Source organism: Bacillus altitudinis, assembly GCF_001191605.1.
In the GTDB taxonomy this organism is placed as follows: Bacteria; Bacillota; Bacilli; order Bacillales; family Bacillaceae; genus Bacillus; species Bacillus altitudinis.
The window spans coordinates 286,932-344,602 of record NZ_CP009108.1; the positions used below are offsets into that span (position 1 = coordinate 286,932).

At 42.9% G+C, this 57,671-nt stretch carries 56 protein-coding genes (2 of these 56 cut by a window edge); 7 read left to right on the plus strand and 49 right to left on the minus strand.

Annotated features, from left to right (window positions below; translation table 11 throughout):
- The 3 genes in view from ID12_RS01485 to ID12_RS01495 are tightly spaced (at most 13 nt apart) and all read right to left on the minus strand, a layout consistent with a single transcriptional unit that may run on beyond the window.
- Positions 1–873 carry the 5' portion of an osmoprotectant ABC transporter substrate-binding protein gene (locus tag ID12_RS01485; RefSeq protein ID WP_008347678.1) on the minus strand. Its footprint begins 45 nt before the window's first position, so only the first 873 of its 918 coding nucleotides appear in the window; it begins with the start codon at positions 871–873; the stop codon falls past the left edge of the window.
- A gap of 13 nt (positions 874–886) precedes the next feature.
- On the minus strand, positions 887–1,540 hold the full coding sequence (locus tag ID12_RS01490; RefSeq protein ID WP_007500193.1) for an ABC transporter permease: 654 nt from the start codon (positions 1,538–1,540) through the stop codon (positions 887–889).
- Between the two features lie 13 nt (positions 1,541–1,553).
- On the minus strand, positions 1,554–2,702 hold the full coding sequence (locus ID12_RS01495; RefSeq protein WP_017359222.1) for a betaine/proline/choline family ABC transporter ATP-binding protein: 1,149 nt from the start codon (positions 2,700–2,702) through the stop codon (positions 1,554–1,556).
- A gap of 269 nt (positions 2,703–2,971) precedes the next feature.
- Between ID12_RS01495 and ID12_RS01500 the strand changes: the two genes are divergently transcribed.
- On the plus strand, positions 2,972–3,508 hold the full coding sequence (locus ID12_RS01500) for a GbsR/MarR family transcriptional regulator (protein ID WP_017359221.1): 537 nt from the start codon (positions 2,972–2,974) through the stop codon (positions 3,506–3,508).
- A 54-nt stretch (positions 3,509–3,562) separates the two neighbouring features.
- Here ID12_RS01500 and ID12_RS01505 read toward each other — a convergent pair whose 3' ends face one another.
- Entirely contained in the window at positions 3,563–4,198 is a 636-nt protein-coding gene (locus tag ID12_RS01505) for a MarC family protein (protein WP_050826614.1), read from the minus strand.
- Positions 4,199–4,316: 118 nt separating this feature from the next.
- On the opposite strand from ID12_RS01505, the gene ID12_RS01510 reads away from it, so the two are divergent.
- Positions 4,317–4,781 (plus strand): hypothetical protein, encoded by a 465-nt coding sequence (locus tag ID12_RS01510; protein ID WP_035389416.1) that lies wholly within the window; start codon positions 4,317–4,319, stop codon positions 4,779–4,781.
- Between the two features lie 15 nt (positions 4,782–4,796).
- On the plus strand, positions 4,797–5,261 hold the full coding sequence (locus tag ID12_RS01515) for a GNAT family N-acetyltransferase (RefSeq protein ID WP_035389418.1): 465 nt from the start codon (positions 4,797–4,799) through the stop codon (positions 5,259–5,261).
- A gap of 20 nt (positions 5,262–5,281) precedes the next feature.
- Here the strand turns inward: ID12_RS01515 and ID12_RS01520 are convergent, their stop codons facing one another.
- From ID12_RS01520 to ID12_RS01580, 13 genes are all read right to left on the minus strand, one after another.
- Positions 5,282–5,563 carry a hypothetical protein gene (locus ID12_RS01520; protein ID WP_008347692.1) on the minus strand — a complete coding sequence of 94 codons (282 nt, stop codon included), beginning with the start codon at positions 5,561–5,563 and terminating at the stop codon, positions 5,282–5,284.
- The gene (locus ID12_RS01525) at positions 5,564–5,929 is read right to left on the minus strand and encodes a hypothetical protein (protein WP_035389420.1); all 366 of its coding nucleotides are present in this window, start codon (positions 5,927–5,929) and stop codon (positions 5,564–5,566) included. It abuts the gene before it with no gap.
- A complete protein-coding gene (locus ID12_RS01530) occupies positions 5,926–7,323 on the minus strand; it encodes a hypothetical protein (RefSeq protein WP_035389422.1) in 1,398 nt (465 codons plus the stop codon). The genes ID12_RS01525 and ID12_RS01530 overlap by 4 nt, the downstream gene beginning before the upstream one ends.
- Entirely contained in the window at positions 7,295–8,062 is a 768-nt protein-coding gene (locus tag ID12_RS01535) for an ATP-binding cassette domain-containing protein (protein WP_008347699.1), read from the minus strand. Before ID12_RS01535 ends, ID12_RS01530 begins: the two co-directional genes overlap by 29 nt.
- A gap of 59 nt (positions 8,063–8,121) precedes the next feature.
- Entirely contained in the window at positions 8,122–8,391 is a 270-nt protein-coding gene (locus tag ID12_RS01540) for a hypothetical protein (protein ID WP_008347702.1), read from the minus strand.
- 280 nt (positions 8,392–8,671) lie between these two features.
- Positions 8,672–9,964 carry a phosphopyruvate hydratase gene (gene eno / locus ID12_RS01545; protein ID WP_003212752.1) on the minus strand — a complete coding sequence of 431 codons (1,293 nt, stop codon included), beginning with the start codon at positions 9,962–9,964 and terminating at the stop codon, positions 8,672–8,674.
- A 29-nt stretch (positions 9,965–9,993) separates the two neighbouring features.
- Positions 9,994–11,529, minus strand: coding sequence for a 2,3-bisphosphoglycerate-independent phosphoglycerate mutase (gene gpmI / locus ID12_RS01550; protein WP_017359214.1), 1,536 nt, complete (start codon positions 11,527–11,529; stop codon positions 9,994–9,996).
- A complete protein-coding gene (tpiA, locus tag ID12_RS01555; RefSeq protein WP_048001978.1) occupies positions 11,522–12,283 on the minus strand; it encodes a triose-phosphate isomerase in 762 nt (253 codons plus the stop codon). The genes gpmI and tpiA overlap by 8 nt, the downstream gene beginning before the upstream one ends.
- A gap of 30 nt (positions 12,284–12,313) precedes the next feature.
- Positions 12,314–13,498 carry a phosphoglycerate kinase gene (locus ID12_RS01560; RefSeq protein ID WP_017359212.1) on the minus strand — a complete coding sequence of 395 codons (1,185 nt, stop codon included), beginning with the start codon at positions 13,496–13,498 and terminating at the stop codon, positions 12,314–12,316.
- 213 nt (positions 13,499–13,711) lie between these two features.
- The gene (gap, locus tag ID12_RS01565; protein ID WP_007500174.1) at positions 13,712–14,719 is read right to left on the minus strand and encodes a type I glyceraldehyde-3-phosphate dehydrogenase; all 1,008 of its coding nucleotides are present in this window, start codon (positions 14,717–14,719) and stop codon (positions 13,712–13,714) included.
- A 31-nt stretch (positions 14,720–14,750) separates the two neighbouring features.
- Positions 14,751–15,788, minus strand: coding sequence for a sugar-binding transcriptional regulator (locus ID12_RS01570; RefSeq protein ID WP_050826615.1), 1,038 nt, complete (start codon positions 15,786–15,788; stop codon positions 14,751–14,753).
- A gap of 288 nt (positions 15,789–16,076) precedes the next feature.
- Positions 16,077–17,462, minus strand: coding sequence for an amino acid permease (locus tag ID12_RS01575; RefSeq protein WP_048002953.1), 1,386 nt, complete (start codon positions 17,460–17,462; stop codon positions 16,077–16,079).
- A gap of 137 nt (positions 17,463–17,599) precedes the next feature.
- Entirely contained in the window at positions 17,600–18,793 is a 1,194-nt protein-coding gene (locus ID12_RS01580) for an ornithine--oxo-acid transaminase (protein WP_050826616.1), read from the minus strand.
- 209 nt (positions 18,794–19,002) lie between these two features.
- On the opposite strand from ID12_RS01580, the gene ID12_RS01585 reads away from it, so the two are divergent.
- Complete coding sequence (locus ID12_RS01585; protein WP_080987754.1) at positions 19,003–20,445, plus strand: sigma-54 interaction domain-containing protein; 1,443 nt, start codon at positions 19,003–19,005, stop codon at positions 20,443–20,445.
- A gap of 227 nt (positions 20,446–20,672) precedes the next feature.
- Here ID12_RS01585 and ID12_RS01590 read toward each other — a convergent pair whose 3' ends face one another.
- Both ID12_RS01590 and rpoN read right to left on the minus strand, forming a co-directional pair.
- Positions 20,673–21,410: a FadR/GntR family transcriptional regulator gene (locus ID12_RS01590; RefSeq protein ID WP_025207996.1), complete on the minus strand. Its 738-nt coding sequence runs from the start codon at positions 21,408–21,410 to the stop codon at positions 20,673–20,675.
- 173 nt (positions 21,411–21,583) lie between these two features.
- Positions 21,584–22,882, minus strand: coding sequence for an RNA polymerase factor sigma-54 (gene rpoN, locus ID12_RS01595; RefSeq protein ID WP_017359207.1), 1,299 nt, complete (start codon positions 22,880–22,882; stop codon positions 21,584–21,586).
- Between the two features lie 70 nt (positions 22,883–22,952).
- On the opposite strand from rpoN, the gene yvfG reads away from it, so the two are divergent.
- Positions 22,953–23,168 (plus strand): protein YvfG, encoded by a 216-nt coding sequence (yvfG, locus tag ID12_RS01600; RefSeq protein ID WP_017359206.1) that lies wholly within the window; start codon positions 22,953–22,955, stop codon positions 23,166–23,168.
- A gap of 24 nt (positions 23,169–23,192) precedes the next feature.
- On the opposite strand, the gene ID12_RS01605 is transcribed toward yvfG, so the two are convergent.
- The 19 genes from ID12_RS01605 to ID12_RS01695 all read right to left on the minus strand — a co-directional run bounded on the left by ID12_RS01605 (position 23,193) and on the right by ID12_RS01695 (position 43,508).
- Entirely contained in the window at positions 23,193–24,518 is a 1,326-nt protein-coding gene (locus ID12_RS01605) for an MATE family efflux transporter (protein WP_048002934.1), read from the minus strand.
- 63 nt (positions 24,519–24,581) lie between these two features.
- Positions 24,582–25,397 carry an ABC transporter ATP-binding protein gene (locus ID12_RS01610; protein WP_050826617.1) on the minus strand — a complete coding sequence of 272 codons (816 nt, stop codon included), beginning with the start codon at positions 25,395–25,397 and terminating at the stop codon, positions 24,582–24,584.
- A gap of 13 nt (positions 25,398–25,410) precedes the next feature.
- Positions 25,411–26,226 carry a nickel import ATP-binding protein NikD gene (gene nikD / locus ID12_RS01615; protein ID WP_197025605.1) on the minus strand — a complete coding sequence of 272 codons (816 nt, stop codon included), beginning with the start codon at positions 26,224–26,226 and terminating at the stop codon, positions 25,411–25,413.
- Between the two features lie 4 nt (positions 26,227–26,230).
- On the minus strand, positions 26,231–27,064 hold the full coding sequence (gene nikC, locus ID12_RS01620; RefSeq protein WP_017359202.1) for a nickel ABC transporter permease subunit NikC: 834 nt from the start codon (positions 27,062–27,064) through the stop codon (positions 26,231–26,233).
- Positions 27,061–28,005, minus strand: a complete 945-nt coding sequence (nikB, locus tag ID12_RS01625) for a nickel ABC transporter permease subunit NikB (protein WP_017368084.1) — start codon at positions 28,003–28,005, stop codon at positions 27,061–27,063. Before nikB ends, nikC begins: the two co-directional genes overlap by 4 nt.
- 18 nt (positions 28,006–28,023) lie before the next feature.
- Positions 28,024–29,643: a nickel ABC transporter substrate-binding protein gene (nikA, locus tag ID12_RS01630; RefSeq protein WP_008347738.1), complete on the minus strand. Its 1,620-nt coding sequence runs from the start codon at positions 29,641–29,643 to the stop codon at positions 28,024–28,026.
- A 164-nt stretch (positions 29,644–29,807) separates the two neighbouring features.
- Positions 29,808–30,971 carry a DegT/DnrJ/EryC1/StrS family aminotransferase gene (locus ID12_RS01635; protein ID WP_050826618.1) on the minus strand — a complete coding sequence of 388 codons (1,164 nt, stop codon included), beginning with the start codon at positions 30,969–30,971 and terminating at the stop codon, positions 29,808–29,810.
- A complete protein-coding gene (locus ID12_RS01640; RefSeq protein WP_046344511.1) occupies positions 30,968–31,657 on the minus strand; it encodes an acetyltransferase in 690 nt (229 codons plus the stop codon). Before ID12_RS01640 ends, ID12_RS01635 begins: the two co-directional genes overlap by 4 nt.
- Positions 31,620–32,213: a sugar transferase gene (locus ID12_RS01645; protein WP_050826619.1), complete on the minus strand. Its 594-nt coding sequence runs from the start codon at positions 32,211–32,213 to the stop codon at positions 31,620–31,622. The genes ID12_RS01640 and ID12_RS01645 overlap by 38 nt, the downstream gene beginning before the upstream one ends.
- Before the next feature lie 20 nt (positions 32,214–32,233).
- Complete coding sequence (locus ID12_RS01650; RefSeq protein WP_050826620.1) at positions 32,234–33,763, minus strand: MATE family efflux transporter; 1,530 nt, start codon at positions 33,761–33,763, stop codon at positions 32,234–32,236.
- 28 nt (positions 33,764–33,791) lie between these two features.
- Positions 33,792–34,820, minus strand: a complete 1,029-nt coding sequence (locus tag ID12_RS01655; RefSeq protein WP_050826621.1) for a polysaccharide pyruvyl transferase family protein — start codon at positions 34,818–34,820, stop codon at positions 33,792–33,794.
- Positions 34,820–35,848 (minus strand): glycosyltransferase family 2 protein, encoded by a 1,029-nt coding sequence (locus ID12_RS01660; RefSeq protein ID WP_025208004.1) that lies wholly within the window; start codon positions 35,846–35,848, stop codon positions 34,820–34,822. The genes ID12_RS01655 and ID12_RS01660 overlap by 1 nt, the downstream gene beginning before the upstream one ends.
- Positions 35,849–35,875: 27 nt before the next feature.
- Positions 35,876–36,979 (minus strand): EpsG family protein, encoded by a 1,104-nt coding sequence (locus ID12_RS01665; protein ID WP_050826622.1) that lies wholly within the window; start codon positions 36,977–36,979, stop codon positions 35,876–35,878.
- 14 nt (positions 36,980–36,993) lie between these two features.
- Positions 36,994–38,124 (minus strand): glycosyltransferase family 1 protein, encoded by a 1,131-nt coding sequence (locus ID12_RS01670; RefSeq protein ID WP_050826623.1) that lies wholly within the window; start codon positions 38,122–38,124, stop codon positions 36,994–36,996.
- Positions 38,117–38,956, minus strand: coding sequence for a glycosyltransferase EpsE (locus tag ID12_RS01675; protein ID WP_017368088.1), 840 nt, complete (start codon positions 38,954–38,956; stop codon positions 38,117–38,119). The genes ID12_RS01670 and ID12_RS01675 overlap by 8 nt, the downstream gene beginning before the upstream one ends.
- 2 nt (positions 38,957–38,958) lie before the next feature.
- Positions 38,959–40,098, minus strand: coding sequence for a glycosyltransferase family 4 protein (locus ID12_RS01680; RefSeq protein WP_050826624.1), 1,140 nt, complete (start codon positions 40,096–40,098; stop codon positions 38,959–38,961).
- Positions 40,064–41,938, minus strand: coding sequence for a polysaccharide biosynthesis protein (locus tag ID12_RS01685; RefSeq protein WP_050826625.1), 1,875 nt, complete (start codon positions 41,936–41,938; stop codon positions 40,064–40,066). Before ID12_RS01685 ends, ID12_RS01680 begins: the two co-directional genes overlap by 35 nt.
- Positions 41,939–42,103: 165 nt before the next feature.
- On the minus strand, positions 42,104–42,787 hold the full coding sequence (locus tag ID12_RS01690) for a CpsD/CapB family tyrosine-protein kinase (RefSeq protein WP_008347761.1): 684 nt from the start codon (positions 42,785–42,787) through the stop codon (positions 42,104–42,106).
- Positions 42,777–43,508, minus strand: a complete 732-nt coding sequence (locus tag ID12_RS01695; RefSeq protein ID WP_007500132.1) for a YveK family protein — start codon at positions 43,506–43,508, stop codon at positions 42,777–42,779. Before ID12_RS01695 ends, ID12_RS01690 begins: the two co-directional genes overlap by 11 nt.
- A gap of 257 nt (positions 43,509–43,765) precedes the next feature.
- Between ID12_RS01695 and slrR the strand changes: the two genes are divergently transcribed.
- Positions 43,766–44,236: an HTH-type transcriptional regulator SlrR gene (gene slrR, locus ID12_RS01700; RefSeq protein ID WP_050826626.1), complete on the plus strand. Its 471-nt coding sequence runs from the start codon at positions 43,766–43,768 to the stop codon at positions 44,234–44,236.
- A gap of 280 nt (positions 44,237–44,516) precedes the next feature.
- Here the strand turns inward: slrR and ID12_RS01705 are convergent, their stop codons facing one another.
- The 4 genes from ID12_RS01705 to ID12_RS01720 all read right to left on the minus strand — a co-directional run bounded on the left by ID12_RS01705 (position 44,517) and on the right by ID12_RS01720 (position 47,838).
- A complete protein-coding gene (locus ID12_RS01705) occupies positions 44,517–44,741 on the minus strand; it encodes a phage holin (protein ID WP_008347764.1) in 225 nt (74 codons plus the stop codon).
- A gap of 133 nt (positions 44,742–44,874) precedes the next feature.
- A complete protein-coding gene (locus tag ID12_RS01710; protein ID WP_007500130.1) occupies positions 44,875–45,771 on the minus strand; it encodes an iron-hydroxamate ABC transporter substrate-binding protein in 897 nt (298 codons plus the stop codon).
- Positions 45,772–45,787: 16 nt separating this feature from the next.
- On the minus strand, positions 45,788–46,789 hold the full coding sequence (locus ID12_RS01715) for a FecCD family ABC transporter permease (protein ID WP_050826627.1): 1,002 nt from the start codon (positions 46,787–46,789) through the stop codon (positions 45,788–45,790).
- Entirely contained in the window at positions 46,786–47,838 is a 1,053-nt protein-coding gene (locus ID12_RS01720) for a FecCD family ABC transporter permease (RefSeq protein ID WP_050826628.1), read from the minus strand. Before ID12_RS01720 ends, ID12_RS01715 begins: the two co-directional genes overlap by 4 nt.
- Positions 47,839–48,148: 310 nt before the next feature.
- Between ID12_RS01720 and ID12_RS01725 the strand changes: the two genes are divergently transcribed.
- Complete coding sequence (locus tag ID12_RS01725; RefSeq protein ID WP_017359186.1) at positions 48,149–49,558, plus strand: polysaccharide deacetylase family protein; 1,410 nt, start codon at positions 48,149–48,151, stop codon at positions 49,556–49,558.
- A gap of 15 nt (positions 49,559–49,573) precedes the next feature.
- On the opposite strand, the gene abc-f is transcribed toward ID12_RS01725, so the two are convergent.
- The 7 genes from abc-f to ID12_RS01760 all read right to left on the minus strand — a co-directional run.
- Positions 49,574–51,133 carry a ribosomal protection-like ABC-F family protein gene (gene abc-f / locus ID12_RS01730; RefSeq protein ID WP_201800072.1) on the minus strand — a complete coding sequence of 520 codons (1,560 nt, stop codon included), beginning with the start codon at positions 51,131–51,133 and terminating at the stop codon, positions 49,574–49,576.
- Positions 51,134–51,467: 334 nt separating this feature from the next.
- On the minus strand, positions 51,468–52,238 hold the full coding sequence (locus ID12_RS01735) for an ABC transporter ATP-binding protein (RefSeq protein WP_050826630.1): 771 nt from the start codon (positions 52,236–52,238) through the stop codon (positions 51,468–51,470).
- Positions 52,232–53,050 carry an ABC transporter ATP-binding protein gene (locus ID12_RS01740; RefSeq protein WP_008347779.1) on the minus strand — a complete coding sequence of 273 codons (819 nt, stop codon included), beginning with the start codon at positions 53,048–53,050 and terminating at the stop codon, positions 52,232–52,234. The genes ID12_RS01735 and ID12_RS01740 overlap by 7 nt, the downstream gene beginning before the upstream one ends.
- Positions 53,013–53,900, minus strand: a complete 888-nt coding sequence (gene opp1C / locus ID12_RS01745; protein ID WP_050826631.1) for a nickel/cobalt ABC transporter permease — start codon at positions 53,898–53,900, stop codon at positions 53,013–53,015. The genes ID12_RS01740 and opp1C overlap by 38 nt, the downstream gene beginning before the upstream one ends.
- 5 nt (positions 53,901–53,905) lie before the next feature.
- Complete coding sequence (gene opp1B / locus ID12_RS01750) at positions 53,906–54,835, minus strand: nickel/cobalt ABC transporter permease (protein WP_050826632.1); 930 nt, start codon at positions 54,833–54,835, stop codon at positions 53,906–53,908.
- Positions 54,836–54,850: 15 nt separating this feature from the next.
- Entirely contained in the window at positions 54,851–56,494 is a 1,644-nt protein-coding gene (gene nikA / locus ID12_RS01755; protein ID WP_050826633.1) for a nickel ABC transporter substrate-binding protein, read from the minus strand.
- Positions 56,495–56,618: 124 nt separating this feature from the next.
- A protein-coding gene (locus ID12_RS01760; protein WP_050826634.1) for a macrolide family glycosyltransferase crosses the window boundary here: on the minus strand, positions 56,619–57,671 show its 3' portion. Its footprint extends 117 nt past the window's final position; the window shows 1,053 of its 1,170 coding nt (coding positions 118–1,170); its start codon lies beyond the right edge, outside the window; it ends in the stop codon at positions 56,619–56,621.

Below are 57,671 nucleotides of genomic sequence, written 5' to 3' on the forward strand. Positions count from 1 at the left end.
CGCTGGTTCTTTTAGTTCTCCATCGACTTGATAATTGAGCTCTTGCATTTGTTCGGTATCGATTTTTCCAATCAACCTGTTGATCACCTTGTCCAGTCCTGGATTTTCTTTTAATACCTTCTCAGGGACAACTGGTGATGCATCGTATGGTGGGAAGAATCGTTTATCATCTTTTAAGATTTTGAGATTATACGCTTTGATCCGGCCATCTGTTGAATAGGCAAGCACAATATCCATTTTTTCATTTTTCAATGCGTCATAGACTAGACCGATCTGCATCGGAAAAGTGCTTCCAAATTCAATTCCGTATGTTTTCACAAACCCTTCGTAACCGTCACCTTTCTTTTTCAGCCAAATATTATCCACACCGAAGCGATAATTTTTGGCATTCTTTTTTAAATCAGAGACTGTTTCTAGGTTGTTTTCCTTCGCCATCTTCTGCGTCACAGCAAAGGCATACGTATTATCAAACCCATAGGAATCAAACCATTTGTAATCATAGCGTTTTTTGAATTCTTTCTGGACGATTTCCATTGCACGCTTTGGATCTTTTTCTGCATCCATTCCTAGCGTACTTGTTAAATCCGTGCCTGTATATCGTGTTGCCGAAATGTCGACATCACCGTTTTCCATTGCTTTTTGCTGTACGGTATTTGAGCCTAAATTCTTCACAATGGTTGTCTTTTTATCTGTGTAATGCTCAATGATGTCTCCCACCATATAGGCCATAATTTCTGATTCTGTAAAGTTTTGTGCACCGATTCGCAGCGTGCTCCCTGAAGAGCCGGCTAGTCCAGGAAGTGAACAGCCACTTATGAATAGCAAGCATCCGGCAAGCAGTGCACTGATCCATTTTGTTTTTCGATTCTTCACATGAGCCAACTCCTTATGAAACTTCCTTCAATCCTTTTAAGCCTTCTGGTGTTACTTTTTTCTCAAGCTTCATCAATATAAGGTCAATGATGACCGCTAAAATAGTGACAGGGATTGCACCCGCAATAATGTATTCCGGCTGGTAAAGCTGAAGCCCAATTAAAATGTAGTCACCAAGACCGCCTCCACCGATAAAAGCAGCAAGTGTTGTCCACCCAATTAAATAAATCGTTGAGGTTCTGACCCCTGCCATAATGACCGGAACAGCAAGCGGCAGTTCCACAAGACGAATTTGTTCCCATGTCGTCATGCCAATCCCTTTACCAGATTCAAGCAAGTTTTTGTTCACACCTTGAACACCGGCATACGTATTTCTTAAAATAGGCAAAACGGAATAGAAAAATAGCGCAACGATCGCAGGTATTTTTCCAACTCCCAAAATAGGAATAAAAAATGCAAGAATCGCTAAACTAGGGAGTGTTTGAAAGATATTCACGACGCCGATGACAAAACCGGCGCCTCTTTTCATTCGTGTAAGAATGACGCCTAAAGGAACGGCCACGATAATACCTAACACAACGGCAATTAAAGAAATGTATAAATGCTCCCACATTTTTGTGAGGAGTTCCCCACCATTTTTCTCAAGAAAATCGATGATTTGATCCATGTGTACACCTCCCTTAGTTCATTTCAGTGACAGCCTCCGGGGTATCTTCTCCCCAAATAGAGTCATATACGACATCTACAAGACTTGCACGTGTGACGATGCCTTTTAAGTGCCCTTTTGCATCGACAACCGGTACATATTTAATGCCGCGTATTAAGATCTTTCGGACAGTATCTCTAAGAAGTGCACCTTCTTGTACTGTATAAAATTCTGTATTTAAAATATCGCCAACGAAGGCTGCTTTTCTACGGTTTGCATCGATGGTTTCAATGTCGATATAGCCTTTCAGCACATGATTTTCATCAACGACAAGCAGGGAATCAACCCGCTTTTCTCTCATAATAAAGATGGCATCTGTCAATGTTTTTTCGACGGTAATTGTGACTGGAGATGTGTTCATCATTTGTTCCACACGTTCCATATTCGGATTTGACTGAAGCAGACGTTCTTTCCCGATGAATTCTTCTACGAATTCGTTCACAGGGTTACGTAAAATATCATCTGGTGTGCCCACTTGGACAATCTCTCCATCTTTTAAAATGACAATGCGGTCTGCAAGTTTAATCGCTTCATCCATGTCATGTGTGACGAATACGATTGTTTTATTTAACGTTTTTTGCAGTTTCTTAAATTCTTCCTGCAATGAATCTCTTGTAATTGGGTCAAGTGCTCCAAATGGTTCATCCATCAGGATTAAAGGGGGTTCTGCTGCGAGTGCGCGAAGAACGCCGATACGCTGCTGCTGTCCTCCACTGAGTTCATGCGGGTAACGCTCTAAGTATTCCGGCCCCATGTCGACGAGTTTGAGCAATTCACGCGCTCGTTCTTTTCGTTTTTCTTCCGGCCACTTCAGCAGCTTCGGCACAAGGGAAATGTTTTGTGCGATGGTCATATGAGGGAAAAGTCCAATTTGCTGAATCACATAACCAATTTCTCTTCTTAATTGGACTGGATCTTTTTTCATAATGTTTTCTCCCTCGATCAATATGTTTCCTGAGGAAGGTTCAATCAGTCGGTTAATCATCTTCATGGTTGTCGTTTTTCCACAGCCACTCGGTCCAATAAAACAAATAAATTCTCCTTTTGCTATTTCTAAATCAATATTTTTGACAGCTTTTTTTCCGCCTTTATACGTCTTAGATACATTCTCTAGTTTCAGCAAATGAGACACCTCCAATTAGTCGGATATATATTTTCAGAAAATTTACACCTTATTTATTATAGTGCAAACTTTATAAAATAAAAAGTTTACAATGTGTTTGTATTGCATAAGATTTATTTAAAATTTTCAGTTAACGGCCTGATATGTAGCGATCCCTCCTTTTTCCTCCAACTTACGAGCAAATACTCAATATTTATTGTTTTCATCAACAAACAGGTATATGATATATTGTGTTACAAATTGTCAGTCGTGAAGGGATGAAGCGGGGAATGGACAAGCAAGCGTTAGGCGCCATTCAAAAAGCACAGGATCATTATATTGAAAAAGCTGCCGAGAACATGAATGCCTTTGGTCTTTCTGCCACAGTGGGTAGAGTGCTTGGTATCATTCATATGAACCGTAAACCAATGACGCTCGGTGAGCTCTCAGAGGCGACCGGCATGAGCAAAACAAGAATGAGTCAAGTCGTTCGAGAAATGCTTGATCTGAATATTGCTGAAAAGGTTTATGAAAAAGGAATACGCAAAGATTTATATGACGTTGAGCAAGATCAATATCAAACCTTTATTTCATTGTTTGCAGCCAATTGGTCACGTGTTGTCAGCAAAAATCGCAAGGCACATAAGAAGACATGCAAGGAATTGCTGGAGCTGCTTGAACAAGATGACCTGCCAGAAGAAACAGTAGATAAAATCAATCTTCTTCTTTCAGAAATCAAGGAAAGTCTCGATTATTATGACTGGATTAGCCGTTTAATTGAGTTCTTTGAAAGTGAAGAAGTATTTCAACATGTGCCAAAACCTTAAAAAAGCTGTTTTATTTTACAATTTTGTAGAAAAAAACAGCTTTTTTATATACACTTATGACATCAGCATTGGGAACATCCCTTTGATCCCTGCGCCAATCATCTCTACTGCCACAACAGCTAGAATCAATCCCATTAATCGTGTCACGACATTCATCTCTGTTTTCCCCATTTTTCGCATAATGAAACTTGAATAATGAAATGCATAATAGGTCATGGCAAGTACGACTACAATGCCAATAAGAATCGCAAGCAGATTAAGTGTTACTTGGTGGCTTCCTGGCGTTAAGCTCATGACGGTCGCAATTGTACCAGGTCCGGCAATGATCGGAATGGCGAGCGGGGTCACCGAAACATCGGCCTTCTCCTTGCTTTCTGCCTTTTCATCCGAATGAGGGTTTTGAACATGTGATTCTTTTGCATTCAGCAGATTGTAAGCGATACCAAAAATAAAAATACCTCCGGCGATACGGAGTGCATGGATATCAATGCCAAACAATTTGAAAATGAGCCTGCCTGCCAAAAGAAAGGCAATCAAAATCATAAAAGACACAACAATCGCTTTTTTGGCCGTCTGGGAACGTTCTTTCTCAGAATAGCCTTCTGTTAAAGTGATAAAAAGAGGCACGTTTCCAATGGGATTTGAGACAGCAAATAGTGACACAATGACATGAATCATAAAGGAAATCAACAGACACCCTCCTTTTTTCATAGTGTCTGCTAATCTGATGCGAATATTCCCTTGTTCTGTTAAAACCTGGTTTGTTTTAACCGATGATAATAGAGGTTTAACGAAAGGGGAATAGAACATGAAAAAAAACATCACGATCATTGTCTTGTCTGTGATCATCCTAGGTGCAACTGGCTGGATTGTGTGGCAGCAGCAGTCGCTCACCGCGGCAGAGAAAAAACACCAGCAAGAAATGAGAAAGAATGATGAGCAGCTGACACAATTAAAGTCAGAAGGAACGGATATGAAAGATGAAATGGATGGTCAAAAAAAGGAATTGTCCACCGTCACAAACAAGCTGAAGAAAGAAAAGAAGGCGCATCAAAAAGAAACCAAACAGCGTAAAGCGCTTGAGTTAAAAATAGATCAGCTTCAAAAAGAACTGGCATCAGCGAAAGCAACGGCTCAAGCGAATAAGCAGGCAGCACAAACGACTAGGAAAACAACTGTTAAGAAAGACCCAAATGTCACCCATCATCCTCCTTCTCAATGGGTGCAGGATCAATATGATTGGGGTGTTAAACAAGGGTATATCAAAGAATAGAGAGGATGAAATGATTTGATACAGATTCGGCCATTGTCTCATGATCAATCTGTTCCTATGGATCTTTTACTATTAGCTGACCCTTCAACTGAAAAAGTCATTGCCTATGTACAATCTGGTTCTTGTTATGTTGCTTTTCATAAACAGGACATGATTGGTGTGTATGTTCTGACGCCTCTGTCTCAGCAGACAGTGGAAATCATGAATGTCGCCGTGAAAGAGTCATGGCAAGGTAGAGGAATTGGGAAGCAGCTGATCCGCCATGCTATTTCAGAAGCCAAGGCAGCTGGCTTTCATACAATTGAAATTGGCACAGGCAACTCTAGTATTCAGCAGCTCGCCCTTTATCAAAAATGCGGTTTTCGCATGGCGTCTATCGATCACGATTTCTTTCTGAAGCACTATGATGAACCGATTTATGAGAACGGTATTCAGTGTATGGATATGGTGCGGTTGTCACTCGTTCTTCAAGCAGACTGACTTCATTCAGCCTGCTTTTTTTATGTTCTGCTCTTTTTCACTGCATGAATCACATATTGAATCAAGAAGTAGAGAGCGGCGCCCGCTAAAAAACAGACCACGCACCCAAAGAGCGTTGCCTCTGAGCTGAATTGATACTGTTCAATTTTCATGATATAAAATGGCATACCAAATAGAGTTGGACTTGATTCAACATGATGAACCTCTAGCAGCATTAAAAATACTGGCGTCATAAACACAGCAAACACATAAAGCATCGCAAGCGTTAAGCCGCTAGAAAACGAATGAAATACTTTAACCATTTAGTTCTCTCCTTTCATCTCTTTTAAACTGGCGATGATATTTTTCCCGTCTGGGCAAGCTGGATGCAGCATCACTGTATTTAATAAAGAAAAAAGCAGCAATGGATGCGTCACTGGATGCCTCCACATGAAGAAAAGCACACCCGAGCAGATCACTGGAAACACAGGACCTGCAAGTGCGACCATCATATTAAAACCCGGCCGTGAAAATTTCTCATGGACAATCGACACGTGCTTCCAATCGATCATCACCACATAATCAAAGATGGGTTTTTTTTCGATTTTGTTGCACACCATCACCATCAGGATATGTCCGAGTTCATGAATGAGCACAACGGCTATTAAGCAAAATAAAAGCGTCATCATCGCACAATCGGCCTCTTTAGCATGGCAGCATATATGAAGATGAAGAATGCGGCTGAACAAGCCATATAGGCAGTTGAGAGCAGCTGGATATTTGCTGAAAGCCACTGGACTAAAAGCATATCCAACATACTGAACACAGCAATCATCATCACGATCACAAACAGTTTATTAAAATCACTAATCTTCACGACAAACCCGACACATGCCGCCATGACAGTAATCAATAAAATGGACAAGCTTGCCAAACCGTGCCCTTCACTTTCAACCCCAATCATGAAATAAGCAAGCCCGATATAGACAAAATAAATCAATATATTCATTGTGTAATAAAATAAAATTCTTGATAATAAATAGGCACCCTTTGATGTATTTAACATAAAAATGGCTCGCTGATGGAGATGATATTCCCTGCCAATCATCAGAGGAAGCATAATAAGGATCTCCTTTAAGGCAAACTGCACAATAAAAGCAAACAGCCAGCCAATCTCTTCCGGAGTAAAGATGAATGGGAGACCTATCGTGAAACAGACAAGAAACAGGAACAAAATACCTTGTTCTTTAAACACAGCTGATCGGCTAAAATAAACAAGCTCCTGCCGCAGATGTGTGAAAAATGAAGAATCCGATCTGATTTTTTGGTAAGAAAACGACTTCACCTCTACCTTTAGCTGCAAAAACATCCGATTGACATAACAAGCCGCCAAGCCTTTCAGCCAAAACCACCCTGCACATAGAAAGATCATCAGAAATACAAGATAGATAGACGGCCATACGTGAATCATCTCAACCGCTTTTTGAAAAAGGAGAAACACGAAAGCACCGAGCGTCACAAATCCAATCGTTTGCAGCAGTAAATGCTCTTTTGTTTTTGATATAAAATGGCTCACACCAATGCGTATCAGCATCCAAGAAGCAAGCGTATACAGCGCCAATCCACAGCAAGTGATCCCTACCACAATGATCCAATACAAAGATAGTGTAACGCCGCTAATGATCAGTCCTAATAGGATGGGTAAAAAAAGCAGACCAAGCATGATGAAACAAAACAGCACTGGAAAGAAATACACACAAAGGACAAATGAGACACTTTGCATCGCACTATTCAAAAAGAAGAACTGATACTCTTGACGCTTCATTTTATGACGGGAAAAGACAATACCTGCTCCCAAAAGCAGCAGGGTCATTTTCACAAATTGAAGGTATAAAGCAACTGGTTCGCTCTCCCCTACTTGCATAAAAAAACGCAGGCTCATGACAACGTATATGGCGTAGATCAGCAATAAAAAAACGGCTGCGGCGAGAAGCTGCAAAGGATATTTTTTGCCGAGCTGCTTGATTTTCGTTGTGAGCATGCCCCATTCTATTTTATGAAGAACGTGTCGTGTCCAAGTCATTGAGCAACCTCTCCACCTGCATATAGTAATCTTGATTCACTTCTTTATAAATATCCTCAAGTGCTTGATGAGGGAATGTTTTGTTTGTTTCTTGACGTGACATATCCAGCTTGATATCACCGTTTCTTAAGATCATAAGGTGGTCATACAATGTCTCACCAAAGCCCAAATGATGGGTAGAAATGAGAATGCCTGCACCTTGATTTCTCAGCTTCATGAGCACCTTTTTTAAGATGATCATCATATCTGGATCAAGTCCATTTGTAGGCTCGTCGAATACATAATAATCACAAGACCTAAGGAGCTGTGAAATGATTTGGGTTTTCTTTTGATTGCCATGAGACAGCTGGGCAATTGGCTGATCCATATAAGGTCTCAGCTCAAACAGATCGACGAAGGCCTCTTCTCGAGGTCCATTTCGTTTGTCTGGAAGCTGGAGTAAATGAAAATATTCTCTCGGCGTTAAATAATCAAACAAAGCATGATCATCAGGAATATAGGAAACATGTTCTTTCAAAAAGGAGATATGTGCTGAGGATTGAAAATTCAGCTGTTTACCATCTAAAGAGACAACACCCGTAAATGGTGTCAGGCCAAACATAGACTGAATCATCGTGGTTTTTCCTGCCCCATTATGCCCCAAAAGCAGAAGCATACGTCCTTTCTCTACATTTAACTGAATATCGCGGAGAGAAAAGGTGCGGCTATACGTTTTTTCTGTTAAGTGTAATGTCAGCATCATGTCCCTCCATTTATTTCAGATAGAACAGATGACCTCGCATCTGTTCTCACCATTTGTTAGAAGCCGCATTTGATTTTAATATACAGGCCTAAAAACTTGAACTCTCCTAAAAATTTCGAGCCTTTTCCAAATGTTTTGCATGCCCAAATCAAAGCTGCAGCTGTCACAATGCCTAAGATAGCGGCAAGGACATAAATCCAAAATGCATTTTTCTGTACGTTCTTAGAAGTTAGAATTCGTTGCTTCCTTTCATCATATGCCGCCAGTAGGTGAAGGACATACATGTACACGCCTACTGGAAAACGAAGGCTAAAAGGATTCAGCATCTCATCACCCCCTAATATATGTAAAATGATACCACCCCCATGCAAATAGCATAAGTTCAATTCAGATCATATTTTTAGAAGAGTTTTCATGATTTATTGCTTATAAATCGTCAAGCTCATCGTTTCACCTCTGACTGAAGGATGATTTTTTACAAAAATAGGATATGACAAAGGAAGCAGAGCCTATTCGCTTGAGCCAGCTTTGCGTCTTTATTTCAACATAAAAAAAGCGCTGCGATACGCTCTTTTCAAAAGAGCGCACGCAGCGCGTTGCTTTACATTACTTATTCAAGTTGTAGAATGTAGCAATGCCGTGGTATTGAGCTGTTTCAGCCAATTGATCTTCGATGCGAAGTAATTGGTTGTATTTCGCCACACGGTCCGTACGAGATGGAGCACCTGTTTTGATTTGTCCAGCGTTAGTTGCAACTGCAATGTCTGCAATTGTGCTGTCTTCTGTTTCACCAGAACGGTGAGAGATAACAGCTGTATAGCCTGCACGTTTCGCCATTTCGATTGCATCAAATGTTTCAGTTAATGTACCGATTTGGTTTACTTTGATGAGGATTGAGTTACCAACGCCGTTTTTGATTCCTTCAGAAAGCTTCTTCGTATTTGTTACGAACAAGTCGTCTCCTACTAGCTGAACCTTGCTGCCAAGACGCTCAGTTAATAGTTTGTGACCTTCCCAGTCGTTTTCATCAAGGCCGTCTTCGATTGAGATGATTGGGTATTTCGATACCATATCTTCATACCAGTCAACCATTTCAGCAGATGTTTTCACAACACCTTCGCCTGATAAATGATATTTACCGTCTTCTTTGTTATAGAACTCAGAAGATGCAGCATCCATCGCAAGTTTCACTTCTTCACCTGGTTTGAAACCAGCTTTTTCAATCGCTTCTACGATTGTTTGAAGTGCTTCTTCGTTAGAACCAAGGTTTGGAGCGAATCCACCTTCGTCACCTACAGCTGTGTTTAAGCCTTTTGCGCTTAATACAGATTTCAGGCTATGGAAGATTTGAGCGCCCATGCGAAGTGCTTCACGGAAGTTTGGAGCACCTACAGGCATAATCATGAATTCTTGAATGTCTACGTTGTTATCCGCATGCTCTCCACCGTTGACGATGTTCATCATCGGCACTGGAAGCGTTTTGGAGTTGAATCCACCAAGGTATTGATAAAGTGGAATTTGTAAGAAATCAGCAGCCGCACGTGCTACAGCGATAGATACGCCAAGGATTGCGTTTGCACCTAATTTCCCTTTGTTTTCTGTTCCGTCAAGTTCGATTAACATTTTGTCAATTGCTACTTGTTCAGTGACATCAAAGCCTAAAAGCTCTGGTGCAATGATTTCGTTTACGTTGTTTACAGCTGTCAAAACACCTTTTCCAAGGTAACGGTCTTTGTCTCCGTCACGTAGTTCTACTGCTTCATATTCACCAGTAGAAGCACCACTTGGTACTAGTGCACGGCCAAAGCCGCCAGATTCTGTGTAAACTTCTACTTCAACTGTTGGGTTACCGCGAGAGTCTAATACTTCGCGTGCATATACGTCAACAATGTATGGCATCGTTATTTCTCTCCTTTTGAATCAATTTGTTATTTCTGAATCAATGATGTTCCTGTCATCTCTTTTGGTTTTTCAAGTCCAAGTAAGTCTAAAAGCGTTGGAGATAGATCAGCTAAAATGCCGCCTTCTCTAAGCGTCGCACCTTTTTTCGTTACGATGACTGGCACAGGATTCGTTGTATGTGCAGTATGCGGCTTTCCTTCTTCGGTAATGAGCACGTCTGCGTTACCGTGGTCTGCCGTGATGATGGCGTGTCCGCCTTTTGCAAGGATTGCGTCGACTACAGCTCCTAAGCACTCATCTACTGCTTCAATGGCTTTGATTGTTGGCTCAAGCATACCTGAATGCCCCACCATATCTGGGTTAGCAAAGTTCAGAATGATCGCATCATGCTTATCAGCATTGATGTCTGCAACAAGTGCATCCTTTACCTCATAAGCGCTCATTTCTGGCTTGAGGTCATAGGTTGCGACATCTGGTGAATTGATTAAGATGCGGTCTTCTCCAGGAAATTCTTCTTCACGTCCACCGCTCATAAAGAACGTCACGTGAGGATATTTCTCTGTTTCAGCAATCCGCAGCTGCTTCAATCCATTTTGAGAAAGTACTTCTCCTACTGTGTTATCCAAATTCACTGGTTTGAAAGCCACATAGCCATCTACCGTTTCACTGAAGTGTGTGAAGCAGACGAAGTGTAAATCCTTCGGATGTGCTTCCCCGCGGTCAAACGAGCGGAAATCTTCATTTGTGAATGTGTTTGAAATTTGAATCGCACGGTCTGGACGGAAGTTATAGAAAATCACAGAGTCGCCGTCGTTTACTTTTGCAACCGGCTCACCATTTTCTCTCGTAATGACAGATGGAATAACGAACTCATCGTAGATTCCATTTTCATAGGAGTCATCAACGACATCATAGATGTTTTGATAACTTGGGCCTTCACCATACGCCATCGCGCGATATGCTTTCTCCACACGATCCCAGCGCTTGTCACGGTCCATTGAGTAATAGCGTCCAGAAAGTGTTGCGACTTCTCCGACACCGATTTCTTTGATTTGTTCTTCAAGCTGTTTTAAGTACACTTTCGCTGTCTTCTGACCAACATCGCGTCCGTCTAAGAAGCCGTGAATGTATACTTTTGTTAAGCCTTCTTTTTTCGCTAGTTTCAGCAAGGCAAAAAGATGCTGGATGTGGCTATGCACACCGCCGTCTGACAAGAGACCGAATAAATGAAGCGCCTTGTCATTTTCTTTTGCATAAGTCATTGCATCTAGGAACGTTTCGTTTTTCTCAAATTCCCCATCACGAATGGCAACATTCACTCTTGTTAAGCTTTGGTACACGATGCGTCCTGCACCGATGTTCAAATGCCCAACTTCAGAGTTCCCCATTTGACCTTCTGGGAGGCCCACTGCCTCACCTGAAGCCGTTAAGGTTTGATGCGGGAATTCGTTCCAGTAGCGGTCGAAGTTCGGTTTCTTTGCTTGGGCAACAGCGTTACCGACTGTTTCGCCTCTTAAACCGAATCCATCTAAGATGATTAATGCAGCTGGTTTCTTACTCATATTGACCTTCCTCCAATAATTGAACGAAAGACTGAGGTTCTAAGCTTGCGCCGCCTACCAAAGCACCGTCAATATCGGATTCTGCCATATATTCTTTAATATTCGCAGGTTTCACGCTTCCGCCATATTGAATGCGAAGGCTGTCTGCCGCTTCTTGACCAAATTCGCTTGCAACCGTTTGGCGAATGTGCGCACAAACATCGTTTGCATCTTTCGCTGTAGAAGATTTACCTGTACCGATCGCCCAGATTGGCTCATAGGCAATGACAGATTCAGCGACTTGTTGCTTCGTTAAACCAGCTAGTGCTTTCTTCACTTGATCAGCGACAAGTTCGTTTGTTTTGCCTGCTTCACGCTCTTCAAGCGTTTCACCTACACAGATGATTGGAACGATGCCATACTTGAATGCAGCATGTGCTTTTTTGTTCACTGTTTCATCTGTTTCAGCGAAGAATTCGCGGCGCTCTGAATGACCGATCACTGAGTAGCCGATGCCAAGATCTTTAAGCGCAGCAGGGCTGATTTCACCAGTGAATGCACCATTTTCTTCAAAGTGCATGTTTTGCGCACCAATTTTAAGGTCTGTTCCGTTAGAAAGGCTGTTCAGCTTTTCAAGGAAAAGGGCTGGTGCACAGACAATAGATTCCACTTTGTCAGGAGATGGAATAGATGACTTGACTTCTTCAACGAAGCTTACAGCTTCACCAAGTGTTTTGTTCATCTTCCAGTTCCCAGCTATAATTGGTTTTCTCATGATTGACACTTCCTTATAGCAGTTTTGGTCTTATTTATCGTTTAATGCAGTCACACCTGGAAGTTCTTTGCCTTCCATAAATTCAAGTGAAGCGCCGCCACCTGTAGAAATATGGCTCATCTGATCGGCAAGACCAAATTTCTCAACAGCTGCTGCTGAATCTCCACCACCAATGACAGAATATGTATCTTTTGCTTCTGCCAGTGCTTCTGCGATTGCTTTTGTTCCTTTAGCGAATGCATCGATTTCAAATACACCCATTGGTCCGTTCCAGACAACAAGTTTGCTGTTTTTAATGACATCAGCATACTTCTCTCTTGTCTCTGTTCCAATATCAAGTGCTTCTAGATCACTTGGAATTTCAGAGATTGGCACAATGCTTGTATTCGCATCATTTGAAAAGTCGTCGGCTACCAGAACATCTGTTGGAATCAGGAAGTTCACGCCTTTTTCTTTTGCACGGTCCATAAAGGATTTCGCTAAATCTACTTTGTCTTCTTCTAATAGAGATTTTCCTACTTCGTGGCCAAGTGCTTTGACAAATGTATAAGCAAGTCCGCCGCCGATGATCAGGTTGTCCACTTTATCAAGAAGACTTTCAATTACACCGATTTTATCCTTTACTTTTGCGCCACCGATAATCGCTGTAAATGGGCGATCAGGGTTTGAAATGGCTTTTCCTAGAACCTCAAGCTCTTTTTGCATGAGGAAGCCTGAAACAGCCGGAAGATACGCTGCAATACCAGCTGTGGATGCATGTGCACGGTGTGCAGCACCGAACGCATCATTGACATACACATCGGCTAAATCAGCAAACGCTTTTGATAATTCAGGATCGTTCTTTTCTTCACCAGGATAGAAACGAACGTTTTCAAGCACTAGCACATCTCCTTCTTTTAAGTCAGAGATTTGCTTTTTCACGTTGTCGCCGTAAGCTTCATCTGCTTTTTTCACTTCTTGTCCAAGAAGCTCTTGCAGACGTTTTGCTACAGGTGTCAGACGCAGTTCTTCAGTAACTTGACCTTTCGGACGACCCAAATGACTAGCTAGTAGTACCTTTGCGCCTTGTCCTGTTAAATACTCAATCGTTGGTAATGCTGCGCGAATACGAGTATCATCCGTCACTTTTCCGTCCTTCATTGGAACGTTAAAATCTACGCGGCAGAACACAACTTTACCTTTTACGTCAATGTCTTTTACTGATTTCTTATTCATGCTCGTCAGGAGATCCTCCTTTATTCTGGTTTCCTTACGCATTGGACAAGTCTCTCTTTATCCTTTTCCCATTTTGCCCTCATCAAAACGAGAAATCGTGCAGAACGGATAAATACAGAGAAAAAGGGAAAGGGATGCTTCCCCTTCCCTTGTCCGTCTTCATTATATCGTGTCTCTAGGAAAGAACCAAGTGAGTTCCTTCAGTGTGAGAAATTAAAGACCTTGTTTTGCAATGTAAGCTGCAAGGTCAACAACGCGGTGAGAATATCCACTCTCGTTATCGTACCAAGAAATGACTTTCACCATGCTGCCTTCCATTACCATTGTAGAAAGAGCATCGATTGTTGAAGAGTTTGCATTACCATTGTAGTCACCAGATACTAATGGCTCTTCGCTGTAGCCAAGGATTCCTTTAAGTTCTCCTTCAGCCGCTTCTTTAAGTGCTGCATTTACGTCTTCAGCTGTCACATCTTGATTTAATTCAGCAACAAGATCAACTAAAGAAACGTTAGGTGTTGGAACACGCATAGCGCCACCGTTTAATTTACCTTTAAGTTCAGGCAATACAAGTGAAACAGCTTTCGCAGCACCTGTAGAAGTTGGGATGATGTTTTCCGCAGCTGCACGAGCACGACGGTAGTCTTTGTGCGGAAGATCAAGAATTTGTTGGTCATTTGTGTATGAGTGAACAGTTGTCATCATACCGCGTTTGATACCAAATTTATCGTTAAGTACTTTTGCAAATGGAGCTAAGCAGTTTGTTGTACAAGATGCATTAGAGATGACATCGTGGCTAGCTGCATCGTATTTGTCTTCGTTTACACCCATAACGATTGTGATATCTTCTTCGTTAGCAGGAGCAGAGATGATGACTTTTTTAGCGCCAGCTTCTAAGTGTTTAGCAGCGTCTGCACGTTTTGTGAAGAATCCAGTAGATTCAACAACGATTTCTACGCCTTGTTTACCCCAGCTTAATTTCGCAGGGTCACGCTCAGCTGATACTTCGATTGTTTTACCGTTCACTACTAAGTTCGTACCGTCTACAGAAACCTCTGCATCTAGTTTTCCGTGAACAGAGTCATATTGTAAAAGGTGTGCAAGCATGTTAGCGTCTGTTAGATCGTTAACCGCTACTACCTCAACTTCAGGATTGTTTAATGCTGCACGAAATACGTTACGTCCAATACGTCCAAATCCGTTAATACCGACTTTTACTGCCATGATGTTTCCTCCTTTTATAGGTCACAATGTTTTATATTGAGGGATCGATTGACTCCCTTAATAACTCTTTTGCGGCTCCTTCGTCTGTGACGAGAACCGTTCGGCGGGGTTTTTTGAAATAAGCTTCAATGGCCCCAGCCTTTGATGATCCACCAGCAACAGCAATGATGTGTGGAATGCTTTCTAAATCATCTAGCTGCATGCCGACGGAGTGCACTTTGTGGACGACCTCGCCATCACGATTAAAGTAATAGCCAAAAGCCTCTGTCACTGCGTCATGCTCATCAATTTTTTTTAAATCTTCAGCGGGTGTGTTTCGTCTCATCGCCATTGTTTTTGCTTCACCGATTCCATGAATGAGCATCGTGGATGATTTAATTGTTTGAAGCACTTCTTTGACGGACGGCTCTTCAATAATGGAAGAGTAAGCACCTTCTGACAGCTGTCCTGGAACAAACAGCAGTTTGTAAGTACCGGAAGCTTTTTCAGCCATGTGGGCACAAATGGTGTTTGCCTGATTTTTTACATTCTCCCCAAGACCGCCTCTCGCAGGGACAAACATCATGTCTCTGTTTTTGGCATCAGGGGTCATCATTTCGGCAACGGCTTCCATCGTCGTTCCGCCAGTGACGGCGACGATATTATTTCCTGTAAACCTTTTTTTCATACATTGGACAGCAGCTCTTCCCATTTCTTGCTTCACCCACGGGGATTCATCGCTGTCACCAGAAACAATGATGACTTCTTCCAGGCCTAATTTCCTCTTTAATGTATTTTCCAAAAAGGTTAAACCTAAAACGTCCTTCATCATTCCTTCAAGTATTTCAAGCAAAGCATGACCTTCAGTCGTCAGCATCATACCGCTCGTTTTGACATCCAGCAGATTTTGTTCCTTTAAGAACTGAACTTCAGCTCTTAAAATACGTTCACTCAGACCAAGACTTGTCGCAAGACTTCTGCGACCAATTGGTTCAGCTAATCTGATGTACTGCAAAATGTCGTAGCGTTTTTGCATAACTGTGAGAAGATCTGGTAATAATTTTTTTTGAGCTTCCAATAAACGATTCATGGCTAACGACCCTTTCTTTTCACGTTGGACTAAAAACGTCCCACTGTGACAAAAAACGTCCCGCCACAGCCAAAAAAAATCAATCCCTGCTTTCTTTAATTATTTTAACAGGATAATCTTGCATTTTCAACTCTTACAAACACATTTAGACAAAAAATAGACACATTTTGACCGATAACCTGCTTGTCATCTAGCTTTCCGCTATTTTATTTTTTTCAAACTATTTATTTTCTTCTATATTGAATGCATTTGTCTTTGAAAAGGTGCAGGCGGTCAAAAGCCGCCTGCTTATGTTTTCGGTATCGTTTCTTTCTCTTCATTAAACCGTTTCGCATCTTCCTTCGGTTTAATCTTGAGGTAGTAAATGATGTAGCAGGCGGCCATAAATGGAACTCCGCAATAAAGACCAATCCGCTGATCCTCAATAAAGAATAAACTGATAAGAACAATGCCAAATGCGATAAAGCCTGCTAAAGGCACAAATGGATAGAAAGGCGTTCGGAAGACCAGATCCTTTACATCTCCGCCCTCTTTTATGAATTGTCTCCTAAAGAAGTATTGGGATAAACAAATAGACATCCAAACAACGACAAGCACCATACCCGAAATGGATATGAGCCAGACATATACCGTTTTTGGTGCTACAACACTCGTGAGCAGTGATAGAGCGGATACACCCATTGTCACCAATAAGGCATTGATCGGGATTTTACGTTTGGATAATTTTTTCGTGAAAACAGGTCCTTTCCCGTCTTTTGAAAGCGCCCATAGCATACGTGATGATGCATATAATCCAGAGTTCGCTACAGATAAGACGGCTGTAATGATGATAAAATTCATGATATCTGCGGCGTATGGTATGCCGACCTTGTCCAATACCACAACAAACGGACTATCCACTGCGCCGGCGGTCTGCCATGGAAGAAGCGCCGCAAGAACCGCAATGGATAAAACAAAAAAGACCATCGTCCGCCAAATAATATTCCGAATAGAACGCGGGAGTGTTTTTTCCGGACTTTCACTTTCACCTGCTGCAATCCCTACAAGCTCTGTTCCTTGAAAGGAGAAATTGACTGTGACCATGGTTAATAAAATCGCCAAAAGACCATTAGGAAAAAGGCCGCCATGATCCGTCAAATGACGAAATAGTGGGGCAGGTTCCCCACCTTTCAAGTGAATCATTCCGAAAATTGCGCCAATTCCAATGATAATAAACAATAAGATCGCAGCAACCTTGATGGCTGAAAACCAAAACTCTGTTTCAGCGAAGCTGCGTGCCGAGATGGCATTGATGGAAAATAAGATGACGCTAAAGGCAAGACACCAAAGCCAAACAGGGATATCTGGGAACCACCTTTGGAGTAGAATACCTGCTGATGTAAACTCAAGTCCAATCGTACACGCCCAGCTAAACCAATAGAGCCAGCCGATCATAAAGCCCGTGGATGGACCAATATACTTCGTGGCATACTCCTGAAAAGAACCAGCTGTCGGCATCGCCACTGCTAATTCACCAAGACAGAGCATCACCAAATACATGAGCAATCCGCCAATGATAAACGAAAGAATGGCTCCCCCTGGGCCTGCCTGATGAATAATGAGTCCTGACCCAAGGAAAAGGCCTGTTCCAATGACCCCACCTAAGGCAATCATAAAGAGATGTCTACTTTTCATGGAACGCTCTAATTCATTATGCTGTTCTGGCTTCAAATCCGCTTCCCCACTTTCACTCTTCTATTCATCAACCTTTGACAAAATTCGCCGTTCATTGAAAGAGAAAGGGAGAATTTGAAGTCTTCTCCCTTGATCATTTATGCTTGAAATAACGCTTCGATATGAGCGATTGCCCAATCCAAGTCTTCTTTTGAAATGGTGAGCGGCGGTGCAAATCGAATTACTGTCTCATGGGTTTCTTTGCATAACAGCCCGGCTTGCTTGAGCTTCTCGCAATAGGGTCTAGCTGCCTCAGTCAGTTCCATTCCAATAAATAGTCCACGCCCGCGCACTTCCTTAATGACAGGACTTTGAATGCGTGACAGTTTGTCTTTGAAATATTCCCCAAGCTCCAATGAGCGCTCGGCAAGCTTCTCGTCGATTAAAACATCTAGTGCAGCTAGCGATACTGCGCACGCAAGAGGATTCCCGCCAAAGGTAGACCCGTGAGATCCTGGGTTAAACACACCTAAAATATCACGATTTGCTACAACACATGAGATCGGGAATACCCCGCCGCCAAGTGCTTTACCAAGAATCAGCATATCCGGCTCAATGCCTTCCCAGTCGCATGCAAACATCTTGCCAGTCCGCGCTAATCCCACTTGAATTTCATCTGCGATCAATAACACATGTTCCTTCTCACAGATCGCTTTTGCCTCTTTTATAAAGCCCTCAGGCGGCATGACAATGCCCGCTTCTCCTTGAATCGGTTCAAAGAGAAAAGCTGCTGTTTGCGGAGTGATCGCTTTGCGTAACGCCTCAATATCTCCATAAGGGATGAGCTTTATGCCCGGAAGCATCGGACCGAAACCTCTTTGATATTCTGCTTCCGAAGAAAGTGACACAGCCGTCATTGTACGACCATGAAAATTCCCGGTACATGCAATGATTTCTGCCCGATTCTCTTCGATACCCTTGACATCATAGCCCCATCGTCTCGCTGCCTTTATCGCCGTTTCCACAGCCTCTGCTCCTGTATTCATCGGCAATGCCATCTCTTTATTCGTTAATTTGCAAATCTTCTCATACCAAGGACCAAGCTGATCATTATGGAAGGCCCTTGATGTGAGTGTCACGCGGTCAGCTTGTGTTTTAAGCGCTTCTATAATGCGGGGATGGCGATGTCCTTGGTTGACTGCAGAATATGCACTGAGCATATCCATGTAGCGGTTGCCCTCAGGATCAGTCACCCACACTCCCTCAGCCTCTGAAATCACAATTGGCAACGGATGATAGTTCGCCGCACCGTATTGTTCTGTTTGATGAATCAATGCTTTTGTCTGTGTCATCGTGTATTCCTCCTTCTATAAGCTTGCCTCTTTTGATTGGGTTCATCTTCACTCTTATGTTATGCAAGGATCATGCCAACTTAGTGATCGCTCTGTGCCTAGGATTGTGCTCATCTTTAACGCAAAATAATTTTGCATATGCAAAATTATTTAGAGGAAACCGCAAAATTTTTCATGTAAAATAGAGGTAATGTCTGGAGGTGGCGCAAGTGAAAAAAGATCAGCATACCGCAAAGCTCGAAAATGAGATTGATCTATATAAACAAATGCTCGATTTAATTGATGTTGGGGTTCACGCCATTGACGAAAATGGCAATACCATTGTTTATAACAAAAAAATGATGGAGATCGAATCTTTAAAACGTTCTGATGTCCTTTATAAAAATGTCTTAGACCTCTTTGTGTTTCAGGACGAGATGCACAGTACACTTGTCCAAGCGCTGCGAACCGGGAAACAGACGGTTCATGCAAAGCAGACGTATCACAACTACAATGGTAAAGAAATCACAACGATTAACCATACATACCCGCTCGTACGAGACGGTCTGATTCAAGGAGCGGTTGAAATTTCGAATGATGTCACGAAACTGGAACGGCTCATTCATCACAATATGAAGAAAAAAGGAAACACACGCTTTACATTTGATTCAATCATTGGGGAGAGTCCTGCCTTTTTAGAAGTGATTGAACATGCGAAACGAGCCACACGTACCTCTTCTTATGTGCTGATTGTTGGTGAGACAGGGACGGGGAAAGAGCTATTTGCACAAAGCATTCATAATGGCAGCAGCCGTTCATCTGGACCATTTATTACGCAGAATTGTGCAGCACTGCCTGATAACCTGATTGAAAGTCTGCTTTTTGGAACACAAAAAGGGGCTTTTACAGGGGCAACAGATCAGCCCGGTCTATTCGAACAAGCACAAGGAGGTACACTGCTTTTAGATGAGATCAACTCATTACACCCAGCTCTTCAAGCAAAACTATTGCGCGTCTTGCAAGAGAAACGTGTAAGAAGGTTAGGCAGTACAAAGGAAATCGCCATTGATGTGAGAGTGTTTGCTAATATGAATGAGGACCCTGTGGATGCGATCGCAGGTGGACGGATGCGAAAGGATTTATTTTACCGGCTTGGCATTGTCACCTTGTTTATCCCGCCACTCTCTGAGCGAAAAGAAGACATCCCCACATTTGTCATGCATTTTATTCAAAAATATAATGAACTGTTTCAAATGAATGTGAAGGCGGCTGATGAAGAGGTACTTGCCCTGTTCCAAACGTATCATTGGCCGGGCAATGTAAGAGAACTGGAGCATGTGATTGAGGCTGGAATGAATATGATGATGGACGAAACATCCTTAAGCTTGCATCACCTTCCTTACCATTTCCGATTCAAGCAAGGAGAAGGTCATCCTAGTGAACACATGCAGATGAGTCCGGTGCAGCCTACAGCTGCAGCTGATACCTTCGTCTACACGAGCTCAGATCATACAACTGACTTCCAAACCCAAATGGAACGATTTGAAAAACAATACATCGTCCATTACTTAAATAAAATGGACGACAATATTTCACAGACTGCAAAGATATTGGGCATGAGCAGGCAAAGTTTGCAATATCGAATGAAAAAGCTGCATATTTCTCTTCAATAATAGAGCTGTGCCCTTATGCGGCACAGCTTAGATTGTTGACAAAGGGCTAAAATGACCTTTATTTTAGCCCTTTGTCTTCTTTTCAGCGTGATAGAAAACCTTTGCAGTCTAGGAAGGACGAGCACTGGCACGGAGCGAATTTGACATTCGTGAGTACCAGCGCGCAGGACTGACAAAGAATGCGAGGGTTTGTCTACACGCTGAGCTGTGCCGCTTTTCGGCACAGCTTATTGTATATCTGGCTTTCCTTCCTGTTCTTGCAGCACATCACCAAGAAGTTGTTCTACTTTTTCCAAATGTGTGAGCATCGCCCGCTCTGCTTCTTCTGGCTGTTTGTCCATGATAGCTTGATAAATTCGTTCATGGTCCTTGTAAAGCTGATGGATGGAAGCTTTTCTTGAGAATAACACGACTTTTCTTGTTTCTCGCATCGTTTCCATTAACAAGGTTGAGACCTGATTCATTAACGCCGCTAGTAAATGATTCTTTGAGGCTTTAGCGATGGCAAGATGAAATGTGAGGTCTGCCTCCTCACCAATTTCTTTATGCGCTTCTGCACGCTTCATTTGTTCTAGTGCCTCCTGCAGTCGATGGAGGTCATCATCTGTCCGCAGCAATGCTGCCTTTTTGACAGCACCTGATTCAATGATTGATCTCACTTCAAGAAGCTGCACGATATCCTGCTGCTTCATCAAAAAAGCAGGAGATAAACAAAATGTGAGCTGCTCAGGATCGAACTGCTTCACATATGTGCCTTCTCCTTGCTTCATCTCTATTAATCCGATCGCTTTCAGAGCGGACAGCGCCTCTCTCACAGCGGAACGGCTGACTTGAAAATTTTCAGAAAGTGCTTGAACCGAGTCTAATTTTTCGCCTGGAAGAAGCTCCCCCGTTCGAATGGATTCGACTAATGCGTCCGCAATTTCTTCATATATTTTTTTCGTTTTGATTTGTTTATATTTCAATTGGTCTCACCTCATCACTGTTGTCTACCCTATCGGCTCATGCCCTATCTTATACTTTACCCCAAAATTCAGATCACACGTCTTCCCTTTTTTCAATTCTCAAGAAATCTTCTATCACTCTTCCACTCATCAAAAAAGAAGCACATGCCATTGTTTCTGGCATGTGCTTCTTTTTAATCATATCGCTTCCGCAGCGTGGAAGACGGAAGGTTCATTTGTTCACGATATTTGGCAATGGTTCTGCGAGAGACGCGGATACCAAAGGTTTGCTGAAGATGCGTCATGATTTGCTGATCCGAATACGGTTTTTTCTTATTTTCTGATTGAATCAGCTCCGCAATGTGGGTCTTCACTGTGTAGCTGGATGCTTCTTCGAGCGAATGCCCTTCTAGTTTCGCTTGGAAAAACTGTTTCATTTCCATTAATCCGTAAGGGGTCTGCACCATTTTCCCTTTGACTGTTCGACTCACTGTCGACTCATGCACTTGTAATATATCTGCAATCCGCTTCATCGTAAGCGGTTTCATTTTATGCTTCCCTGTCAGGAAAAAATCAGTCTGTTGTAAGATAATCTCACGAACGACATTTGTCATCGTTTGTTTTCTCTGCTTCAGCGCTTGAACAAGCCAATTGTACTGCTGCTGCTTTTCCTTTAAATACGTGTATGCTTCATGCCGCTTTTGATCTTGAATCATGGCGAAATACCCTTCATTCATTTCAATGTCCGGAAAAGCACGCTGGTTCAGCTCGAATGTGATGTGACCTCCCGCAGCTGTAATCAACACATCTGGTTCTATATACACATCCTCTTCTTCATAAGAGAAATGAAGGCCTGGTCTTGGTTCGAGAAGCGACACCTCATCTTGTATGGCTTGCAGGGTTTTCAACGGCATACCTGTTTTAGCTGCGATTTCCTTCCAAGCCTTCCTTGCGAAAAGAAAGAAATGCCCTTCAATGATCAGCTCTGCTTCATACCAGCGTTCCTTTTTTCGTCTAAGCTGGAGCAGGATACATTCTTGCAATGATCTAGCGCCAATACCGGCAGGCTCTAATGATTGAAGCTGATGAAGAACAGCTTCAACTTCTTCTGCCGAAGCCTGTAACACAGCGGCCATTTGGTCAACCGGTTCATTTAAATAGCCATTGGAATCAATGGACTCAATCATGAATTGAAAAATCCTTTGATTCTTTTCACTTAAATTCAAATCAATGGCCTGTCTCTTTAAATACATTTGCAGGCTTTCTTTTTGATGCGTACGATACGGCTCTGTCATTCGATCTTGCGTTCTTTTATGATAAACTGGTTGATAGCTGTCCGTGTCTTTCCGCTCAATCAGAGGGTTCTCAAGCGCTAACTGATCAAGATACTCACCCAGCTCTGCACAATTCAATTGCAACAGCGTAATCGCCTGCCTGAGTTCTTGCGTGAGTACCTGCTTTAATACTAGTTCTTGTTGCAGTTTAAGGCTCATTGTCTCCCCTCCCTCTCATCATTTTACATGAAGATTGACGGACCGTATATACGAAATAGGAGTGATTTCCATGTCTGAACTTTTTTCCGTTCCATACTTTATTGATAACTTAAAACAGCACATTGCCATGAATCAACATGAAGACAAGATTCATGCCATGAACGCTTATTATCGTTCGGTGGTTTCTACACTTGTGCAGGACCAATTGACGAAAAATGCTGTTGTCTTGAAGCGAATTCAGCATCTCGATGAAGCGTACCAAAAGGTGAAAAAAGAAAGCGAATAAATGGACGACAAACAACACCCTTTCTCATGATTGCAAAGGGTGTTTTTCATATAGGAAAAGCTTTTGATCCAGCTTTGATTTGTACATCATCAAAAAGCCAGACCGTCCTAAAGTATAAATGATAAAGGCAAACCATAGTCCGTGATTGTGCCATATCGGAATGACTGCCGCCTGAACAGCCACAAACAAAATCATCGCAAACAGCATTGAATTCCTAACAGGAGCAATTTCTGTCGCACCTGTGAATACACCATAAATCACCAAGCCAAAACAAGCAGCAAACGGATAAAGAACGAGCCAATCGGCATATTGCAGTGTCACATCAAGAAGCTGAGGCAAATTTGTAAACAGGCTCAAAATCGGTACTTTAAAGAAAAAGTAAGCTGCCGCAATGACACATGCCATCACAACTGCCCATTGTCTCGAAAGGGTTAATGTTTTATCATAAAGCGCTCGGTCGTTCGCCCCTACTGATCTGCCGACAAGAATACTGGATGCATTGGCAAATCCATCGAACAAATAGGCCATGATGTAGTGAATTTGAAATAAAATGGCATTCGCCGCCAATTGCTCCGTTCCGAAAGACGCTCCCTTCGCTGTAAACATGTTGATCACAACAAGCAGACAGATCGTTCGGATAAACAAGTCTTTATTCACATGAAACATTTTCTTTACCGCACGTGTGTCCATCACCTGCTGAAGAGACGGCATCCGAAAACCGTTTGACGTATGCTTCAAGATGATCCAGGCACCTAACACAAAAGCAGTGAGTTCAGAGATCAATGTCGCCGCTGCCACACCTTTGACGGCAAAAGAAAACGCATGAACTAAGATCAATGCCAAGATCATATTCATGACATTGATCAAAATTTGTAAAGAAAGGGCTTCTTTCATTTTTGCCATCCCCATCAGCCAGCCGAGTATGACGTAATTCATCAAGGTAAATGGCGCTCCCCAGATCCGAATATGAAAATAGTCCGCTGCATATTCGCGCACATCAGCAGCAGGAGAGATGATCCATAATGCGGATTGAATAATGGGCCATTGAAGAGCAATAAAACAAAGCCCGACGATAATAGCCAGCAAAAAAGGCCTTAGAAAAGCAAGAACACCCTGCTCCTCGTTCTGCGCTCCGTTTGCTTGGGCGGCAAAAGCAGATGTACTTACCCGTAAAAAGCCAAACAGCCAGTACAATGTACTAAAAATGAGACTGCCGACTGCGACGCCTCCTATATAAGCGGGGTTGGCAAGCTGGCCAACAACTGCTGTATCGACAGCTCCAAGTAATGGCGTGGTCATCGTTGAAATGGTTAAAGGGATCGCCAAAGCTAAATATGCTCGATGGTTCACGATGCCACCTGCCTTTCATGAAAAATAGCCTCTCTTAAAAGAGGCATTGAGGGAATGAAAAAGTTAACGAACCGGCCTGCCAATCGTTCGAGACAAAGGGTGGCTGGCGAGCGTTGCCTCCTTCATTTTCAGCACAGCTTCGTGCTCTGATATAAAGAAATCATCCTTCGATTGAAACTGAGCCACAAGTTCACCCTGATCAAGAATCGCTAATTGATCACTTAAATGATAGGCCGCTGTCAAATCATGTGTGATAAATAAGTATGCAAGCTTCAGCTCTTTCTTTAATTCGACTAACAAATCTAAAATGACTGCCTGCGTAACCATATCTAAGCTACTGACTGATTCATCCAGCACAATGAGCTTTGGCTGAAGCACCAGTGCTCTGGCGATGTTGATCCGCTGTAGCTGGCCGCCGCTAAATTGGTATGGGTACTTGGACAAATCCTGCTCACTGAGCCCTACTCTTTCTAACCAGTGAATCAGTATATGCTGACGTTTTTTTCGGGTCATTGGTTCATAGTTTTCAAGCGGCTCAGATAAGATTTGTTCCACTGTCCACCTTGGATTCACCGCTGAATATGAATCTTGAAATACCGCTTGTACATGTCGGCGGAAATGCTGATGTGTCCGCTGATCTGCACGAATGATATCCTGACCTTCAAACAGAACTTGTCCGCTACTCGGCTTCTCTAGTCCAAGGATGATGCGGCCGAGTGTACTTTTCCCTGCACCACTTTGACCTAATAATCCAAAACAAGTGCCTTCTTCAATGGTCAAATGGACGTTTTTCAGGACAGGGGCTCTCCCTTTTGTCCTCATCAGAAACGATCGGCTGCCATATGAATGACTAACTGCTTCTAATTCTATTAAATGCAACGGTCTTCTCACCTCAAATCGGGCAAACAGCTGGAATGGATGGACGAGCTGCTAAAAGTTTCTTTGTATAATCATGCTTCGGGTGTTCAAAAAGCTCAAGAACTTCAGCCTTTTCAACGATTTTTCCTTGTTTCATCACCACGACCTGGTCTGCCATTTCCGCAATCACACTAAGATCGTGGGTAATGAGCAAAATCGCCGTTCCGTATTCATGACGAATTTGATTCAAGTGCTCAAGCACCAGCTTCTGATTGTGTACATCTAATGCGGTTGTCGGTTCATCTGCGATGATCAGAGGCGGATGCATACAGGCAGCCATAGCAATCATGACACGCTGGAGCATCCCCCCGCTTAATTCAAAAGGGTACTTACTCAGTAATTGATCTGGATGCGGCAGGTTCATTTTCTCTAAGGCTTCAATTGCCTGGACCCGAGCCTTCCTTTTACTGACAGATGTATGCCGGCGGATTGTTTCAATCAATTGATGTCCAATTGTCCATACAGGCGTAAAGCTATTCATTGGATTTTGCATAATATATGAGAGATCTTTGCCACGAATAGACCGCATATGCTGTTCACTCAAACCGATCAATTCTCGACCTTGTAGAGTGATACTGCCAGTCACTTCCGTTGTTTTTCGATCAAGCATGTTTAAGATCGACATACTTGTCACCGTTTTTCCGCATCCGCTCTCACCAATTAATCCAACAATTTGACCGCGCTTTACCTCAAATGCTATTTCCTGAACGAGAGAAATGGTTCCTTGCGGCGTTTTCGTATGCACATGCAGGTTCTCTATATTTAAAATAGACTCTTCCAACTGACTCATTCCTTTACACACGACGTTTGATGCCATATTTCTCTGAAAGGGCTTCTCCCAGTAAGTTGAATAGAATGACCACAGCCATAATCACAAGGCCCGGATAAAGCATCAGCTGAGGATTTGTTTGAATATAAGATTTTCCTTCATGGATCATCGCTCCCCATTCAGGCGTAGGGGGCTGAACCCCTAAGCCTAGAAAAGACATGGCTGAAATGTCCATAATCGCCCAGCCCATTTCAAGTGTGCCCACAACCGCAAGTGGCGGCAGTACATTCGGAATCATATGCTTTCTCATGATATTCCAATGGGAAGTACCGCTAATCTTCGCAGCTGCAATAAAGTTTTGTTCCTTTAAACTAAGGACCATCCCTCGAAAGACGCGGGCGTAATACACCCACTGCACAAGCATCAAAGCCAGCACAACTTGAGAAAGCCCTGGTCCAAAAATACCGACTAATCCGAGGATCAGTACCAAATTTGGAAATGCCATGACCCCGTCGCACAATCTCATCAATACGTGATCGATCCAGCCGCCTTTATATCCAGAAATCAGCCCTACGATTAAACCGATAGATAGAGAGGAAACAAAGATTAACAACGCACATCCTAGTGAAATACGAGCACCATATAGAATTCGAGATAAATTGCATCTTCCCAATTGGTCGGTGCCTAGAGGATACTCCCATGAAGAACCCTTTAGCTTCATTGCAAGATTGACAGCCGCTGGGTCATGCGGAGCGATCCATGGTGCACATATCGTCACAATGAGCAGGAGACCGAGCAGCAGCACACAGATCGAGATCATCTTTTGATGATAGAAAAGATGTTTTACTTTTGTCATCATGGCTGGCGGCCTTCCTTTCTAGAAATACGGGGGTCAATGAGCAGCAGAAGAAGATCCACTATCAAGCTGCTTAAGATAAAGATACACGCCGCCATCAACACATAAAATTGAATGACCGGCAGATCCCGGTTAAAGATCGCTTCAATAAAAAATCGTCCAAATCCAGGCCATGAAAAAACAGCCTCTACAATAATGGTCCCTGTGAGCAGCTTGCCAAGATTCACGCCAAGTCCTGTCAGCATCGGTGATATCGCCATTCTGAAGACATGTTTGAACATAATCGATTGTTCCTTTAACCCTCTCATTCTCGCATATTGAACAAAAGGCTCGTGAAGCGTCTCACTCACACTCGCTCGCAATAATCTCGTATACATCGCAATTAACGGCACAGCCAGTGTAATGGATGGCAGTACAAGATGTTCCCATGTACCAACACCTTCAACAGGTAAAAGATCGAGTTTCACTGAAAAAAAGAAGATGAGCAAATACCCCAAAACAAAGGTCGGGATAGATGCTCCTAGGAAGGAAATCAACCGGCTCACATGATCTACAACGCCATTTTTTCTCACCCCGCTGAAAAAGCCCAGTGGAATACTGACACAAATTGCGATCAGCAGACTAGTGAACGCCAATTGAATCGTCGCAGGTATTCGATAGATCACCTCATCAAGCACAGGCTGATTGGTCATATACGACCGCCCAAAATCAAGACGGACGACTTTTTCAATCGTATGAAGGTACTGCATGTAAAAAGGTTCATCTAAACCAAATTCACTTCGTTTTTGGGCTAATACCTCATCAGTAGGCTGAATATGAGCCGCTGCTAAATATGCCTCCGCTGGATCAACTGGTGACAGATGAATCATGCCAGTTGTGAACAGTGTGGCTAGTAGAAATACAGGAATGATAGATAACATTCGTTTGATGATATAGCGGCTCATTTGCTTACCTTCCTTCTGTTACTTCAGCTTGATGCCTGTGAAAGGGTGTTCATCTCGATTCGCAGGGAAATCAAAGTCCTTCACATCTTTTTGATAAACAGCTGTCTTTTTAAAATAAGAGATTGGCACAATCGCCCCTTGATCTTGCAAGGAAGATAAGACGGACGAATAAAGTGCTTTGCGTTTGTTTTCATTTGTTGTCGATGGAATCTCCGTCATTTCTTTGATCAGCTTATCTTTATTCGGATACGCTGAGATCGCCTCTTTGAATCCAAAACCATCTGATGAGACAACGTTCATAAATGTATGCGGATCATACGGCGCTCCGTAATTGCTAAAGAAGTTCATATCAAATTTGTTCGCTTTAAACCGCTGAACCTGCGTCGCCAGCTCGACACCTTCAAGTTTGACGCCAACGCCAATGGCTGCCCATTCTGCCTGCAGTGTTTCAGCCATTGTTTTTTGAATCGATTCTGCTGAGTCATACATCATACTAAACTCAAGCGTTTTTCCGTCTTTTTCGCGTATGGTTTTTCCTTTTGGAAGCGTCCAGCCCGCTTCATCCAGTAAAGCCTTCGCTTTGTCCACATCATACTGGAAAGATTTCACCCGGATGCCTGACGTATATGGCATGTTTGTCGGCAAGATGTGATCTGCTACATCCTCTAAGCCAGAGGTCACACCTTCCACCAATGATGTTTTATTGATCGCATACTGAAGGGCGTGACGCACTTTCTGATCTGACAGCTGATCGACTTTTGTGTTCATGACAAGCTGTCTTGTGGCTACAGGCTCTGACATCTTCGTTTCATACTTGCCGCTCGCCTCTAGTTGTTTAAAAGCATCAAGGCTAATCGTTCCTTCTCCATAAAGTAAATCTACATCGCCTTTTTCAAATGCCATCACTCTTGTTTCAGCATCTGGAATGACCTTCACTTTGATTTCTTTGACCTTTGGTTTCTCTCCCCAGTAGTGGTCATTTCGTTCAAAAATCGCGTAATCATCTTTTTTGTACGTCTTTAATACCCAAGGACCTGTCCCCACTGGTTTTTCGATTCCTTTTGATGTATCTCCGTTTTTCGGAAAACCTGCTTCTCCTAGGAAACGAACAGGGCGCACAACAGCTAACTCCTGAACAGTTGGATAATAAGGCTCAGTTAATGTGAGTTTAAACGTTTGCTTGTCCACTGCTTCTGTCTTTTTGATTTTCTTTATGACACCTAACCAGCTATGTACTTCTTTGTTTTTTAAAATCGTATCAAAATTCTTTTTCACAATGTTCGCATTAAATTTAGATCCATCTGAAAACGTGACATTGTCTCTAAGATGGAACGTATACACCTTGCCATCCTTGGAAACATCCCATGATTTTGCTAATTCAGGTTTAAGCTTTCCATTTTTCTGATAGCTCACCAATGGTTCGTAAATCATGGATTGGGCAAACAATTGTGATGGATTGTATATGTGTGGATTCATTTCGCCAATATCTCTTGGCCATGCCATGGTGATCATATCAGGATGATCCTTGTCTCCACCTGCTCCATTATTTGCTTGAGAACAGCCTACTAGTAAAAAGATCAGTAGGATAGGTAATATTGTATTTATTTTAATTTTCGGAAAATTACTCCAAATAGACATAAGTTGCTCCTCCTAATTGATGCTGATAATCATTTTCATTTTAAGGAGGAAGGACTCTGTTGTCAATATCATATTTGAAACGAAATGACAATATATATTCCTTATTATTCCACAAATTAAGGGATTTGTTAAAAAGAGAGGCAGGCTGCTGATGAACGAGCAGCCTATGAGGAGGGTAATGCTTTCTTTTGCAGGGCGTTGTACAGTGTAGCAATGACAAGCTCCTGTTCCGCGTCTGTCATGCTTGTACCAGATGGCAGGCAAAGACCTGTCTCAAATAACAACTCAGATGCAGGGACTTCATCGGCTGTTGTATAAAAAGGATAACCATGAAAGAGCGGCTGCTGGTGCAGTGGCTTCCATACACGCCTTGCTTCGATCTGCTTTTGTTCTAAAGCATCTATCATCTCTACTGGAGACATCTGTGCATGATGATCAATGGTGAATGTGGTCAGCCAGCGGTTTGATGTGGTGTCTTGATATTCTGGCATAAATTGAAGACCATCAATATCGGCTAAAGCATCTTGATAACGCTCGAAAATGCGGCGTTTTTGCTGAACACGCTCCTCTAACACTTCCATTTGTGCAATTCCTACACCTGCGAGCAGGTTGCTCATCCGATAGTTATATCCCTCCTCTTGATGTTCATAGTGTAGGGCATGTTCTCTTGCCTGTGACGCGAGAAATCGGCATCGGTCGATCGCTGCTTCATCATCACTGACAAGCATTCCGCCTCCTGATGTTGTAATGATTTTATTTCCGTTAAAAGAGTAAACACCGAACCTGCCCATTGAACCGCTTTTTCTTCCTTTATATATACTGCCTAACGATTCAGCCGCATCTTCAATGATTGGCACATCATATGCCTCACACACTGCTATGATTTCATCCATTTTCGCACTTTGTCCGTATAAATGAACGACAATAACCGCACGGGGTCTTTTCCCAAGTCGTTTTGTTTCAGCAAAGGCTTTCTCTAACGCCAGCGGACACATATTCCAAGTCTCTTTTTCTGAATCAATAAAAACAGGTGTCGCTTGTTCATATAAAATAGGATTTGCACTGGCAACAAATGTGAGAGTGGAACAAAAGACCATATCTCCCTTTTGAACGCCAAGGAGTTTTAAGGCAAGGTGAATGGCTGCTGTTCCTGAAGATAATGCCGCTCCTCTCTTCACCCCTGCATAATCCGCGACCACTTGCTCAAATTCATTTACAAGCGGTCCTAATGGTGCAATCCAATTGCTCTTAAATGCCTCCTCTATTTTCATCTGTTCTTTTCCACTCATATGAGGAGGAGATAAGTAGATTCGTTTCCTGTCTCTCATGATTTCCCACCTTCTCTTCGATCTTTGATCTCAATTGCAGGAACGCCTACAGCGACTTTCTGATCATGTATATCTCGGGTCACTGCCGCTCCTGCGCCGATTACTGCCCAGCTTCCAATGGTTCTGCCAGGTATGACAGCAGCCCCAGCTCCAATATGAGCACCCTCTCGCACAGAGACACAGCCGGTGAGCACAGCTCCCGGGGATAGGTGCGTAAAGGATTCGAGAAAGCAGTCATGCTCCACGATAGAACCGGTGTTGATAATGGCATGCTCACCGATCACTGCATCTGCTTGCACAACAGCCCTTGCCATCACAACCGTTCCCCCGCCAACCTTCGTTGACGAGCTCACAACTGCCTCTGGATGAATCAGTGTGGCAAATGCCCTCTCTTCAAATTCGAGACGTTCTTTGATCCTCTGTCTGATTTCGTTTTGCCCAATGGCAATCAGCCATTGCATATCAGGTATTTCATCTCTTACCTTTTGACTCATAGAAATCGGACCATACAGAATGCCGGTTTGAGGGTCAGCTTCCTCAAATCGATCGTCTAATACAGCACACAATGAGTACTCAGGATGCAAAAAAATCAACTCCTGAATGACCTTACTGTGTCCGCCAGCCCCTATTAAGCCAATGGGCTGCTCTTTACGTATCAGTTCCTTTGAATTTTTCAGCTGTTGCATGATTTGGCTGCTGCACCCCTTCTGTTTTGATGACTTTCAGTAAGGTCATCCATAAGATTTTCATATCGAGCCAAAACGATTGGTGCTCTACATACCAGAGGTCATAGGTGAATTTCTCCTCCCAAGAGAGAGTATTTCTCCCATTCACCTGGGCCCATCCAGTGATACCAGGCTTCACAAGATGACGCTTCGCTTGCTCCTCTGTGTACATTTGTAAATACTCCATTAAAAGCGGTCTTGGTCCAACGAGACTGATTTCCCCTTTGAGTACATTGACAAGCTGCGGCAATTCATCAAGACTGAGCTTGCGAATAAAGGTGCCGGTTTTTGTTAATCGAAGATGGTCTGGAAGCAGTACGCCATGTTCATCGCGTTCCTCGGTCATCGTCCGAAATTTATAAAGCATAAACGGCTGTCCGTATAGACCAGGCCGCTCTTGTCGAAACACCACAGGAGCTCCGATTTTCCACCTAATGAGTCCATAGATGAGAAGGAAAAGGGGGCTGCCTGCGATGAGCAGGGTCAAAGCCACGACCACATCTATTATTCTTTTCATCACTGCTTCTCCTTTCCACACTAGCGGGAGACAGCCCGTTCAATAGCAGCTTGTTTCACCTTACGCATGAGCTGTATCCGCTCTTGTTTTGTTCCTGCAAATTGATACAAATAGCCTAAGTAGAGAACGAAACATATTCCGCCAATACAAAATAGCTCCCACCATCTCGTCACATCATACACAGCCTGAATGCCGGCACAGATCCCCCATATGAATAGAGCCCCAAACAGCGGAACGACTGTATGTTTGTAAAAGATGGTGCTTTTCTGTTTCGTGATCTTGGCTGTATACAATGGGAGAAAAACGATATTTTTCATCAATAAAACAACGGCCCCTGCTGATGCAATGCCATATAACCCAAGCTGAAGTAGGTGAGTCAGTCCATAGGCTAACAGGACATTGGAACCGCCTAATATGAGTGTCACAACCGCCGGCACTTTAAATCGGTTAAAGGCAGTCGGTACATAGGTCAGCGGTAAAAACATCAACGTGAAACACAAATAAGCCGCATGAATCATCAGCAGCCATTTCAGCTCCTCAAAGGCTGGTCCAAGCCATAACAGCATGAGTGGACCGGCAAGACCTCCTAACAGAGCTGCTGGGAATGCTACAAATAAACCACTCCATTTCATGGCATTGGCGGCGTATTGAATGAGCCCCTGCTCGTCTTGGTTTGAATATAATTTTGTGATCGTTGGCGCAAACACAATCGCAAGTGTCCCTGCAAGGGTGCGCAATAATAATGGAAATTGTAAAATGGCGGCATACTGTCCAGTCGCTTCTGCCCCAATCAGTAAGTTGGTCATCAATAAATCGATTTGTAAAAACAACAAAATGCCCATTTGCTCAAATGAATGCCACACCCCTGATCGAACCAGCGTGAGACTTGAAGATAAAGAAACGTACCGCCACTTAAACGAAAACCAAGGAATGAGTTTCTTAAAATAATAGAGACCCATTCCCAAAGCGGCGAGACTCCCCATAACGGCTGCAAGTGGAATATGCCAAATAGCTGGTGTCGTCACGGTAAATAACAGCACAATCACAAGCGCCCTGCCAAACATCTGAATGGCCTGTCCAACACTCGATACATATAATTTGTTCGCATAAAACGGTGCCGCCCCAATACCAGACATGACGAAATTGAGCATAAATAAAAGACCCCCTAACACAAAGGCGATCTGTGTATCTTTTGCAAGATGAGCAGGCACATGGAGCCAATCAATCAGCTGCTGAGACATGAATAGACAAAGTAAAAAAAGACAGATGGATAAAAAAAGAGAACTGACAAAATAGGAAGCGAGATAGCGCTGCGCTTGTTCCATCTCTCCTTTATGAGCCGCAACAGAAAAAAAACGCACCACCACAGCACTTAATGAAGCCGTAATGACCGATAAATAATTGATCATATTTTGCGTCAGATGAATCAGACCAAACGCTTCCACTCCAAGTGTATGAACAATGTAAGGCGTTAAACAAACAGACATCAGCATCATCAAGATAAACGTCATCACATTTGCACTGACATTGTAAAGAAACGCACGGTTCATGGTGATTTCACGCAGTGTTTAAGGGCCTTCATCCAGCTTCCTCTCCCTTTTGTCCGCTTGTTTTCATATGCTGATGAATGGCCTTTTTCACCGCTTCCTCCGTTGGTTCCTTCAAAAGGGTCATAAACGGCAAGTGCGCTACCCATTCATATCCTTCCATGACTTTATGATCAAACGACCTGATGACAACACACGGTGTATGTGTGATCGCACAAAAGATCATGCCATGCAGTCGATCTGTCACGACGACTTGTGCCTGTCTCAACTGCGTCCATAACGTGGATAATTCCTCTAAACGAGTCGTTCGATTCACTCGCTTACCAATGGTCGTTGTGATAAAACCAACTTGATCATACGTTTCTTTGATATGCTCCTGCAGTTGTTCTCGTTTCTCTTTCGTGAGATATGCCTCCTTATCCTCACGCAGACAAAGCAGCACTCCTTTACGGGTTTGACTCTTTGATGTTTCGTCTAATGTCAGGACCATATCAGGCTGTTTCCACACCTCTTTAGCAGGAAAATGCTTCTTCATCCATTGATAGGTGGTTTGATCTCTTGCCATCAAGAGAAGCCTCGGGTGTTGCTGATATGCTTGAATAGCGCGGCGTTCTTCTCTTTTCCCTCTCTTTGTTTCTGTAAAATGAGCAGTAGCGGGCAGCTGAATGACGGGATAGGACTTAAAGGCGTTCATGATAAATTGTCTTGTCCATTCTTCATATCGGTATAAATCGCCCATGTTGCCCCCGCCGATGATACAGACAATGTCCTCTGGGTGCCGCGCGTGCTTCAGCGGACGTGCTAGACGATACATCTCCTGCATGTCTACTTCTATGATTTGATAGTCTGGAAAATGCTTTTGTAAAAAACAGCAGCTGGCATAGGCAATCGCGTGATCACCTAAGTTGTCATGTGCCGGCAGCAGCGTGAGAATGATTTTCTTCTGATGACGCAGCTCTGGCAGTCTTTGGCGGCTCAACCTATATTGAAGTGGATACTTGACCTTTAAGAGCAGCCACTCTGCGGCATGTGCTTTTAATTGCTGCAATGTCACACTCATCACCCCGATTTTCTCGTTTGATATTCAATCCATTTTTGATAGCTTGAAGCTGCGGCAGAGAGCGGATACACCCACTGCATCCTAGCAAGGAATAAGATCATTCGCTTGCGCACAGTCAGCTTCGATGGTTCCACTTGTTTCACAGCCTTCTGAAAAGCTTCATGTGTCACCATTTCACGCATATGACCAAGCTTTTTTTGAAAGGAAAGGGAATTTTGGCTCTTCCATTCATTGAGCATACAATGCAGCGTATGATTCACGATAAAAAAATAAAAAGCCTTCTCATATGGTGTCAGCTCATCATGCTCTTTTAAAAACAAACGCTGCGCGTCATAAAACGCCAGTCCATGCTGAAAATACTGCTTTTGATATCGCTGGACAATGGATGACAAATGAACCCGGTAATAATAAAGCGGCTCATGAACAAAGGCAATGACACGTGATAAAGAAAAACAGCGCAGCGTGACATATTGATCTTCAATATTCTCAAGCTCACCTCTCAACGGAAAACGGATATGATGCTTTTCGATAAATGCCCGCCGATACAGCTTATTCCATGAGAATCCCGTGATCTCACCATGTAATAACGATTCTATTAAACTTGTCTTATCGGCTTCCTGCTGAGCTAACAGCGTCGTCGGTATGATCCGTTTTGACTGTTCAAACTGAATCCAATATTCACTGACAACAAGATCGGCACCGGTATTTTCGGCTTCTTGATATAAAGCCTCACAGTATTGAGGAGCGAGAACATCGTCTGAATCAACAAAGGCAAGATACGTTCCTGTTGCTTCTTCTATGCCCCTGTTCCTCACCGCTCCCAGCCCTTGATTGGTTTGGTGAATCACCCGAAATCGCTCATCACGCGCAGCAAACGCTTCAAGGATGTCTCCACTGTGATCGGTAGATCCATCGTTAATGAGGATGACCTCTATATCTGAAAAGCTTTGGTCTGCAATCGATTGAAGACACTGCTCCACATATTGACTAGTGTTATAGACTGCGACCAATAGACTGATAGCTGGCATGACAGCAAGCCCCACCTTTCTTCAAATCTACTTTGTAAAAATCGTTCGGTACGGTAAAACAGAAGAATCAAACGGCATCAGCATGATGCTGTACAAAATATAGCAAACCGCAATTCCGATATACATAAAGAAATTGGTTCGCTGATCAAAAATCCGTGTGAAATAAGGCAGTAAAATGAGCTGATACAGACCAAAGTAAATATGAAATCTTGCATAAATGACATCCTTCGTTGCAAGGATGCCAAACAAAAATCCAAGCAAGCAAAAATTCACAATATAATCACTCTCTGGCGTCAGCTCACGAAGTCGTTTTCGACAAAAGAACGCAAGCAATAACGGCAAAATCAAGACACCAATTTTCGTCACATTCATTCCATTCGTATTCGTTGTCAGCCACTCCTCGTAATGACCATAAGAACTCCCTTGCAGCATCACCACAAACACGGAGACAAAGCGGTCATACAGAGCGGTTAAGCCTAGAAAAATCATACATAACACAAGCATCATCCAAGACCATGCCTTTGTTCTGACGATGAAATAGACTGGAATCATAATGAGTGCCGATGAATGAAACAGCGCGCATACAAGCACGAGCGGAAAATACCATTTCCACTGACCTTTGATGACAAAATGGATGGCATAAAAAAGAATCGCTGCCACCATATACTGCCGCATGCCATTAAACGAAGCGTAATAATGAAATGTGCCGAGAAATAGTAGCATACTAAGCTCAAATGGCCGTCCATATCGCACAAGTGTTTTGATAATAAAAAAATAGGTGATGATCCCAACTGTGATATACATGATTTGCGGCTCATGTGACAGTTGATTGAGCATCCACAAGATCAATGTAAAGCCCGGATCAGTGGCGGCCTTGTCTACACCGAATCCGAAAATATGCCAAGGCTTGTCATAGTTGACGGAGAACTCATACATTTGTCCATAGGTGACGAAATCAGTTCCTACTTTGTAACGTATGCCCGCCACAATACAAAGAAATAAAAACGGAAAAAACACCAGAAGCTTGTTCGGCCGCCAGCCGCTTTGTATGGTATCATCACGTCTGCCATAAAATGCAGCAAAGCTCGACCATAAATAGACCATGATCATGTTCACCAAATAAACCGCCATCTGCCAATCCTTCCTTACAATCCATACACATTCATCACACGGGTGATGTTCTGTTTCACATCAAATCCTCTAAGGCCAAGCTGAGAAATAATCGTCTCCTGAAGAGGAGGGTCTGCATGGTAAGCTTCTAGTATGGCTTTCATCCACTCATGTGCTGAATCTTGCAAGGATTTCCGTTTCACAAGCCCACAGCCTAAATCGACTTCCTTTGTGATATGATCTGAAATCACACATGGGAGTCCAGATGCCTGCGCTTCCACTAATACGAGCGGAAGACCTTCAAACAAAGACGGCATCACAAACACATCAAATGCTTTCATATACTGCGGAACCTCTGAGACAACGCCCGTAAACACAATGTCTTCCATTAATCCTGCTTTCTCTGCATACGATTCAACCACTGCCCGGAGCGGCCCATCTCCTATGAGAACTAGCTGAAAGGAGACCCCTTGTTTTTTCAGTGTCTGCGCTAATTCGATGAAAAAAACATGGTTTTTCTGCTCATGAAATCGGCCAATATGTCCAATGATCAGTTTTCTCTCGTGAAGATGGAGGTCTTTTTTCATCTTCACCTTCGCTTCTGGCTCCAACTGAAAAAAAAGGTTCAAATCAATCCCATTTGGCAAAATGTCCACTCGTCCATCGTGCATTCTTTTTTGTCCAAATAAAAAGACACCGGCATCTTCACCGCATGCAACAAGCTTCGTAGAAAAGGCAAAGATCAGCTGACGAAATCCTTTGAGCATCAAATGATCCACCCGGCTAGGAGACTGTTTCCAAGCCGTATTATGTGAATGGCAAATGCGTATCTTCACACCTGCCAGTTTCGCAGCTAGGGCAGAAAAGCCTGTTTGAAAATCTGTATGTGCATGCACCGCCTGATAAGGTCCCGTTTGCTTAATCGTCTTCGTCAACGTTTTCACAAACGTCCATGGAGAGGACGCTCCAATACTTGGGACATAAAAAATTCGCCCACCAAGCTGACGAATTTCCTCATCGTAATCACAGACATCCTCCCGGTGGGTAACGAAATCAAATTGAAGAACATTCCGGTCGATTGCACGATAGATATTCATGATCATCGTTTCTGCTCCGCCTCTGTTCATTCCGCCCACAACATGAAGTACACGCTTTGGCTCACTCATCCCGAATCGTCCTCCTTTTCACCATAGATCCTCCAAGTTTCCGCTGATGATAAAACCTCATGATCTTTGGTGACATACAGGCACGGATGACCGGCTTAAGCGCAAAGAGATAATCAAACGGCGACAATTTCAATTGCTTGCATGCTTTTAAAACAAGCCAGGCATTATCCATTGAGTATCGGAATTTCCGGCGCTGAAAGGCCGCTTCATCCTCCCTTACAAGGTATAAGGGCTCTTGCAAATTAAAGCCTTTTCTCCCCGCAGCAAAAAAACGAATCCACAGATCGATATCTTCCATCCGTCTGGTTGTTTTGACAGAACGATAGCCATTTAAAGCCTTGTAGGCTGACGCTCTCATCATAATCGTCCCATGACAAAAAGGCGTTCCTCTTGCCAGCACCCTTCGATCAGGCTCTGAGACAAGTGCTCGAACGCCCTTCGTCCCTGACTCATCAAACACCGTCATCGCCGTACCAACTACATCATATTCCGGATGTGCATCAAGGAAACGAACCTGTTTTTCTAATCGTGTAGACACCGATATATCGTCGCCATCCTGTCTTGCAATCAGTTCTCCATTCGTTTCAGTGAGACAACGATTTAAACTGGCGGCAAGTCTTTGATTGTGTTCATTTCGGATGAGGCGAATTCTATCGGGTTCACGCATGGTATAGTGCAGCACTTTTTCATAGGTGCCATCTGTTGATGCATCATCACATATGATGAGCTCCCAGTTTTCATAGGTTTGACGGAGAATCGATTCAATGCTTTCTTCTACTGTCTCTTGGCAATTGTAAACACCCATGATAATCGATACTTTCGGCTGACGCATGCTCACATCACCTTCTCTTTTTGATCCATATACGTTGTGTAAATTTCCTCCATAGCACTTACCGTCTGCTCCTGTGCAAATGCGTGAGCCATAGAACGTCCCGCTTTCCCCATTAGGTGAAGCTGGTCCTTTTTATGATAGAGCTGCTGTAAATAAACGGCTAAACCATTCACATCATGCGGTTTGACTAAAAAGCCGTTCACTCCATGTTTGACGAGCTCACAATGCCCTCTATTTTCTGTTGCAATCACCGGCTTTTCAGCAGACATCGCTTCAAGAAGATTCATCCCAAGTCCTTCTCTCAAGCTGGTTGATACACATACATCGCTCATATGCATCCAATCTTCGATGTGTTTGCAAAATCCCGCAAACTGTACATGTTCCTCAAGATTCAGCTGACAGACCAGCTTTTCATAGGACGACCGACTTGTCCCTTCTCCAGCAAATACAATTTTCACTTGTGGTATATTCCGATACACCTGCGCGCAAGCTTTGATGAGCATTCCTTGATTTTTATTGTCATTTAATTCACCAGCACACAGCACGATAAAATCTTGCGTGGTAAAACCATATGCTTTACGAAGGCGGTCTTTTTCTTTGTCATCAACTGGTGCAAATCGCTTCATATCGACACCCATACCGGGAACATAATGCACAGCCGCCTTCTCTTTTGACAGACGATCGGCTCTTTCATAGTCTTCTCCATTAATGGTGATGAGTGCATCTGTATATTGAACGAGCCATCTCTCAACTGGATAATAAAGCAGCCAATTTTGAAGCGGTGCCCCCTTCCAAAAGTGAAAGCCATGCGCTGTGTAAAGAACTTTCGTCCCTTTTTTGCGTGTTGTTTTCGCCGCTAGCCTGCCAATGACACTCCCCATCGGTGTGTGACAATGGATGAACTGATAATGCTCTTTTTCTAAAAGCTTTTTCAGCTCCACATAAGCAAGCCGATTTTGCAAATGAAAAGGGGAACGCTGAATCGGAATGGAATGCGCTTGATCCACATACGGCAGCTCCAGCTGGCCATTTGCCGCTGTATGCACTTCCCATCCTTGTTCCTGAAACCACCTGAAATACGGGAGATGGAACGCCTTAAAATGATAATCAACCGTTGCGCAAAACAAGACTTTTTTCTTCATTAGCAAGTGGCTCCTCCTCTCGTTGCATCGGTTCAGGCAATACATCATGCGACTCAATGGCGGCAAACAAGGCCTGTCTTAATTGATCGTCACTCATCATGTTAAATTCGTGAATAAAGCGGTTCAGCACATACGGATCACCATCCAAGGCATGGCCGATATGGATTTTCGGGAAAATTTGCTCCTGTGCTTTTTCATGCTGGTTGAGTAACTCCTCGTACATTTTCTCTCCGGGACGAATCCCCGTAAATGTGATGGGAATCTGGTCTGTGGTGTAGCCTGAGAGGTGAATGAGGTTTTCTGCGAGGTCGACAATTTTGACTGGCTCCCCCATATCTAAAACAAAAATCTGCCTTCCTTCTGCTAGTGCACCAGCTTGAATAACAAGCCTTGATGCTTCTGGTATCGTCATAAAATATCTTGTCATGGCTGGGTGCGTGACAGTCACTGGCCCACCTTTTTCAATTTGTTTTTTAAAGATCGGAATGACACTGCCCCGGCTTCCGAGTACATTCCCAAACCGGACGGCGACAAATTTCGTTTCACTGCTTGCCCCCATTTGCATAATCACCATTTCAGCAAACCGCTTTGTCGCTCCCATCACATTGGCAGGGTTGACCGCTTTGTCAGATGAGATGAGGACAAATGTTTCAACTCCGTGCTCATGTGCAGCTTCTGCCACATTTTTTGTCCCGATAATATTGTTTTTCACCGCTTCTTTCGGGCTGATTTCCATGAGCGGGACATGTTTATGCGCGGCGGCATGATAAATCATATCCGGCTGAAAATGCCCAACGATTTCACTCATTTTTTGTTTATCTTGAATATCCGCAATTTGTGGATATAGGCTAATGCTGTCTCCATACAATTCTTTCAGCTCTAGTAAAATAGAATGAATGCTAAATTCTCCATGTCCCACAAGCACAATCGCCCGAGGGGAAAATACACAAATTTGACGACAGATTTCTGACCCGATGGACCCGCCAGCTCCTGTCACCATAATCGTTTTTCCTTTTAGGTGAACGGATAGACGGCTTGTATCTAATTGAATCGGCTCTCTTCCAAGCAAATCCTCTGGCTGAACATCCCGCAATTGATTCAGCGCATGGGTTCCTTTTAAAATCTGTTCCATTTCCGGCATAATCTGTGTTTTGATTCCAGTCGCTACACATTCCTTATACAGTCCTTTTAATGTGTGACTGCTTTTGGATGGAATGGCGATAATGATTTTTTGAATATCCATCATCACAACAGCTGTTTGAATATGTTCTTTTCCCCCAAGAACAGGCAGCCCCATAATTTCAAGCTTATGCTTTGTTTTGTCATCATCAATGAAAGCGACCGGCTCAATATGTACATCACTCGACTGCTGAAGCTGACGAACGATAATGGTCCCGGCTGATCCAGCGCCAATGATTAGTGCCCGCTCCTTTTCAACTTGAAACCGCTTCGCACCATCATGAAACAGCCTGGATGCCATACGAGATGCACCGATGAATAACACATGGAAAAGCCAGACAATAAATAAAAAGCGAAATGGCCATGTCTGCACAAAAATGTACAGCATCATCATGGAAAATAAAAATGAACACGCGAAGGTCTTCATTAAAGAAAATAGCTCTCTAACCCCTGTATAGGCCCATACTTGCTTGTACACGTGAAAAATATACGAAAACAAATGGTGCCCGATCAGTAGACTGAGCGAAGAAATGACGAGCATTTCAAATGTATATACGGTTAACGCTGCCTCTTGAACAAATTGAAAGCCAAAAAAGACGGCTACTAAAATGAGATATGAATCTAGTGCCACGATGATTGATAATCTTTGGGCGTAAGTCAACGCTCCTCCCCCTTTTTAAAGCATCACTATTCTTACATAAAATGGGCATCAAACCCGTCCTCACATCCCACTACCGATGACGAGCATCTAAGGCATATGTCATGCCCACAGCAGGATCGAGTGCCTCCGTTGTTAAAGATTAGGAGACATCACCTATCAATCTTTTTAATACATATAGTGCCTTCCCTTTTTCACTTTCTTGCCATTTAGCATCGCCCCAAGCAGTTTCCCTGTCGTCCCCTCTAATACTTCTTTTGATTTCTTCACAGCGGCAATCTTCGTTTTACCGCTTAACACCACAAGAATGCTTCCATCCGTTCGGTTCGCTAATATTTTTGCATCGGCTACAGGCAGAAGCGGTGTGGAATCCACAATCACCATGTCATACTGCTGCTCAATCTCGTAAAATAGCTGCTTCATCACAGAGGAGGAAAGCAGCTCAGCGGGATTTGGCGGAATGGTCCCACTCGGAAGCAGCTCTAAATGCTCAATCGGAGTAGGCAAAATGGCTTCCTCCAAACTGCAATTATTTAATAGCACATTGGTCAATCCGGTGTGCGGGCTTAGATCAAAATATTCATGAATGGCTGGTTTACGTAAATCAGCATCCATGAGCAAAACCCGTTTTTTCTGCTGTGCAAAAACAGCTGCCAAGTTTGCAGCCGTAAATGATTTTCCTTCCTTCGGCAAGGAGGATGTAACCAATATCGACTTCAGCCTCGTTTGAATCGACGTGAATTCGATGTTCGTTCGGATCGTTCGGAATTGTTCCGCAATGACAGAGTGAGGATTTAATACAGAAATGCAGGATAAATCTCTTTTTTCTCGTTTTTTCCTCTTAAAAATCAATGTTCTGTCCTCCCGTTATGACGGACTGCTTGTCTTTTTTTGCCCTCCTGTCTGCATGCATCTGATAGACACTGCCGAGCGACGGCAATCCGATCTCTTCTCTTATTTGATGTGTTCGTTTCACCGTATCATCGAGTAAATTCATTAAGAAAATGAGTGTCATTCCCCCTAATACAGAGGCGCCTAGTGCCAGAACGATGTGAACGAATTTACGTGAGTTCATCAGTATCGTGTTGGACAGCTTGGCTTCAGACAAAACATTAATGCGATCCATATTCATGGTTTTTTTGATTTCTTCTTGTAACACCTCTGTGGCTGTATTCGCAATGGCTACTGCCTTCGCGCGGTCCTCATCTTGTACAGAAATATTTATGACCTCTGACTCATTTTCTGTACTTGTGGCAATTTTGTGTTTTAATCCTTCAGCCGATTCTGTAAGATTGAGTGTTTCTTTTACTTTTTCAATAACGATTGGACTTTTTAATAGGACTTGAAAGGTACGTGTATATTGAAGGTTCATCTGAATATCGTTTAAATTCGCTTGTGCATCACTGCTTCGTTTATGAACAAGAATTTGAGTGGTTGCCTGATATACAGGAGTCGAGACATAGAACTGATAGTAGGCTGAAATGCCCGTTACGATCAGGACAATCAGGATCAGAAGGGCCATTTTCTCTTTTATGACAGAAAACAGCTGCTTAAAACCTATATTCTCATTCATAGATACCTCCCGATTTCATCATAAAAAGGTTATATATGGTTTCTTTTTGTTAATGATTGGATTATAAAAGATAATACCCGCAAAGAAAAATGTCATAATAGGTCTTATAGTTCTTTTTAAAGAACGAAATCGTTCGTTTTCTTTTGTTTACTTCCTGTTTCTTACGTTTTTGAATTTTATAAAGAACAATTTATTTCTTATAATGAACGAAAAGGTCGCAGAACGATTCGCCGGGGAGAAGGGAGATCATATATCGAATGATTGGAAAGGTGATACGCATTTACCGAAAGAGGAAAGGATACTCAATCCAGCAGTTGGCTGAAGATGCCCATGTCTCTAAATCGTATTTGAGTAAAATTGAGCGTGGTGTCCACCGTAATCCATCTGTCCAGTTTTTAAAAAAGGTATCCTCATCACTAGAAATTGATTTACAAGAGCTGTTTGATGCAGAAACGATGATGTTTCATTACGCTGAGGGCGGTGAACAGGAGTGGCGGGATCATATCGTTCATGCCGTCCAATCCGGCATGCCTAAAGAAGAACTGTATCAGCTGCTCCAAACCTACAGAAAGGAGCAGGAAGGAAAGACATTACATGTCCATCATAGAAAGCTGACCGACTCAAATATGTCAGAATGGAAGCGTCTCATGAGTGAAGCAAAGGCCATTGGCTTAACCATCGAGGAAGTGAAAGCGTTTCTTACCAATATGAGAGAACACCGGGCGTAAGCCACTGAGATCAAACCAATTTGCGGGGAGAAGCGCTTGTCGCTTCGATGAAATAGAGCCTTTTTATATGAAAAGGCTCTTTTCAGTTTATGGACAAAGGGCTAAAATGAACTTTATTTTAGCTCTTTGTCTTCTTTTCAGCGTGATAGCAGTCTAGGAAGGACAGCTACTTTTGCGGAGCGAATTTGACATTCGTGAGTACCCGCGCAGGACTGACACCGAATACGAGGGTTTCTATACACGCTGAGAGCCTTTTTGCATGAAAAGGCTCTGTTTTCTATTATTCTTCTTTTTTCGTTCGTGCTTTTTTCGTAATATCATTGTTCTTCCAATAGGCCCATAGTGATGTGATGCCAAGAAAAGCTAACGTAATGAATTGCTGCACACCTTCTTCATCAATTGGAATTGGGCTTTTTCCTGCAGCAGTGAGAGCGCTGTTCACAAGTGCCAATAAAAGCAGCACAAGCCTCGCAATAGTGCCTGCACTAATTTTTTGAACCTTCAACTGTAACCCCTCCCCTTATCCTTTCATACGGGCGATACTGCTCGTTCCCTCTCATATGTATGCAAAAAGCGAATGAATCAAAAAAAGAGACATCATTCCTAGATGCGGAATGATGCCTTGATTTATGTGCTGATTATTTAGAGAACATCTTTTTTGCCTCATCCATTGCCATTTTGTTGCCTAGAGCTGAATAATCAAGCCATGGCTGATCGGCAATCGGATACACTTGGTTTTTCTTTACGGCTTTTAGGCCTTTCCAAATCGGCGTCTGCTCTAACTGTTTGAATGCCTGCTGCGCCTTATCATCACGGTTCACGACGACAAAAATAGCATCTGCATCAAAGTCAGGAAGCACTTCTTGAGAAATGACTTCAAATGGACGTTTGCTGTCCAGTTTTTTCACACCATCTACAGGTGTCAGTCCTAAATCATCGTATAAAATTGGCCCCATCGGACGTTTCATACTAAATACTCGAAGCTCTTTTGCTGTTACACGAATTGCCATCACTTTTCCATTTCCAATCTTTTTCTGGATAAGTGATTTGACTTCTTTTGCTTCTTGATTGTAGTCCTTAATATATTGATCGGCTTCTTTTTCTTTATTGACGAGCTTGCCGATTTTTTTTAAATGATCACGCCATGTGCCATCATTTAAATTAAACACTTCGGTTTTGGCGATTTTCTTGTATTTTGATAAGTCTTGTCCAGCCAGTTCTTCATCGACGTAAATGACATCTGGTTTTAAAGCAAGCAATGACTCCATATCAGGATCTGCTGCGATGCCCAGCTTTTTCGTCTGGCTAAGCTGCTTCTTCGCATGTGGAAGGAAATCTTTTAAGTCTCCCCCTACAACAGAGCCAGCAGGTTTTATCCCGAGTGCTAATAAATCATTTGTTAAATGAATCGACAAGGATGCAATCTTAGGTGTTCCGTTTTCATCTTGATTTGTTGTCTTCTTTGTTTCCTGTTGACCACAAGCGGCCAGAATCAAGAAACAGAGCGTTAAACCAAACACAAGTACTTTTTTCATGATGAGTTCCTCTTTCTTATTTTGTTTTTGTTAATAAATAGAGAAAATAAGGTGCTCCGATAAAAGCCACAACCACACCCGCTGGGATGGCATTTGGGGCAAATATGGAACGTCCGAGTGTATCAGCACTGACCAAAATCAACAATCCAAGCAAGGCGCTCACTGGTAAAAAATATTGGTGCAGTGAGCCGACAAGACGCCTCGCCAAATGAGGTGCAACAAGGCCAATAAAACCAATTCCGCCTGTCATCGATACACTTGCACTCGCTAGACCTACAGCTAAGGTGAGTAACAACAGACGTTTACGCTGTACACGTACGCCAACACTTGAGGCGACGGCATCACCTAACGTTAACGCATTGAGTGTGCTGGACTGCATGAGCGTAAGCGGGACAAGACATACGATCCAAGGCAGGAGCGCAAGTACATGAATCCAGTCTCTTCCCCATACATTTCCCACAAGCCACCTTGAAGCGAAGGTATATGTATCTTCATCCAGTTTCAATGACAAATATAACGTCAATGCACTAAACCCCGCAGCTACGGCAATTCCAACAAGGATCAGCCGGATAGGCACAAGCCCTTCATGCCTGTCGTACGCAAGAAGAACGATGACTGCCGCCGCAAGTAGGCCTCCACCAAACGTAAAGAGCGGAATGAGTAAAGATGGATTTCCTTCTAGTACGTGAAAATACGTCACAAAGATGATTAAGCCGAATGCGGCTCCTGCATTCAGACCAATAATCCCAGGATCAGCCAGTGGATTGCGGGATAAACTCTGCAAAATGCCACCTGCGATGCCTAGACCTATTCCAGCTAGTATCGTCACGACGATTCGAGGCAGACGATAATCAAACAGCACCGTCTCACTTTGGAAATCTCCAAGGAAAAATAACGTTTTGACGACAACGAGAGGACTGAGTTTCAGCGTGCCGGTATTTAAACTATACAGCACAACAGCCGCACTCAGACAAAGCAAAACGGCTGTCACGACAAGAGCACGCCGTTTCTCTTTCATGACAGGTTCCTCCCTTCTTTTCTGGCAATATATAAGAAGAAAGGAACACCAACAAGTGCCACCATAACGCCAATGGCAAGCTCTCTTGGCGGATTTACTGTCCGGCTGGCAAGATCAGCGAAGACGAGAAGCATTGCGCCTAAAATCGCTGACATCGGAATGACGAAACGATAATTGACCCCAACCAACTTTCGTGCAATATGCGGAATGACAAGCCCGACAAACCCAATAGACCCAACCGCCGATACAGACACGCCTGCCAGCAGAACCGCAGCAGCCATACCTAGTATTCGCACTTGCCGGGTTTTCACCCCTAAATTCGCAGCTACATCTTCACCAAGTGATAATAACGAGAGGGATCGTCCTAATAACATCGCCCAAACGATAACAATGAGAATGACTGGAGCAAGGATCACCAGCTGCGGCCATTTGACACCTGCCACACCCCCTGCATACCAAAAAGCCAGATCCTGACTGAGATCAAAGTAAATGGCGATACCCGAGCTTAGCGCATGCAGCAATGCGGCAACAACAGCTCCAGCTACAGTGAGCCGAAGTGGGGTCAGTACGCCGCCAGCCGCCCCAATGGCAAAGATCAACAGTGTACTGAGAACGGCACCAAAAAAAGAAAATAACATCAATGCCGAATAAGGCATTCCTGGAAAAAAAGCAAAACAGAGAGCGACTACAAACATCGCACCGCCGTTAATGCCTAATATCCCCGCATCTGCCAGCGGATTTCTTGTAATGCCTTGCATCAGCGCACCTGCCACAGCAAACGCCGCTCCAACAAGCGCCGCTCCTAGCACACGAGGAAGCCTTAATTCATGAATGATCTGCTGCTCTGTCACATGAGACTGATAGTCAAACACAGCTGTCCACACCGTTTGCAAAGACAATGACTTTGCACCGTAGGAAACAGCCAAAAACATAGCCGCCAATAAACCAATGACAGCGAGAAAAAACAATAAAAAGAACAAAATAGGTGATGATCGTTTTTGTTGAGATGTTCGCTTATCCGGCAAAATCGGTGTCATCCTTTTCTTCATTAAAAGTCAGTTTGAAAATGAGAATCATAATCATCAAAATTATAGCCGTCAGCCTCTGAAAAATCAATGTACGGCTCAATTTTTTAATTATTGAAGGTATTGGTAGACGGCAAATAAGAGAATTCTTTCCTTCTGCTTTTTCTCGTTCTGAAAGACCTATCATTTTTTACAGTAGTTTAATAGGAAAATAGTTGACATTCCGCATGAAAATCCCCTAAAATTACAAAAGTAAGTCAAATGTTATAAAAATATTACAAACAGATGTCAAAGGAATAAAGAATGACCCGTCATGAGAGGAGAATTGAAAGTTGTGTCAGTAAAGGGAAAATGGAGTATCATCCTATTTGCGCTTGCCATCGTCATTGGAGCAGTTGCATTCTTTCAAAATCAGCAAGCAAGCGGTACAGAGAAGAAAAATGTGAAGCAGGATACGAATTATAAAAATGTTGAAATTGTCACTCTTGTAAATGACGGGAAGTTTATGAGATATGCGGTGAACTATCCACTTTTTCATCAAAAAAAGCTAGATGACAAGATTCAAAGCTATGCGAATTCAGCATTAGAACATTTCAAAAAGACATTTAGTGAAGCAAAGGACATTGATGAAAACAAACGGTTTGAACTGAATATTGACTATGACATGGTGCACTATGCAAAACAATCTGCGGCCATTTATTTTACGACCTACACATATACAGGTCAGCAAAATGGAACCACTCATCACGTCACAATCAATTTCGATTTTCAGAAAAAAGACTTTCTTGACACAAAAGATTTATTTCAACCAAAAAAGGACTATTTGAAAAAATTATCCTATATTACATACACGGAGCTTAAAAAAGATAAAACCTTGTCTAAGGATCTATCACTCCTTCAAAAAGGAACAGCCCCTACTGATCAAAACTTCAGTCAATTCGCCTTAAAAGAGAAATATATAGAGTTCTATTTCCCAGCTTCTCAAGTAGCCGCAAAGGACTTAGGTCCGCAAACGCTGGCGATCAAAAAGACGCTACTAAAAGATATCTTGAAGCCGGAATATATGAATAAGACCAAAAATCAGAATGAAATCAAAGAACCAAATCCAAAAAGAAAAGCCGTCAAGCTGCCGCAAAAGCCAAAGCTTGATCCGAATAAAAAAGCCATCGCACTCACATTTGATGACGGTCCAAACCCAGCCACAACTTCAACCATTTTAGCAGCGCTGAAGGAAAATAAAGGACACGCCACCTTTTTCGTATTAGGAAGCAGGGTTCAGTATTATCCTGGAATGCTTGCCGACATTTTAAAGGGCGGAAATGAGATCGGAAACCATTCATATAATCATCCTTTATTAACGAGACTCCCTCTAAAAGAAGCGGTCAAACAAGTAAAAGACACGCAGAAACTGATTGAAAAGGCCAGCGGTTATACTCCTACGCACTTTAGACCGCCATATGGAGGAACAAATCCCGACATCAATCAAGCGGTTGGCATGAACGTTTCATTGTGGGATGTCGATCCTGAAGACTGGAAAATTCGCAACAGCCAGCAGATCACAAACCATGTTCTCTCACATGCAGCAGATGGCAAAACCGTACTCATGCACGATATTTATGACAGCTCTGCTCGAGCAGCAGTGAAGATCATACATGAACTCACCAAACAAGGCTACCAGCTTGTCACAGTCAGCGAACTTGAACAATTGAAAAAAGAACGAAACGAACAGACCCCTGTGCAGTAAACACAGGGGCTTTTTTTATGACTCTAACAACTTCTTTCTTTTTAACAATGCTTGAAACATCTCTTCAAGCTCACGAGAAGGCTCGATGCTTAAACGACTGAGCACTTCAGACAGCTGCATATCAATCAGCAGGAGCTCTTCTTCTTTCTTTGTAGCAGCTGGCTTTTCTTCCTTTTGTTTATATTCTTCATAGGTGCCATCAAAGCGTTCAATGATTCCCTCGTGCACATGAAGAATACGAGTAGCCACCTGCTCAATGAGCCTTCTGTCGTGGGAGACAAACACAACTGTGCCCGGGTAATCTTTTAAAAGTCCTTCAAGCGCTTCTACTGCCGCAAGGTCTAAAAAGTTCGTCGGTTCATCAAGCATCAGAACATTGGCATCACTGACGAGCAGCTTGGCAAGCATCGTCTTCACCCGTTCCCCGCCGCTTAATACGTTCGTCAGCTTATACACATCGTCTCCCCGAAACCCAAGTCTCGCTAAAACGGTGCGAACGACAGTCTCATCTTGAATCGCCTGTTCCAGTGCATTTTGTAAGATCGATTCATCTAGATTCAGTCCTGAAAGATCTTGGCTGAAATAACCAATCTTCACGGCTTCTGAACGAAAAATCCCGGGATGACCGTTTACAAGCATTCGGAGAAATGTCGTTTTACCGCTCCCATTCTTCCCAATGATCGCGACTTTGTCTCCGCCTCTTACTTCTACATTCGCCTTTTTCCAAAGGACTTTATCTCCTGCCTTGCCATCTACATGTTCGACACGAAAAATGGTGCGGCTTGCCACTTCCTTCATGGTGTGCTGCGTCATTTGAAGAGACTGGGCTTCCTTTACCTTCTCCACCTTTTCTAATTTCTCCATTCTTGTTTCGATGGATTTGGCTGTTTTTTGAAGCTTTTTTTGCTTGTTTGCATAATAAGGCTTTGCAATTTTAGGCCCCGAGGATTTCAGCTTTGGAGATGGCTTTGTCGCTTTGTCGGCTTTTTTCATTTTCTTTTGCAGTGCATGTTCTAACTGTTTTTTCTTCTGGGTATACGCCTCGTACGCCTCCACTTGCTGACGATGTTCGAGTTCTTTTTGCCGGGCAAAATCGCTGTAGTTGCCTTTGTATAGTTTGAGCTCCCCATCTTCTAATTCCCAAATGTCTGTACATAACGCATCTAAAAAAGCACGGTCATGCGAGACGACAATCAGAGCACCTTGATGATAACGAAGCTTTTCTTCTAGCCACTCAATATGCTCCGTATCTAAATGAGTCGTGGGTTCATCGGCTAATAAAAGGGCAGAAGGCCGGCTTAAAGCTCTCTCAATATAAGCTTGAGTCATCTCTCCGCCACTTTGTCTGCCATCTCCTGTCTTTAGTTGAGGAAGCAGCGTACAAGTTGTAGTGTGTGCAAATGTGCCGCTATCTGGTTTTTCCCTCCCCGCCAGTACATGGAGCAATGTCGTTTTCCCACTGCCATTCGTCCCTACAAGGCCGATTCGGTCCCCTTGATGAATGGCCAGCTCCTCTATATCAAATAACAAGCGATCCTTTCGAAATACTTTTAATTGGTGGGCTCTCAGTAACATCCAACCCTCTCCTTTCGTATCAGGAGACATGAAAAAGCCTCCCATTCTCAGAATAGGAGGCAAAATGGTGTACAAAAATAAGCGTATCGATACAGAATGACATGCGGTTCATCAAATGAGCACACATCTCCCCCGTATCCATCACTTCAATCTTTGATTCCCAAGCTGTACCATCCTATTCCGAAGCTAAAAAATGAAAACGCAGCAAACATAGCAACACATATCGTTTGCTCACTGCCTTCGTTCTTTCATTTTGCTTACAGGTCATAGGATTAGTACTTCATTGCATTGGGTCACCCTTCCGTCGTTTGTTACGTATACGATAAAAGATTGGTTATTTTTTGTCAAGTTGAAAAGGCATGAGTGAGTCTATTAGCTTGAGCGTAAATGGATGAGTCGCTTCAAACAGCTGGTCACTTTTACATTCTTCCACAAGTTTTCCCTCATGTAAAAAAAGAAGTCGATCACATAAAAAAACGGCTGCCTCTAGATCATGGGTAATCATGAGAATGGTCATATCTAACTCTTGCTTTAATGTCTCAAGAAGCTCCAATATTTGAACTTGGACAGAAACGTCAAGTGAGCTAAGGACTTCATCTAAGATGAGAATGGCTGGATTCGTCGATATGGCTCTTGCTATGCATACACGCTGGAGCTGACCGCCGCTTAGCTGATGAGCATATTGATTTAGCAAAGACGATGGAAGTCTTACTTGCTTGAGCAGGGACAACACTTTTTGGTTCACATCCATGTTTCGCTTTATTATTTGCATGGGTTCTGCTATGATCTCTTTCACTGTAAAGGAAGGATGGACAGAAGATAGATAATCCTGAAAAACAACACTCATTCCCCCCCGGTTCATCTTACGCCATGTATGAGCTGGCCATCCATCTATCTTTATCTCTCCGCCGTCTAATGTTTCTAAACCAAGCAGCGTACGTGCTATTGTACTTTTACCACTGCCGCTCTCACCGACTAACCCGACACATTCACCTTCTCCAATCTGAAATGAAACCTGAGCTATGCGTGCTATGGATTCCTCTTTATGAAAAAAGCGCCCTTTATCTTCTCCATGTTTAAGTAGTTGATTTGCTGTGATCAGCATGGGAATGCCCTCACTCTCTTCTGCTGCCTCAGTGCTTCAAGGGGTGCCGATAAGCGAAGCCTCGTTTCTAGTAAATGCCTCGTTTGAGGATGCTCAGGTGATGTAAATATCTCTTTTGCATGACGATGCTCAAGCATCTCCCCTTGGTGCATCACCAACAATTCATCAGCGATTGCCTGAACGACGCCTAAATCATGCGAAATGATGATCAAGGCAGCTCCTGTTTCTTCTTTCAGCGTCTGTAATTGCGTGATGACTTCACGCCGGTTATATGCATCTAATGATGCTGTAGGCTCATCGGCAATGATCACGTCAGGAGAAAGCATGATCGTAATGGCAATCATGACACGTTGAAGCATCCCTCCCGACAGCTCATGAGGATATTTTTTCATTAACATATGCGAATTGTTTAAATGGACACGTTCTAGCCCAGTAATCGCATGTGCTGTTCCTTCTTTGCCACGTAAGCCCAAATGCCGCTGGAACGTTTCAAGTATTTGATGACCAATTGTTTCAATTGGATTGAACGCATTCATAGCATCTTGTGGAATGTAGCCAATTCGCTTTCCTCTCCACTGCTGTGAAGTCTGACTTGTCAATTTTTCACCGTCAAACAAAATGGTCCCAATCATCTCTAGCGAAGGAGGGATAAGGCCAATTAATGCTTTTGCAACGGTTGATTTTCCGCTTCCACTTTCTCCAATAACGCCTAAACAACGTTGTCTATGTAATGTAAACGTGATATTTGCCGCCAAATCCTTTTGTTGAATCGGATCATGTACGGACAGGTTTTTTATCTCGATGAAAGGCAAATCGTCTCCCCCTTTTTTTGTTGCTAAGATGCATGGCAGGGTTCATGACCTGCTGAAGACTGTCTCCTAAAAAATTCAGTGCCATGACCACAAATAAGATCGCAAGTCCAGGCGGGAGCATATGAGCCGGGTGCGTCACCATGACATTCTTCGCCTCGTTGAGCATCATGCCCCATTCCGGTGTAGGTGCACTCACACCTAATCCAAGAAAAGACAGAGCAGAAATATTTAAAATGACCCAGCCTGCGTCAAGTGTAGCAAAGACAGCTATCTCTCCTGAGATGCGAGGAAATAGATGTTTTCGAAGGATATAAAAAGGTGAACCTCCAGATACTTTCGCAAACTGAACAGATGGTTCATTCGTATATTGCAGGACTGACGAACGAATCATCCTTGTATACCAAGCCCATTTTGCAAGGACATTGGCCAAAATAATATTGAAAAGCCCAGGTCCCATAATGCCCACAACAGCCAAAATCATCACCTCTGCTGGAAATGACAGCATGACATCACATATTCTCATCAACACTTCATCAACTTTCCCTCTAAAAAAGCCAGCTACGAGTCCAAGTATCGTGCCAATGAGCATCGTGATACACATTGTCAGCACGGCAGCAAGCATCGTTGTCCGAATACCATATAAGAGCCGGGACAATACGCATCTCCCCAGCTGATCGGTTCCGAGGGGATATGTTAGACTCACACCAGCATATTTTTGAAGAATGTTCGTGTCAGTTGGGTCATGCGGAGATAGAAACGGTGCAAACAGCCCAGCTAATGTGACAAGTGCCAAAAACCAAATAGACAGAATGGCTATGCGATCTTTTCTTAATCGATTCCATCCGGGCAAAGTTCTCAGACCTCCTTTCGCAACTGCGGATTCATGATCATTTGTATGACGTCCGCGATAAGGTTGCACACAACGAATAGAATTCCCATCACAAACAAATAGGCTTGAATCATAGGGAAATCGGCATGAAAAATAGCTGTTACACACAAACGGCCAACCCCTGGCCAAGCAAAGAGATTTTCAATAATGACGGTTCCTGCAATGAGCTTTGGTACTGACATACCGAGTGCTGTTACTGCTAGTTGAAGGGCATGTCTCATCACCTTCAATTGAATGGTTCGTTCCTTTAAACCACGAGCTCTTGCATAAAAAACAAAGGGCTCGTGCTGAAACTTTAGGATTTGATTTCGAATGAGTCTCACATAGGTCGATAAGTAGCCAAGTGATAAAGTCATCGCTGGCAAAAGAATCGATTTAAATCCTTCCATTCCACTCGTGTTGACCCAGTTAAATTTGACTGAAAAAAGCCAGATAAACAAAATGCCCAACCAAAAACTAGGCATGGAAGCTGCAATAAACACAAATGCTCTCACGATTCGATCCAACCATGTATGTGCCGCATATGCACACACCATTCCGAATAACAAACTCAGCACAATAATAAACAAAAGGGACATCCCTGCAAGCTGTAAAGTCGCAGGAAGTGCCTCCATCATCAGGTCAAGTACAGGCTCATGTGTGACATAACTACTGCCAAAATCACCTGTTAATCCGTCTTTAAGCCATGTGACATAGCGTATGAAAAACGGTTGATCTAAGCCTAGCTCTTGACGCATAGATTCAATCATCTCTTCCGTTGGGGTTACTTGGTTCACACGTAAAGCGACCTCAGCTGGATCACTCGCACGCATCGCAAGTAGCACAAACGCAAAAAACGTAATGAATACAATGAGCGGCAAAAGAAGCAATAATCGTTTTATGATATAGCGTGTCATGTCTCAGCCTCCGATTTATGACGAAAAATACATTCGATCAAAGGGAATTTCATACTGAGATACATGAAAATCTACACCTTTGAGGCGCTTATTATAAACGGCCTTTGTCACAGAATAGGAAATAGGGATATACACATTTTCATCATGAATATACGTCAAAATATCTCGGTACATTTGTGCCCTCTTTTGCTCATCCGGCTCCACCAATACTTTCGTAATGGTCTCATCCAGCCACTTTTTCTTTTTCAATCCTAACTGAGCTTGATAATCAGCATGGGATGCAACACGAAATGAAGAGACGTATGTTTGAGGGTCATAAGGAAGTCCCCAAGATAGAGAGTACATAAGATCAAACTTTCCTGTTTTTTGACGATCTAAAAATGCCTGTTTTTCTTCACCTCTAATATCAAGCTTGATTCCAACCTGCTTGAAGTCCTGCTGAATCGATTCACTAATCGTTCTTTCACCTGCATTATCCGAATTATAATAAATGGTCACGCTGAGCGGCTTGTCTTCTTGATAGCGATAGCCGTCTTCTTTTAGCTTCCAGCCTGCCTCATCTAATAATGCCTCTGCTTTCTTTTTTTGATAGGTTTTCTTTTTAAGCGGAATATTTGCGTAAGGGACTGATGGGGCGAGCAGTGTATGTGCCACCTGTTCAGTTCCATTTAAAATCCCTTCTGTAATCATCTCTTTTTGAATGGCATATTGAAATGCTTCTCTTACTTTTGGATCTTGTGTTATTGGTTGATTGGAGTTGATTACAATAGATCTTGAACCAACAGGAGGACTCACAGTCACACCATATTGACCAGCTTCTTTTAAAGCCTGAAATGAATCTCCATCAATCATGTCACCATCTGCTCCAAATAAGAGATCAACCTCCCCTTTTTGAAGAGCGAGTAAAATGGTTTGATGATCTGGCATGACCTTCCATTTCACCGTTGAAATCTTTGGATTCTTTCCCCAATAGTGATGATTCACTTCAAAAATGGCATATTGATTTTTCTTATGTTCCTTTAACACATAAGGACCTGTACCTGCATAACCTTTTACGCCTTTTGATGTGGTGCCATCAATAAAGCTTTTGGGAGAAATAAAACGGAATGGACGTGTTAAACCAAGTTCTTCTAATGTTGGATAATAGGGCTCCTTCAATGTGAGAACAAAAGTATGTTCATCTACAGCCTTTGTGGATTTAATTTCTGACACGAGATTGAGCCAAGCATTTTTTTCAATATTTTTGACAACTGCATCAATATTCATTTTGACAGCCTTCGCATTAAATGGCTCACCATCTGAAAAAGTCACGTTTTCTCGAAGATGAAATGTGTAGGTTTTTCCATCTTTAGAAATATCCCAGCTTTGGGCCAGGGCAGGTTGAATGCCTTTTTCCGTATTCACAACAAGCGATTCAAACACCATATTTTGAGCGGCCATCTCCCCGCCATATAGATGGGGATTAATGTCTCTTATATCTTTTGTACTTGCATACACCAGTTCATCATCTTCTCGTCCACTTAAACTGGAAGAGGTCTTATTTTCAAAACAAGATGCCAATAGAAAACAAGCCATGACTGAAAACAGCATCAAGGTATATGTCACAAAGGACTGCTTTTTCTCGTCCTTTTTCTTTATGTAATCAGGTTGATGATTCATATGTACTTCCCCCAAATGTTCATTTTATCGTAATCATTACGATTATTAATCGAAATGATTACGAATTGAATATTAGCATACAGATCTGGGAAATACAATGGCTTTTTTCACCGAAAAAACAGACTCATGATTGAGTCTGTTTCGCTTGCATAAACTGATCAATGACACGTAATGCTTTTTCTGTTCCACCTGCTGTTTGGAAACTTTCTTCAATCTTTTCAATCCCAGCACGATATGTGTCACTTCCGAGTACACTCTCTACAGTATCTCTCAGCTGTTTTGCTGTCAGCTGGTCTTTATCGAGTGCACGAGCAGCAGAGAGATCAGTCAGTCTTTTTGCCACCATCGGCTGATCTTTGTCAACCGGGATGACAACCATTGGAACATGATAATGAATACCTTCATTGACACTGTTCATCCCGCCGTGGGTCACAAACACATCTGTCAGTTCAAGGACTTCAAGCTGCGGCACATAAGGCTCGATAAGAAAATGAGATGGCGCTTCTTTTAGGAGAGACATGTCGATTTTTTCACCAGTTGCGAGAATCAATTTTCCATCAAAGTCGGCAAAAGCATCAATACACATATTAAAGAATGCTTCAGTATCTCCAAGAACCGTTCCCATTGAAATAAAGACGACCTTCTCTCGCTCAAGCGCTTCTAACGGGAAATCATGCTGGTCAGCACGTTTTAGAAAGCTCGGTCCAATGAAGACAAACGAATCATCCAATGCATCAACAGACGGCTGAAAATATTCACTTGTATACACCATATTCAGCTCTCCGCGGTTTTTCATGAATTGCATCAAATGTGTTGGCTGAACGCCAAAACGTTCATGTATTTCTTCTAACAGATGAGCCGCCTTCTCATCTTTTCTGTATAAAGGTGTATCAAAATGCGCCTCCTGCAGCACAAAAGAAGGATTCGAACCAATGCCTGGAATTTGTAAGTAATCCCGCACAAGCTCACCTGCTCCAAACATATCAAAATAGACCAAATCAAATGAATGCTGTTGAGAAAGAGTTTCCACCACTTCTAAAATGTCTAATGACGTTTGCAGCATGGCATGGAAAAATGGCTGCATGGACTCTAAATCGCTTTCTTCGACACTTAATGTGCGAATATAATCTGGATGTATATGTACGTGAGCGCCTAAGCGTTTGATCCGCTTTTGATA

Excerpts from the sequence above, each read along its gene's own strand:
- abc-f (WP_201800072.1), bottom strand. The coding sequence starts at position 51,133 with ATGTTACTGAGAGCCCACCAATTAAAAGTATTTCGAAAGGATCGCTTG.
- rpoN (WP_017359207.1), bottom strand. The coding sequence starts at position 22,882 with ATGAGCCTTAAACTGCAACAAGAACTAGTATTAAAGCAGGTACTCACG.
- ID12_RS01530 (WP_035389422.1), bottom strand. The coding sequence starts at position 7,323 with ATGACTTGGACACGACACGTTCTTCATAAAATAGAATGGGGCATGCTC.
- ID12_RS01675 (WP_017368088.1), bottom strand. The coding sequence starts at position 38,956 with ATGCGTCAGCCGAAAGTATCGATTATCATGGGTGTTTACAATTGCCAA.
- ID12_RS01670 (WP_050826623.1), bottom strand. The coding sequence starts at position 38,124 with ATGAGTGAGCCAAAGCGTGTACTTCATGTTGTGGGCGGAATGAACAGA.
- ID12_RS01665 (WP_050826622.1), bottom strand. The coding sequence starts at position 36,979 with ATGGCGGTTTATTTGGTGAACATGATCATGGTCTATTTATGGTCGAGC.
- ID12_RS01680 (WP_050826624.1), bottom strand. The coding sequence starts at position 40,098 with ATGAAGAAAAAAGTCTTGTTTTGCGCAACGGTTGATTATCATTTTAAG.
- ID12_RS01735 (WP_050826630.1), bottom strand. The coding sequence starts at position 52,238 with ATGCTGATCACAGCAAATCAACTACTTAAACATGGAGAAGATAAAGGG.
- ID12_RS01560 (WP_017359212.1), bottom strand. The coding sequence starts at position 13,498 with ATGAATAAGAAATCAGTAAAAGACATTGACGTAAAAGGTAAAGTTGTG.
- yvfG (WP_017359206.1), top strand. The coding sequence starts at position 22,953 with ATGTCTGAACTTTTTTCCGTTCCATACTTTATTGATAACTTAAAACAG.
- ID12_RS01660 (WP_025208004.1), bottom strand. The coding sequence starts at position 35,848 with ATGCCAGCTATCAGTCTATTGGTCGCAGTCTATAACACTAGTCAATAT.
- ID12_RS01535 (WP_008347699.1), bottom strand. The coding sequence starts at position 8,062 with ATGCTGACATTACACTTAACAGAAAAAACGTATAGCCGCACCTTTTCT.
- ID12_RS01500 (WP_017359221.1), top strand. The coding sequence starts at position 2,972 with ATGGACAAGCAAGCGTTAGGCGCCATTCAAAAAGCACAGGATCATTAT.
- nikA (WP_008347738.1), bottom strand. The coding sequence starts at position 29,643 with ATGTCTATTTGGAGTAATTTTCCGAAAATTAAAATAAATACAATATTA.
- tpiA (WP_048001978.1), bottom strand. The coding sequence starts at position 12,283 with ATGAGAAAACCAATTATAGCTGGGAACTGGAAGATGAACAAAACACTT.
- ID12_RS01520 (WP_008347692.1), bottom strand. The coding sequence starts at position 5,563 with ATGGTTAAAGTATTTCATTCGTTTTCTAGCGGCTTAACGCTTGCGATG.
- nikC (WP_017359202.1), bottom strand. The coding sequence starts at position 27,064 with ATGATGACAAAAGTAAAACATCTTTTCTATCATCAAAAGATGATCTCG.
- ID12_RS01635 (WP_050826618.1), bottom strand. The coding sequence starts at position 30,971 with ATGAGAGACAGGAAACGAATCTACTTATCTCCTCCTCATATGAGTGGA.
- ID12_RS01510 (WP_035389416.1), top strand. The coding sequence starts at position 4,317 with ATGAAAAAAAACATCACGATCATTGTCTTGTCTGTGATCATCCTAGGT.
- gpmI (WP_017359214.1), bottom strand. The coding sequence starts at position 11,529 with ATGAGTAAGAAACCAGCTGCATTAATCATCTTAGATGGATTCGGTTTA.
- nikB (WP_017368084.1), bottom strand. The coding sequence starts at position 28,005 with ATGAGCCGCTATATCATCAAACGAATGTTATCTATCATTCCTGTATTT.
- nikA (WP_050826633.1), bottom strand. The coding sequence starts at position 56,494 with ATGAATCATCAACCTGATTACATAAAGAAAAAGGACGAGAAAAAGCAG.
- ID12_RS01540 (WP_008347702.1), bottom strand. The coding sequence starts at position 8,391 with ATGCTGAATCCTTTTAGCCTTCGTTTTCCAGTAGGCGTGTACATGTAT.
- eno (WP_003212752.1), bottom strand. The coding sequence starts at position 9,964 with ATGCCATACATTGTTGACGTATATGCACGCGAAGTATTAGACTCTCGC.
- ID12_RS01710 (WP_007500130.1), bottom strand. The coding sequence starts at position 45,771 with ATGAAAAAAGTACTTGTGTTTGGTTTAACGCTCTGTTTCTTGATTCTG.
- ID12_RS01695 (WP_007500132.1), bottom strand. The coding sequence starts at position 43,508 with ATGAATGAGAATATAGGTTTTAAGCAGCTGTTTTCTGTCATAAAAGAG.
- ID12_RS01655 (WP_050826621.1), bottom strand. The coding sequence starts at position 34,820 with ATGAGTGTGACATTGCAGCAATTAAAAGCACATGCCGCAGAGTGGCTG.
- nikD (WP_197025605.1), bottom strand. The coding sequence starts at position 26,226 with ATGAGTCAGTTGGAAGAGTCTATTTTAAATATAGAGAACCTGCATGTG.
- ID12_RS01640 (WP_046344511.1), bottom strand. The coding sequence starts at position 31,657 with ATGCAACAGCTGAAAAATTCAAAGGAACTGATACGTAAAGAGCAGCCC.
- opp1B (WP_050826632.1), bottom strand. The coding sequence starts at position 54,835 with ATGACACGCTATATCATAAAACGATTATTGCTTCTTTTGCCGCTCATT.
- ID12_RS01525 (WP_035389420.1), bottom strand. The coding sequence starts at position 5,929 with ATGATGACGCTTTTATTTTGCTTAATAGCCGTTGTGCTCATTCATGAA.
- ID12_RS01575 (WP_048002953.1), bottom strand. The coding sequence starts at position 17,462 with ATGAAAAGTAGACATCTCTTTATGATTGCCTTAGGTGGGGTCATTGGA.
- ID12_RS01715 (WP_050826627.1), bottom strand. The coding sequence starts at position 46,789 with ATGAAAGAGAAACGGCGTGCTCTTGTCGTGACAGCCGTTTTGCTTTGT.
- ID12_RS01570 (WP_050826615.1), bottom strand. The coding sequence starts at position 15,788 with ATGAATCGTTTATTGGAAGCTCAAAAAAAATTATTACCAGATCTTCTC.
- slrR (WP_050826626.1), top strand. The coding sequence starts at position 43,766 with ATGATTGGAAAGGTGATACGCATTTACCGAAAGAGGAAAGGATACTCA.
- gap (WP_007500174.1), bottom strand. The coding sequence starts at position 14,719 with ATGGCAGTAAAAGTCGGTATTAACGGATTTGGACGTATTGGACGTAAC.
- ID12_RS01645 (WP_050826619.1), bottom strand. The coding sequence starts at position 32,213 with ATGAAAAGAATAATAGATGTGGTCGTGGCTTTGACCCTGCTCATCGCA.
- ID12_RS01490 (WP_007500193.1), bottom strand. The coding sequence starts at position 1,540 with ATGGATCAAATCATCGATTTTCTTGAGAAAAATGGTGGGGAACTCCTC.
- ID12_RS01720 (WP_050826628.1), bottom strand. The coding sequence starts at position 47,838 with ATGAAGAAAAGGATGACACCGATTTTGCCGGATAAGCGAACATCTCAA.
- ID12_RS01650 (WP_050826620.1), bottom strand. The coding sequence starts at position 33,763 with ATGAACCGTGCGTTTCTTTACAATGTCAGTGCAAATGTGATGACGTTT.
- ID12_RS01580 (WP_050826616.1), bottom strand. The coding sequence starts at position 18,793 with ATGACACAGACAAAAGCATTGATTCATCAAACAGAACAATACGGTGCG.